The 54,614-nt window shown below is 53.6% G+C and carries 62 protein-coding genes (2 of these 62 cut by a window edge); 34 read left to right on the top strand and 28 right to left on the bottom strand.

Annotated elements, in window-relative coordinates; translation table 11 throughout:
• The 17 genes from LMS44_RS13350 to LMS44_RS13270 all read left to right on the top strand — a co-directional run.
• On the top strand, positions 1-152 hold the 3' portion of the coding sequence (locus LMS44_RS13350; RefSeq protein WP_035579975.1) for an N-acetyltransferase. The gene continues 274 nt to the left of window position 1, outside the view; only the last 152 of its 426 coding nucleotides appear in the window; its start codon lies off the left edge, out of view; the stop codon is at positions 150-152.
• A gap of 61 nt (positions 153-213) precedes the next feature.
• Positions 214-648 (top strand): GFA family protein, encoded by a 435-nt coding sequence (locus LMS44_RS13345; protein WP_498945355.1) that lies wholly within the window; start codon positions 214-216, stop codon positions 646-648.
• Between the two features lie 257 nt (positions 649-905).
• A complete protein-coding gene (locus tag LMS44_RS13340) occupies positions 906-1,328 on the top strand; it encodes a tetratricopeptide repeat protein (RefSeq protein WP_278371213.1) in 423 nt (140 codons plus the stop codon).
• A gap of 83 nt (positions 1,329-1,411) precedes the next feature.
• A complete protein-coding gene (locus LMS44_RS13335; RefSeq protein ID WP_053857040.1) occupies positions 1,412-1,897 on the top strand; it encodes a YehS family protein in 486 nt (161 codons plus the stop codon).
• Between the two features lie 145 nt (positions 1,898-2,042).
• On the top strand, positions 2,043-2,255 hold the full coding sequence (locus tag LMS44_RS13330) for a hypothetical protein (RefSeq protein ID WP_138799460.1): 213 nt from the start codon (positions 2,043-2,045) through the stop codon (positions 2,253-2,255).
• Entirely contained in the window at positions 2,252-2,608 is a 357-nt protein-coding gene (tnpB, locus tag LMS44_RS13325) for an IS66 family insertion sequence element accessory protein TnpB (protein ID WP_138799459.1), read from the top strand. Before LMS44_RS13330 ends, tnpB begins: the two co-directional genes overlap by 4 nt.
• A gap of 45 nt (positions 2,609-2,653) precedes the next feature.
• Positions 2,654-4,234 carry an IS66 family transposase gene (gene tnpC / locus LMS44_RS13320; RefSeq protein WP_180092307.1) on the top strand — a complete coding sequence of 527 codons (1,581 nt, stop codon included), beginning with the start codon at positions 2,654-2,656 and terminating at the stop codon, positions 4,232-4,234.
• Positions 4,235-4,346: 112 nt separating this feature from the next.
• A complete protein-coding gene (locus LMS44_RS13315) occupies positions 4,347-4,790 on the top strand; it encodes a hypothetical protein (RefSeq protein WP_022523100.1) in 444 nt (147 codons plus the stop codon).
• A 65-nt stretch (positions 4,791-4,855) separates the two neighbouring features.
• Positions 4,856-5,416, top strand: coding sequence for a hypothetical protein (locus tag LMS44_RS13310; RefSeq protein WP_022523101.1), 561 nt, complete (start codon positions 4,856-4,858; stop codon positions 5,414-5,416).
• 476 nt (positions 5,417-5,892) lie between these two features.
• Positions 5,893-6,312 carry a MarR family winged helix-turn-helix transcriptional regulator gene (locus LMS44_RS13305; protein ID WP_022523102.1) on the top strand — a complete coding sequence of 140 codons (420 nt, stop codon included), beginning with the start codon at positions 5,893-5,895 and terminating at the stop codon, positions 6,310-6,312.
• 662 nt (positions 6,313-6,974) lie between these two features.
• A complete protein-coding gene (locus LMS44_RS13300; RefSeq protein WP_053857041.1) occupies positions 6,975-7,601 on the top strand; it encodes a LysE family translocator in 627 nt (208 codons plus the stop codon).
• 34 nt (positions 7,602-7,635) lie between these two features.
• Positions 7,636-8,031: a GFA family protein gene (locus tag LMS44_RS13295; protein ID WP_082116878.1), complete on the top strand. Its 396-nt coding sequence runs from the start codon at positions 7,636-7,638 to the stop codon at positions 8,029-8,031.
• Positions 8,032-8,125: 94 nt separating this feature from the next.
• Positions 8,126-8,674, top strand: a complete 549-nt coding sequence (locus tag LMS44_RS13290; RefSeq protein WP_138800760.1) for a nucleotidyltransferase family protein — start codon at positions 8,126-8,128, stop codon at positions 8,672-8,674.
• A gap of 93 nt (positions 8,675-8,767) precedes the next feature.
• Positions 8,768-9,214, top strand: coding sequence for a hypothetical protein (locus LMS44_RS13285; protein ID WP_027957582.1), 447 nt, complete (start codon positions 8,768-8,770; stop codon positions 9,212-9,214).
• A 60-nt stretch (positions 9,215-9,274) separates the two neighbouring features.
• On the top strand, positions 9,275-9,766 hold the full coding sequence (locus tag LMS44_RS13280; protein ID WP_022523105.1) for a RidA family protein: 492 nt from the start codon (positions 9,275-9,277) through the stop codon (positions 9,764-9,766).
• Between the two features lie 140 nt (positions 9,767-9,906).
• Positions 9,907-10,461 carry a GNAT family N-acetyltransferase gene (locus LMS44_RS13275; RefSeq protein ID WP_082116879.1) on the top strand — a complete coding sequence of 185 codons (555 nt, stop codon included), beginning with the start codon at positions 9,907-9,909 and terminating at the stop codon, positions 10,459-10,461.
• 23 nt (positions 10,462-10,484) lie between these two features.
• Positions 10,485-10,766: a putative quinol monooxygenase gene (locus LMS44_RS13270; protein WP_022523107.1), complete on the top strand. Its 282-nt coding sequence runs from the start codon at positions 10,485-10,487 to the stop codon at positions 10,764-10,766.
• Between the two features lie 50 nt (positions 10,767-10,816).
• On the opposite strand, the gene LMS44_RS13265 is transcribed toward LMS44_RS13270, so the two are convergent.
• From LMS44_RS13265 to LMS44_RS13240, 6 genes are all read right to left on the bottom strand, one after another.
• Positions 10,817-11,023, bottom strand: a complete 207-nt coding sequence (locus LMS44_RS13265; protein ID WP_498945349.1) for a YrhK family protein — start codon at positions 11,021-11,023, stop codon at positions 10,817-10,819.
• A 45-nt stretch (positions 11,024-11,068) separates the two neighbouring features.
• A complete protein-coding gene (locus tag LMS44_RS13260; RefSeq protein WP_009287032.1) occupies positions 11,069-11,524 on the bottom strand; it encodes a carboxymuconolactone decarboxylase family protein in 456 nt (151 codons plus the stop codon).
• 52 nt (positions 11,525-11,576) lie between these two features.
• Complete coding sequence (locus LMS44_RS13255; protein ID WP_498945347.1) at positions 11,577-12,380, bottom strand: helix-turn-helix transcriptional regulator; 804 nt, start codon at positions 12,378-12,380, stop codon at positions 11,577-11,579.
• 45 nt (positions 12,381-12,425) lie between these two features.
• Positions 12,426-13,433: a GlxA family transcriptional regulator gene (locus LMS44_RS13250; protein WP_053857042.1), complete on the bottom strand. Its 1,008-nt coding sequence runs from the start codon at positions 13,431-13,433 to the stop codon at positions 12,426-12,428.
• Complete coding sequence (locus LMS44_RS13245; protein ID WP_022523112.1) at positions 13,426-13,992, bottom strand: isochorismatase family protein; 567 nt, start codon at positions 13,990-13,992, stop codon at positions 13,426-13,428. The genes LMS44_RS13250 and LMS44_RS13245 overlap by 8 nt, the downstream gene beginning before the upstream one ends.
• Positions 13,993-14,195: 203 nt before the next feature.
• Complete coding sequence (locus tag LMS44_RS13240; protein WP_022523113.1) at positions 14,196-14,792, bottom strand: GNAT family N-acetyltransferase; 597 nt, start codon at positions 14,790-14,792, stop codon at positions 14,196-14,198.
• A gap of 100 nt (positions 14,793-14,892) precedes the next feature.
• On the opposite strand from LMS44_RS13240, the gene LMS44_RS13235 reads away from it, so the two are divergent.
• Complete coding sequence (locus LMS44_RS13235; RefSeq protein ID WP_082116880.1) at positions 14,893-15,309, top strand: GNAT family N-acetyltransferase; 417 nt, start codon at positions 14,893-14,895, stop codon at positions 15,307-15,309.
• Positions 15,306-15,941 (top strand): LysE family translocator, encoded by a 636-nt coding sequence (locus LMS44_RS13230; RefSeq protein WP_022523115.1) that lies wholly within the window; start codon positions 15,306-15,308, stop codon positions 15,939-15,941. The genes LMS44_RS13235 and LMS44_RS13230 overlap by 4 nt, the downstream gene beginning before the upstream one ends.
• A 10-nt stretch (positions 15,942-15,951) precedes the next feature.
• Here the strand turns inward: LMS44_RS13230 and LMS44_RS13225 are convergent, their stop codons facing one another.
• Complete coding sequence (locus tag LMS44_RS13225) at positions 15,952-16,695, bottom strand: class I SAM-dependent DNA methyltransferase (RefSeq protein WP_022523116.1); 744 nt, start codon at positions 16,693-16,695, stop codon at positions 15,952-15,954.
• 201 nt (positions 16,696-16,896) lie between these two features.
• Between LMS44_RS13225 and LMS44_RS13220 the strand changes: the two genes are divergently transcribed.
• From LMS44_RS13220 to LMS44_RS13205, 4 genes are all read left to right on the top strand, one after another.
• A complete protein-coding gene (locus LMS44_RS13220; protein ID WP_022523117.1) occupies positions 16,897-17,304 on the top strand; it encodes a DUF4019 domain-containing protein in 408 nt (135 codons plus the stop codon).
• A 206-nt stretch (positions 17,305-17,510) separates the two neighbouring features.
• Complete coding sequence (locus LMS44_RS13215; RefSeq protein WP_022523119.1) at positions 17,511-18,863, top strand: NfeD family protein; 1,353 nt, start codon at positions 17,511-17,513, stop codon at positions 18,861-18,863.
• Positions 18,864-18,909: 46 nt separating this feature from the next.
• Positions 18,910-19,698, top strand: coding sequence for a slipin family protein (locus LMS44_RS13210; RefSeq protein WP_009287026.1), 789 nt, complete (start codon positions 18,910-18,912; stop codon positions 19,696-19,698).
• A 124-nt stretch (positions 19,699-19,822) separates the two neighbouring features.
• Positions 19,823-20,140, top strand: coding sequence for an antibiotic biosynthesis monooxygenase family protein (locus tag LMS44_RS13205; protein WP_022523120.1), 318 nt, complete (start codon positions 19,823-19,825; stop codon positions 20,138-20,140).
• A 192-nt stretch (positions 20,141-20,332) separates the two neighbouring features.
• Here LMS44_RS13205 and LMS44_RS13200 read toward each other — a convergent pair whose 3' ends face one another.
• Positions 20,333-21,151, bottom strand: coding sequence for a DUF1206 domain-containing protein (locus LMS44_RS13200; RefSeq protein ID WP_022523121.1), 819 nt, complete (start codon positions 21,149-21,151; stop codon positions 20,333-20,335).
• A 154-nt stretch (positions 21,152-21,305) separates the two neighbouring features.
• On the opposite strand from LMS44_RS13200, the gene LMS44_RS13195 reads away from it, so the two are divergent.
• The gene (locus LMS44_RS13195) at positions 21,306-22,139 is read left to right on the top strand and encodes an AraC family transcriptional regulator (protein ID WP_009287024.1); all 834 of its coding nucleotides are present in this window, start codon (positions 21,306-21,308) and stop codon (positions 22,137-22,139) included.
• On the opposite strand, the gene LMS44_RS13190 is transcribed toward LMS44_RS13195, so the two are convergent.
• On the bottom strand, positions 22,125-22,730 hold the full coding sequence (locus tag LMS44_RS13190) for a LysE family translocator (RefSeq protein ID WP_027957569.1): 606 nt from the start codon (positions 22,728-22,730) through the stop codon (positions 22,125-22,127). The genes LMS44_RS13195 and LMS44_RS13190 overlap by 15 nt on opposite strands.
• A gap of 92 nt (positions 22,731-22,822) precedes the next feature.
• Complete coding sequence (locus LMS44_RS13185; RefSeq protein WP_498945342.1) at positions 22,823-23,743, bottom strand: glutaminase; 921 nt, start codon at positions 23,741-23,743, stop codon at positions 22,823-22,825.
• Positions 23,744-24,084: 341 nt separating this feature from the next.
• Here LMS44_RS13185 and LMS44_RS13180 point away from each other — a divergent pair, with 341 nt between their 5' ends.
• Positions 24,085-24,939, top strand: a complete 855-nt coding sequence (locus LMS44_RS13180) for a bifunctional transcriptional activator/DNA repair enzyme AdaA (RefSeq protein ID WP_498945340.1) — start codon at positions 24,085-24,087, stop codon at positions 24,937-24,939.
• Here the strand turns inward: LMS44_RS13180 and LMS44_RS13175 are convergent.
• Genes LMS44_RS13175 through LMS44_RS13150 form a run of 6 tightly spaced genes read right to left on the bottom strand, consistent with a single transcriptional unit; the run spans position 24,936 to position 30,650 of the window.
• Positions 24,936-25,802 carry a phosphodiesterase gene (locus LMS44_RS13175; protein ID WP_498945338.1) on the bottom strand — a complete coding sequence of 289 codons (867 nt, stop codon included), beginning with the start codon at positions 25,800-25,802 and terminating at the stop codon, positions 24,936-24,938. The two genes, LMS44_RS13180 and LMS44_RS13175, sit on opposite strands and share 4 nt — an antisense overlap.
• Complete coding sequence (locus LMS44_RS13170) at positions 25,795-26,877, bottom strand: ABC transporter ATP-binding protein (protein WP_498945335.1); 1,083 nt, start codon at positions 26,875-26,877, stop codon at positions 25,795-25,797. Before LMS44_RS13170 ends, LMS44_RS13175 begins: the two co-directional genes overlap by 8 nt.
• Positions 26,878-26,900: 23 nt before the next feature.
• Positions 26,901-27,689 carry an ABC transporter permease gene (locus tag LMS44_RS13165; protein ID WP_022523128.1) on the bottom strand — a complete coding sequence of 263 codons (789 nt, stop codon included), beginning with the start codon at positions 27,687-27,689 and terminating at the stop codon, positions 26,901-26,903.
• Positions 27,686-28,582, bottom strand: a complete 897-nt coding sequence (locus LMS44_RS13160; RefSeq protein ID WP_498945333.1) for an ABC transporter permease — start codon at positions 28,580-28,582, stop codon at positions 27,686-27,688. Before LMS44_RS13160 ends, LMS44_RS13165 begins: the two co-directional genes overlap by 4 nt.
• Before the next feature lie 2 nt (positions 28,583-28,584).
• Positions 28,585-29,616 (bottom strand): ABC transporter substrate-binding protein, encoded by a 1,032-nt coding sequence (locus LMS44_RS13155; protein ID WP_498945331.1) that lies wholly within the window; start codon positions 29,614-29,616, stop codon positions 28,585-28,587.
• Between the two features lie 11 nt (positions 29,617-29,627).
• Complete coding sequence (locus LMS44_RS13150) at positions 29,628-30,650, bottom strand: LacI family DNA-binding transcriptional regulator (protein WP_022523131.1); 1,023 nt, start codon at positions 30,648-30,650, stop codon at positions 29,628-29,630.
• A 202-nt stretch (positions 30,651-30,852) separates the two neighbouring features.
• Between LMS44_RS13150 and LMS44_RS13145 the strand changes: the two genes are divergently transcribed.
• Positions 30,853-32,319 (top strand): cobyric acid synthase, encoded by a 1,467-nt coding sequence (locus LMS44_RS13145; RefSeq protein ID WP_022523132.1) that lies wholly within the window; start codon positions 30,853-30,855, stop codon positions 32,317-32,319.
• On the opposite strand, the gene LMS44_RS13140 is transcribed toward LMS44_RS13145, so the two are convergent.
• Positions 32,279-32,677: a RidA family protein gene (locus tag LMS44_RS13140; RefSeq protein ID WP_022523133.1), complete on the bottom strand. Its 399-nt coding sequence runs from the start codon at positions 32,675-32,677 to the stop codon at positions 32,279-32,281. The two genes, LMS44_RS13145 and LMS44_RS13140, sit on opposite strands and share 41 nt — an antisense overlap.
• Before the next feature lie 170 nt (positions 32,678-32,847).
• Between LMS44_RS13140 and LMS44_RS13135 the strand changes: the two genes are divergently transcribed.
• A complete protein-coding gene (locus tag LMS44_RS13135; RefSeq protein WP_022523134.1) occupies positions 32,848-33,411 on the top strand; it encodes a hypothetical protein in 564 nt (187 codons plus the stop codon).
• Positions 33,412-33,536: 125 nt separating this feature from the next.
• Positions 33,537-34,070, top strand: a complete 534-nt coding sequence (locus LMS44_RS13130; RefSeq protein ID WP_022523135.1) for a cytochrome b — start codon at positions 33,537-33,539, stop codon at positions 34,068-34,070.
• A gap of 5 nt (positions 34,071-34,075) precedes the next feature.
• On the opposite strand, the gene LMS44_RS13125 is transcribed toward LMS44_RS13130, so the two are convergent.
• The 3 genes from LMS44_RS13125 to LMS44_RS13115 all read right to left on the bottom strand — a co-directional run bounded on the left by LMS44_RS13125 (position 34,076) and on the right by LMS44_RS13115 (position 38,380).
• Positions 34,076-35,257, bottom strand: coding sequence for a vWA domain-containing protein (locus LMS44_RS13125; RefSeq protein ID WP_009287016.1), 1,182 nt, complete (start codon positions 35,255-35,257; stop codon positions 34,076-34,078).
• Between the two features lie 3 nt (positions 35,258-35,260).
• Entirely contained in the window at positions 35,261-36,115 is an 855-nt protein-coding gene (locus LMS44_RS13120; RefSeq protein WP_089692014.1) for an AAA family ATPase, read from the bottom strand.
• Positions 36,116-36,397: 282 nt separating this feature from the next.
• Positions 36,398-38,380 carry a sigma-54-dependent Fis family transcriptional regulator gene (locus tag LMS44_RS13115; RefSeq protein ID WP_022523138.1) on the bottom strand — a complete coding sequence of 661 codons (1,983 nt, stop codon included), beginning with the start codon at positions 38,378-38,380 and terminating at the stop codon, positions 36,398-36,400.
• 288 nt (positions 38,381-38,668) lie between these two features.
• Between LMS44_RS13115 and LMS44_RS13110 the strand changes: the two genes are divergently transcribed.
• From LMS44_RS13110 to LMS44_RS13100, 3 genes are all read left to right on the top strand, one after another.
• Entirely contained in the window at positions 38,669-40,483 is a 1,815-nt protein-coding gene (locus tag LMS44_RS13110; protein WP_498945327.1) for an NAD(P)/FAD-dependent oxidoreductase, read from the top strand.
• Between the two features lie 15 nt (positions 40,484-40,498).
• Positions 40,499-41,569, top strand: a complete 1,071-nt coding sequence (locus LMS44_RS13105; RefSeq protein WP_278371250.1) for a 2,3-butanediol dehydrogenase — start codon at positions 40,499-40,501, stop codon at positions 41,567-41,569.
• Positions 41,570-42,108: 539 nt separating this feature from the next.
• Positions 42,109-42,705: an OmpW/AlkL family protein gene (locus tag LMS44_RS13100; protein WP_027957556.1), complete on the top strand. Its 597-nt coding sequence runs from the start codon at positions 42,109-42,111 to the stop codon at positions 42,703-42,705.
• Between the two features lie 142 nt (positions 42,706-42,847).
• Here LMS44_RS13100 and pepQ read toward each other — a convergent pair whose 3' ends face one another.
• From pepQ to LMS44_RS13065, 7 genes are all read right to left on the bottom strand, one after another.
• Positions 42,848-44,146, bottom strand: a complete 1,299-nt coding sequence (pepQ, locus tag LMS44_RS13095) for a Xaa-Pro dipeptidase (RefSeq protein WP_138801272.1) — start codon at positions 44,144-44,146, stop codon at positions 42,848-42,850.
• A gap of 42 nt (positions 44,147-44,188) precedes the next feature.
• Positions 44,189-45,100 carry a LysR family transcriptional regulator gene (locus tag LMS44_RS13090; protein ID WP_138801271.1) on the bottom strand — a complete coding sequence of 304 codons (912 nt, stop codon included), beginning with the start codon at positions 45,098-45,100 and terminating at the stop codon, positions 44,189-44,191.
• A 49-nt stretch (positions 45,101-45,149) separates the two neighbouring features.
• Positions 45,150-46,223, bottom strand: a complete 1,074-nt coding sequence (locus LMS44_RS13085) for an ABC transporter ATP-binding protein (protein WP_027957554.1) — start codon at positions 46,221-46,223, stop codon at positions 45,150-45,152.
• The gene (locus LMS44_RS13080; RefSeq protein ID WP_009287009.1) at positions 46,220-47,236 is read right to left on the bottom strand and encodes an ABC transporter ATP-binding protein; all 1,017 of its coding nucleotides are present in this window, start codon (positions 47,234-47,236) and stop codon (positions 46,220-46,222) included. Before LMS44_RS13080 ends, LMS44_RS13085 begins: the two co-directional genes overlap by 4 nt.
• A gap of 7 nt (positions 47,237-47,243) precedes the next feature.
• Positions 47,244-48,200: an ABC transporter permease gene (locus tag LMS44_RS13075; protein ID WP_138801270.1), complete on the bottom strand. Its 957-nt coding sequence runs from the start codon at positions 48,198-48,200 to the stop codon at positions 47,244-47,246.
• Positions 48,197-49,246: an ABC transporter permease gene (locus LMS44_RS13070; RefSeq protein WP_039859109.1), complete on the bottom strand. Its 1,050-nt coding sequence runs from the start codon at positions 49,244-49,246 to the stop codon at positions 48,197-48,199. The genes LMS44_RS13075 and LMS44_RS13070 overlap by 4 nt, the downstream gene beginning before the upstream one ends.
• A 199-nt stretch (positions 49,247-49,445) precedes the next feature.
• Positions 49,446-51,026, bottom strand: coding sequence for an ABC transporter substrate-binding protein (locus tag LMS44_RS13065; RefSeq protein ID WP_039859107.1), 1,581 nt, complete (start codon positions 51,024-51,026; stop codon positions 49,446-49,448).
• Positions 51,027-51,323: 297 nt separating this feature from the next.
• Between LMS44_RS13065 and LMS44_RS13060 the strand changes: the two genes are divergently transcribed.
• Complete coding sequence (locus tag LMS44_RS13060; protein WP_022523150.1) at positions 51,324-51,869, top strand: hypothetical protein; 546 nt, start codon at positions 51,324-51,326, stop codon at positions 51,867-51,869.
• 67 nt (positions 51,870-51,936) lie between these two features.
• On the opposite strand, the gene LMS44_RS13055 is transcribed toward LMS44_RS13060, so the two are convergent.
• Positions 51,937-52,323, bottom strand: a complete 387-nt coding sequence (locus LMS44_RS13055) for a glutaredoxin family protein (protein WP_022523151.1) — start codon at positions 52,321-52,323, stop codon at positions 51,937-51,939.
• A gap of 287 nt (positions 52,324-52,610) precedes the next feature.
• On the opposite strand from LMS44_RS13055, the gene mpl reads away from it, so the two are divergent.
• Both mpl and LMS44_RS13045 read left to right on the top strand, forming a co-directional pair.
• The gene (gene mpl, locus LMS44_RS13050) at positions 52,611-54,005 is read left to right on the top strand and encodes a UDP-N-acetylmuramate:L-alanyl-gamma-D-glutamyl-meso-diaminopimelate ligase (protein ID WP_498945322.1); all 1,395 of its coding nucleotides are present in this window, start codon (positions 52,611-52,613) and stop codon (positions 54,003-54,005) included.
• A protein-coding gene (locus LMS44_RS13045; protein WP_498945320.1) for a flavin prenyltransferase UbiX crosses the window boundary here: on the top strand, positions 54,002-54,614 show its 5' portion. It continues 32 nt past the right edge of the window; only the first 613 of its 645 coding nucleotides appear in the window; it begins with the start codon at positions 54,002-54,004; the stop codon falls past the right edge of the window. The genes mpl and LMS44_RS13045 overlap by 4 nt, the downstream gene beginning before the upstream one ends.

Here is a 54,614-nt window from a genome sequence, read left to right as displayed (position 1 = left end):
CTAAGAGCAGAAGGGCGTGTTTACAGCTAAGTGTCTATAGGCAGAACGCTTCCAGCATCAGTTTTTATCAAAAACATGGCTTCATTGCATTAAGTGAGCAGATTGACGAACAAACTGGCCATCCTGAATTCATCATGGAGCACTACTGTTAACAGCGTGTAGCTATTAGCTGCTGTTTGTAATCGATGGTGTAAAGCATTAAGGAATATTTCGGTGAACGGTGAATGTCTGTGTGGGGAAATTAAGTTCGAAATTGAAGGGGAGCTGCCGAACTTTTATCAATGTCACTGCTCTCTGTGTCGCAAAGCGACAGGATCTGCGTCAAATACGGCCACTTTTGTAAAAACGGATAGCTTCCGTTGGCATTCCGGCCAATCCAAAATCAGTACTTTTCAGAAGCCAACCGGTTACCGGAATGATTTTTGTTCGGTCTGCGGCAGTCTGGTACCCAACCAACTGAGAGACACGGGGTTGGTATGGATTCCCGCTGGTTTGCTAAATGATGTGACTGCGTCGCAAATATCTATCCATCTTCACCTTTCTTCGTCGGCTTCTTGGGCTTCAGAATCAGATGGCTGTGTTCGTTTGGATGGTGGCCCCGATAGTTTGGAATCGCTTAACCAGGCATTGCAGAAGCCAAGTCGTTGAATGCAGGTCGAATCTTTGCCATTGGTAGCTGAAATGTCCTCCAATGCCTCTAAGGAGTGGTCTGATGGCGCGAGCAGCTAGGACGACCACTCAAATACCAACACCCCAGCACAAAAACCGTAAAATGATCGACCGTAGAGCCATCCCCAAAGGGTATAATGTCACTGTTAACGGTGGGTTGGCTTCGTTACATGCGTTAATTTTCAGCAGGTTTGTTTACTTGTTACTATTTTTAAATAGAGAAAAGGTAGTCGTTCATGATTAACACCAAAATATACAAGGCGGTTTACGAACTCGCTGAAAAGCTCATGAAGGCTGCCGATAAAGAGGATAGAGAGGCTTTTGATGCGCTCTATGCGGAGCTGGAAGCTATTTGCACCGAGAATGAGAGCACCGATAAAGATCATCCAGAGCAGTGGGAAACATTGGCTGACTTCACCGAAGAGCTGGATGAGGCGCTGGCAGTCTACGAAAAAGCCTTTGAAAAGGCCGTCGCCATTAACTCGAAGGATCACATGTCATCTATCGCGTTCTCCATGGCGAAGTTGCAAGTCGAACTGGGCCAAACCGACGCGGCTATCAGTAATCTTAAAAATGCCCAAGCCACCGCCAATAAAATTGAAGATGGCGAGCTTAAAGACGAAATTGACGAGCTGCTTGGGAAACTGACCACAGGTTAGTTTCTTTGAGCTGCTGGTTTTAATCATGTAGATGCACATAAAGCCTGATTGTGCTGGGTTTGCCTAAGACTAGGGACACTATTTTGACCAATAACGATATTTTTCGCCGCATACGTTACACCTTTGATTTAAAAGACAGCACCATCGTGGATATCTTCGCCTTGGCAGAGGTCAGCGTGGCTCAAGAGCAGGTAACGGCTTGGCTGAAAAAGGATGACGACGACGCCTTTGTCACCATGAAGAATAAGGAACTGGCGGCGTTTTTGAATGGGTTAATCAGCTTCAAGCGTGGTAAGCGCGAAGGGCCACAGCCCGTGCCAGAGTCGCAGTTGAACAACAATATGGTGTTTCAGAAGCTGCGCATTGCGCTGAATTTAAAGGCTGATGATATTTTGGCTGCTTTTGAACTGGCTGGCTTCAATCTAAGTAACCATGAATTAAGCGCGTTTTTCCGCAAGCCCAGCCATAAGAATTATCGAGAGTGTAAAGATCAGGTGCTGCGAAATTTCTTACTCGGCATCCAGCTTCAGTTGCGGCCAAACCAGGAGGCTCCAAGCTCTGAGTCCTGAGCTTCATGGCCTGAATTCATATAATACTGCAGCACTTTGTATCATAAGGTATAGGCCAGCTGCGTAAGCGAGCCACCAAACCCATCTACTCAAGCTAATTACGCCTCTTCACACTAATGATCTCTTGTTGGTTTTGGAGATCACCATGACCTGTGAACTCAACCCTACCCGCGCCTTTTGGCTGGGTCATCTTTACTGTGCCTCAGCGCAGAACATGCCGTTAAGTGACTACGCCGCTTCCCAGGCGTTAAGCCTCGCTGACCTGCTGGCATGGGAGAGGCGGCTAAGTGTACAAGGGGTGCCGGTACCACCGCGTTGTCGTCCCGCGCGGTTTGTGACAGTGGAGGTGGCGACATGATCCGCCCGAGTGCTGACCTGAAGGTGTACTTATGCCGCGAACCCGTGGATATGCGTAAGCAAATCGATGGATTGGCCTTGCTGGTTCAAGAAGCCATGGCGCTAAATCCGTTCGATAAGGCGCTGTTTGTGTTCGGTAACCGTCAACGCGACAAGGTGAAGTTACTGTTCTGGGAACGTAACGGCTTTGTGGTGTGGTACAAGCGTCTGGAGCGCGAGCGATTTAAGTGGCCAACCCACCTGGAAGGCGACACCGTCACGTTAACTGGCCAGGAACTTAACTGGCTGCTGGATGGCGTTAACTTAAAGGCCATGCAGCCCCACAAAGCGTTGGACTTTCAGCAGGTTGGTTAACTTTCTTACTCCTATTCTGTCGGCGTTTTTGGTAAAATAGGCGGCATGAAAAACGCTGCTGCTTCCTCAAATGCCGTCTCTCAACTGCAACGCCAAGTACAGGCGCAGCAGGAAGAGATCGCGCAGCTTCACCGCCTGATGGAGAAAAAGGAAGCCCAGTGGGCAGCCACCAAACAATCACTGTATGAGCAGTTCCGGCTGGCCCTGGAGCGCACGTTCGGCCCCTCCACCGAGAAGTACCGCGTCGATCAGCGCGACCTACTGATCAATGAAGCCGAAGTGGCGGTTGACGAAGAAGACGGCGATACAGGCACAGCAGGCAATGATGAAGCTGAATCCGCTGCACCGCCGAAACGCAGTAAACGGGGTGGCCGGGTCGCATTGCCCCCTGAACTCCCACGGGTTGAGGTGGTGCATGAACTACCTGAAGAGGCCCGCCACTGCCAGGACGATGGCACCGCACTCACGATGATCGGCGAAGAGGTCAGCGAAGAACTTCACGTGGTACCCGCCCGGGTCGAGGTGATCCGTCATGTGCGACGCAAGTATGCGTGCCGAACCTGCGAAGACGGCGTCAAGATCGCCCCGGCACCCGCCAAGTTACTGCCTAAAAGCAATGCCAGCGCCACGCTGCTGGCCTATGTCGCCACCGCCAAGTACCAAGATGCCTTGCCACTGTATCGGCAGAGCCAGATTTTTGCCCGCCATGGCGCGGCGATTCCCCGCAACACCTTGGCCCGCTGGATGGTGCAAGCAGGCGAGCGTGTCGCTCCGCTGATCGATACATTACGCAGGCACCTGCTCAGCGCCCCCTTGGTTCACATGGATGAAACAACGCTCCAGGTCAATCAAGAAGCCGACCGTAAAGCCAGCGCCCCCTCGTACATGTGGGTACAACGCGGCGGGCCGCCGGGCCAACAGGTGGTCTTGTTCGATTATGATGCCAGCCGCGCCGGACGAGTGCCCGTGCGCTTGCTGGGCGACTATGCGGGTTGTTTGGTCACCGATGGCTATGAAGGCTACGCTGAGGTGGTGCGCCGCAATGGGATCACCCATGTGGGCTGTTGGGCGCATGCACGGCGTAAGTTCGTCGAGGCGCAAAAAGTGCAGCCTAAAGGTAAAACCGGCAAGGCAGACTGGGCGCTGAACCAGATCCGTAAGCTGTACGGCGTGGAAAAACAGGCGAAGGGCCTTGAGCCCGAAGCGCGTCATGCACTGCGTGAGCAGAAGAGCCGACTATTAATCGATCAACTGCGCACCTGGCTCGATAAGTCACTGGCCCAGGTACTGCCCAAAAGTGCTCTGGGGAAAGCCCTGCACTACCTGAACAACCAGTGGCCACGCCTGACTCGGTTCCTGGACGATGGCGTGATACCGTTGGATAACAATCTGGCCGAGAACGCCATCCGTCCGTTCGTGGTGGGGCGTAAAAACTGGCTGTTCAGTCACACACCGAGCGGCGCTCAGGCCAGTGCGGCGATCTACAGCCTGATCGAAACCGCCAAAGCCAATGGCCTCTCGCCCTACGACTACTTACAGCACGTCTTTGAGACGCTACCCTCTCTCAACGACGATGACCTCAACACGCTACTGCCCTGGCAGTGGAAAGAGACCTTACCGGTCTAGGCAATGACTGCCTAGATGGGGTTATTGGAGCGCTTACCCAGCTGCGGCTTCGATGTGACGTTTTAACAGCTGTCGAACCGAGCGGTTATTGGCGGTCTAACAGGAGAGTGTAATGTCTATAGATCCAATGGCGGTATGGGCGAATATGACATTGAAAATCTGGCCTGAACGCTACTGGATGCTCGATCTTAGTGACACGTCCGCTCAAGATGTGGCTAACGTGTTCGTGGCAAGCGATGCTCGGTACAGCTGTTTAATTCGCGATCAGGCAGGTGTATCCGCGATAGTCGACGAGGCAGCCGTTGAACGCTTAAAAACTGAGGTCTCTATAAGAGATAGCTTCGGCCCGTTTCAAGTTATATCAACGGATGGCGAGCTTCCCTTCGATGTGATTGGTTTTCTCGGCCCTGTTCTGCGAGTGTTAAATGAACACGGCATTAAAGCTGGCCCGCAGTGTGGTGCCGTATTCGATCACTTGTTTATTTACGAGCGGGATATCGAGCGAGCGAATGCTCTTTTAGAGGATTTCATTAGCCAGGCTAGGGCGTGTCAATAAGTTGCTTTGATATGTCGCTCAACGGGGCGTTTGATGGCTATTAGCTTGGCCGAAGGCATGAAACAGTGATCAGGCTACCCGATTTCGCTACCCACTATTATTTGCGAGAGACAGGCCCGTTTCGGAGTCTCTCAGAGCTTCCTGCTGGCTCGGAAGATCCTGTATTTCAAGATATCCTAACTCGTCATCAGCGTGATCCCGGTTACCGGCGGCGCTACGGTAGGAATTACATAGGAGTCCGACGTGAGGTGGAGGCTCGGCTGCGTGAGCTCTTCGTTGCGCGTGGAGGTAAACCGCGCCGCGATCATCCCTTCTATCTAGTGCTTGGAGAATCCCCTTGGTTTCGTGACCTGAACGCAAACCAAGGTGAGCTTAGAATCCCTCTCTCTGAGCTCGATCCCGAAGTAACGTCTTTAACTTACCCGGATAGCTTTATTGCGCTAACCCGAGACGACAAGCCTTACTACAATCAAGTGTTTCTGCTTAATGAGGTGAGTAGGCTCGTTACACGCTTCGGAATCCCTGCCAATGATCACGAGATTCCTTACGAGCGCTATTGGGAAACAGATTTTGAGCTCTATATCGAGGTGCAGCTTTGGGACACTCCACCCAACTTCAAAGCCTAGAAAACAATTAATTCAATTTTTAGGGAATGAAGGCAGCAAAATTGCGCTATATAAGCATCGGTGAAGGTAGGCTTTAGCGTTAGGCTTTGTACGAAAACTGCCTGTGCTCGGCCATGCTGCGTTAAAAAACGGCTCAAAATGCTCATTTACACTTCGTAAACTCCGCTTTTTCGCCGTTTTTTGCCTTGCCTGACCTTCGCTCGCCGACTTTTCGTACAAAGTCTAGTGCCTTTCTCGAAATGGGAAGCAGTGGTGCCTTCGTGTCGCATTTTATCCTGAAGATGAAGGACGGATTCTAATTCTCTTTGTCATGAATTAGGAGAGTCAGCCTCGTGCATACATGCATGAGAGCAGCTAACCTGGCATTTCACTCGGTCATCAATAACCGCTAACGACCATTTGCTTGCAATATGTTTGACTGCGCAATCATTTGAGTATATATTTGTGGGATCAACCATCGCGCAAGAGTAATGACTATGTCGGAAAATATAGAGGCAGGATTGGTGTTAAGTGTCATCAACCTGCAAAGTAAAATCCAAAAACGGATTGGCAGTGCGCTTTCCGCGCATGGTATTGGCCTGTCCGATTATCTGGTTCTCAATCAGCTATACACCGCACCCAATCAAAAAGTACGCCGTAGCGATCTTGCTGAACAGGTTGGGTTGAGCCCATCAGGGGTTACTCGCCTTTTAAATCCTATGGAGAAAATAGGGCTGGTTAAGAAGCAGGAAAACCCTCGTGATGCCAGAGTCAGCCTGGTGGCACTTACCACTGCTGGGACAAAAATTTATGAAGATGCGCAAGTTTCGTTTAAACACGCTTCTGCCGCATTGCTCGAACCACTTGATAAGAAAGAGTTGGATGAGTTTTATAAACTGTTAAAGGCAGTGTTGTAGTTTTGCTTGCCCACTGGGCATTGACTCTTGATAGACCAGCCAGCAGATTTCAAGGGTTTGCAGCGAACAAGCCACTGAAAATTGGATCAGCTCGGTATCGAGTCATCCCAGTTCATTGAAGGCGCTTATGTCGACTTGCTCGAGGAACAGGGGAGCTAACCATTGATTCTATAGGCTCTAACCAAGGAGCCACGAAGGTTGTCGAGTTCATACGTTAGGGTAATCAGCTATGGAAATCGAAGCGGATCTGATAGAAAAGGAGAGAGCCTTGCTTAGCTTCGAGGTGCGCAGGTCACCGGCGAAGCTGTGGTCTTTACTATCCTCGGATTTCCTGGAGATCGGCGCATCAGGCGATTTTGTCGGGTTAGATAGATAGTGTCCTTGATTGTTTGCCGCAGGAATCCGCATGGTCGGCTATATCTCAGGACTTTGAGCACCGGAGATTGAGCTCTGATCTTATTCAGCTCTTTTATAGGGTTGCTATCAGTCGTCAAAACGGCTTAGGTACAAGCTATTCTCGGCGAACGTCAATATGGCGGAAAGAGGGGAGCGAATGGAAAATGGTTTACAACCAAGGTACGGCTATTTCTCCTTTTGAGGTGCAGCCTTAATTCGTCGAGCCTGTGGGCGTAGCACACTTCAATTTTGCAAAGTGAGGAGCTATGGGAACGGAAATTTGGCTTCTGTATGTCAGCACCGTATTCATTTTGATGAGTACACCGGGCCCTAGCCAGCTTTTGATGCTTTCCAATAGCGTCAGCAATGGCTTCCAACGGTCGCTATTTACCGCTGCAGGCGATTTGTCAGCCAATTTTTTACAAATGATTGTCGCCTCGATAGGTTTGGTGAGCATTGTTCAGCAATCCAGTGATTTCTTTATCGTCGTGAAGTGGGCGGGGGTGGCATATTTATCGTACTTGGGCCTACGGTTGATCTTCTCAAAGAGCGGGAGCCATGTAGGTGTGGCGAATCAGGGGCGGTCGAAAAAAAGCTTGTTTTGGCAAGGTTTTATCACTTCAGCCGCAAACCCTAAAGCCGTTGTTTTTTTCGCTGCTCTTTTTCCACAGTTCATTAACCCATCTGAGCCCCTTCTGCATCAGTTTGCGATACTGAGTGCCACGTATCTCATCATGGATGCGGTTTTCTTGTTTTCCTACGGTAAATCAGCTGAATGGGTTAGCACGAAACTAAAGTCATCAGCACGCCAGTACTTAGGTAAGGTATCTGGGTCGTTTTTGATTGGCGCAGCGCTGCTTCTAGGGCTGAAGGAAGTTGATGCTAACTTATAAAACGCCTCGCCAGCGATAGATACGGGGGAAAGCTGTGGTCAAGCAAGTGGGCGGAGTTAACATTCAACCTAGGCACAGGGCTGCATGCCACTGCGGCATGGTGGAGCTCGAACTCGATCTGCCTGATGGTCTTGTTGACCCGAAAAGGTGTAACTGCTCTATTTGTAGGCGCAAAGGTGCTGTTATGGCCTATGTACCATTGAGTGGTCTTCACATTCTTCGCGGTGCTGAGCATCTAAAGCTATATCAATTCAATTCAGGTGTCGCAAAGCATTACTTCTGTTCAAAATGCGGCATCTACACCCACCACCAAACGCGCTCGAACCCCACTGTGTATGGATTCAATGTCGGGTGCCTGGAAGGCGTTAACCCCTGTGATTTGGATGGTGTACCGGTTAGCGACGGTATCAACCATGAATCTGATCTGTAGCAGCAGGGATAGGGAGACTATAACGTGTCCAGCGTTGGATGGTTCAGCACCACCCAGCAATTCAAAATAGGCGCATTGGTAGTAAGGTATTGAGATGGAGCATGAAGCGCTGGTCAAAAAATGGCTGATGAGTGATCAGGCACGTATGGAGGCGCTGACAATAGCGGCTGCGCGGAAGCTGCCGGGGTGGTGTCTCGCTGCTGGATTCGTTAGAAACTTGGTGTGGGACAAGCTGCATAATTTTTCGAAGAATACGGCCCTTAACGACATCGATTTAATTTACTTCGATCCTGACGACATAAGCGATTCCCGCGATCATGAGATCGAGCAAGGATTAAGGAAAGTCTCAACGTTTCCCTGGTCGGTAAAGAACCAGGCAAGAATGCACGAGAGAAATAATGACTGTCCGTATACGTCCACTGAAGATGCCATGAGTTTCTGGGTAGAAGTAGAAACTGCTGTAGGCGCTGCTTTGGATGATGATGGAGACGTTATTCTTGTAGCTCCCTTTGGTGTTAAGCCTCTGTTTGACTATACCATTACCTTAAATCCCAAACGACCAAAGCGAACAGATTTTGATGCCCGAATATGCGCTAAGCGATGGCTACAAACCTGGCCAAGGTTGGTGGTAAAGGTCTTATAGATGATTGTTGTATCGGCAGGGCTTAGCACTGCACCGAGATCAACTATTTTCTTTACCGTGAAAATTGGTTGAAAATTAATAGGAAATGAAGCTATGGAACTTGCTAGAGTAAATGATGAAAATATCAACGATCTTTATGACTTGAATGTCAAGCTTGCTGAGTCTGAAAATCAAAAGCACCTGTTTACTGCTGATAGAACAAGTTACGCCGACGCTTTTTTGGCCTCTACGCCTGCTTGTTTTGGATTGTTGGCTTATCAAGACAACCAGCCCATTGGCTTCTATATATATAATTTTAAGTTTGCGAGTTACGTTGGATCCCGCGTTCTTTATATTGAGGATCTGTACTTGATCGATGGTTTTGATGGCGATGAAAATAAAAGTATTTTACTACAGCATGCTGTAAATGAGTCACAGTCTGAGAATTGCTGTAGAGCTGAGATGCGTGTTCTTAAAGAGTTCAATATTGGGTATGATCTTATAAGTAGCTTTGGTTTCAGTGAGATCAAGAAGTGGAATGTTTATCGTCTAGATCTTTAATAAACCAGCACCAGTGCGCGTTGTCATTAAAACCTTAACAGCATATACGTGGAGCCTGTAATGAAATCAACCGTGGAAGAGCGTATTCGTTCGTTGGGATTGGAACTACCCGTCGTTACCACGCCAAGGGGCAGCTTTCGTTCCTATGCCATTTCGGACAACATGCTCTATCTGTCAGGTAAGGGTGCTCCGTTGCGAGAAGAGGGAGTTGTTGTCCCAAAAGTTGGGCAGGAAGTCACTGTTGAGCAGGCTCGGATGTACGCTCAAGAGGTTGGCCTGTATCTCCTTGCGCTCATTAAAGAAGCGCTGGGTGACTTTGATCGGGTTCAGCGTGTCGTGAAGGTGTTTGGTATGGTCAATGCTGATCCTAACTTTACTTCTCACACTGAAGTCATCAACGGTTGTTCCGACCTGTTTGTTACTGTTCTTGGTGAGCGCGGTGAGCATGCACGCTCTGCCATTGGGGTTGGCTCATTGCCGAAGGGGTTTGCTGTGGAAATTGAAGCCATCGTTGAGTTTTCAGACTCTTCGCCACACCATCGTCACGCTTAACCTCTTCCTTGAGCTGTCCCCGCTTTTGGTAGCTGTTTTACCAAACGTTGAGGGCTTAGGCTCAGTAAAGGCACACTCCTGCCGACAATCAATTGGGTTCGGAGCTAGCGCTTTCCGAGAGCATCATCAACAAGGAGGAAATGGTGCAAATTTGTGAAACGGAACGACTATGTATACGGACATTATCCTTAGACGATGTTCCCGAGTTGGCCAATATCCTTAGCGACCCTGAGGTGATGAAATATTCGATTCGAGGCGTTTGCGATGAAACGGCGACTCGGCGGTTTATCGAGTGGTGTTTGGAGAGCTATGCAGCTCACAGCATCGGGCCGTGGGCCTTAGTAGAGAAGGATTCTGGAAATCTTGTTGGCTTTTGCGGTATCAGCCCCGAAGAGGTCAATGGTGTTGAGGAGATGGGGCTAGGCTATCGGCTAGCCAAACGGTACTGGGGGCAGGGGCTGGCGTCTGAGTCAGTGCAAGCGGTACTCCATAATGCACTTAATCAAAAGCAGCTATCGTCGGTGGTGGCTATTATTGAGCCTGAAAATGGTGCATCACTTAAGGTCGCAGAGAAAGCTGGGTTTTCTGAGTTCGACATCCTTGAGTTTCATGGCCGTCCAGTGAGGCTGTACCGGTTAACGTTGCAGCAATGGCATGCATTACAAAACAATGCCGTGGGCACGATAGGTGTTTGATGGTAATGCGCTGAGGAGGCTCAATGCCAAAGGTCATACTGAAAGGATTTATCATCGTCCCCGAGCCGGATCTGAACGCTGTTAAAGCAGAGCTCATCAACCATAAGCGGTTAACCCTGTCTGAGCCCGGCTGCCTCGTTTTTGAGGTTGTTCAAGGCACTATTAACCCCTATCGATTTGATGTGTATGAAGAGTTCATTGACCGAGACTCTTTTGGGCGACATCAAGCTAGAGTGAAATCCTCCGCCTGCGGTAAGGTTTCAGCCAATATTGAAAGGCATTACAGTCAGCAATCCGCTGGGTAGCTAACCCAGCGGCTATAACCGACGTTTCTTACTTTCGTATGTGTGCTCTATTAGCCGCGCTTCTTACCAGTATCTCTCATACTCATCACGTAAATAATGAACATGATCAGTGAGCCCATTACAAAACACCATACGCCTACGGTTGCGTAGCTCGCAAAAGCGGGAAGAAACAAAAGACTGCCAAAGAAGAAAAATAAGCTTGATAAGAGACCGAGTAGGTTGGGTAGCTGTTGATGCTGCGCTATCTCACCGTTCATTTTATTTCCTTATCTGAACTATTACTTTCAAGAGCCTCACAGTGCTTAAATACTGATGTCCGGTGCAAACTGAAAGCCCACCGATACCCGATTCCAACTGTTGATTTGGACAATAATGGCGGTGAGGTCAATTAGCCCCTGCTCACCAAACGCAGCTAGGGCGTTTTGATAGTCGTTGTCACTCACCGCTTGCTGGCTGACCAGTGTTAGTGCTTCGGCCCAGGCGAGTGCGGCGCGCTCTTGTGTGCTGAAGCAGGGGGCTTCACGCCAAGCAGGCAATACGTCTAAGCGAACCTGGTGTTCGCCATCGTCTCTGGCCTCTTGCGAATGCATGTGCTGACAAAAGCAGCAGTGATTAATTTGCGAAACACGTAGGTTGACCAAGTGGATTATCGAGCGATCAACCGTTGAGTCTGGGGCAACGTCGCCTAGTGCCGTCAGGTGCTTAGCTAGGCGGGGGCAAAGGCGATATACAGACTGTTGAGAGATACGAGTAGACATGTGGGTGACCTCGGTGAGTAAGTTGAGAGCTCAGCTTAACGTCGAGGTTTTTTTACGCCTTGTAAATTTGCGACAGTTTGCGCTTGCGATAGGCGGCGGGCGTTTCATAGGCGAGTGATTGGAAGGCATGGGTGAAGTGAGCTTGGTCATAGTAGCCGCATTGCAGGGCTATTTCCGTTAGGGGCAGCGTGGTTGCAAGCAGTCCATGGCGGGCTCGGTTCAGCCGGGCATAGGCCACTAATTGGCCTGGGGTAACGCCCACCTCGCGTTTTAATTTGCGCTCCAGGGTACGTCGAGTAAACCCTAGCGTGGCGCCTAACTGTTGGGGCGGAAGCTGAAGTGCTCCAATGGCTTGAACAATCTTAGTGATACGGCTATTGGCGGGTGGCTGGCTTTCTAGTCGATGTAACAACCATGTTTCCAGCAGGCGTAAACCCTGTTGCGAGTCCGACTGGTAGAGGCGCTCTACCACAGGTATTAATCCTTGCAATCCTAATGGTTCAAGCTCGTTATCCAAGCGGTAGTGTGTATCTGTGAATGCTTCGGGTAGCAAACCCAGCAAGCAGTGGGTGCCGGCTGCCTTAAAACGAATGCCCAGACAGGGTGCGGTGGTGTCGAGTGTCTCTATCAACGTGGTTTTGTTGAAACAGAGCGTGATAATGGGGTGGGGGCTGGTGAGCTTGATGCTGAGGCTAGCATCGGCATCAGGGTAGAACTTTTCGGTTCTTGATTCAGTGAGATGCCCTGGGCGCCCCATTGACCAAAGGCACTGAACCCACGGGGCTAAGCGTTTATCAGGCAGGCGATGCCGAAAATTTAGATCGTTAGCGTTGCTTGGCAAGATGAACTCGGTCATGGCGTTAACCAATGGTATGTTTTTTTAATGATGGCTCACATTAACTCAATCACGCAGCGTCTGGGAGCTGGCCCGGCGCCATACACTAGGCGGCGCTTTTTCCTGGCGAGCCCAGTTGCGCCTTAGCTGCCGCTCATCCCCGAATCCGGATGCTTCGGCGATACGCGCTAGCGTCCATGTCGTTTCGGTCATTAACGCTTTGGCTCGCTGCAGGCGCAACCCCATAATGTAGTCGCCCACCAGCATGCCGGTGAGGCTTTTGAATTGGCGCCGAAAATGACGCTCGCTCATGGCTGCCTGAGCCGCCAATGTCTCGATACGCCAGGTTTGCGAAGGGGCGGCACATATTGCATCTTGAACGCGATGCAGCCGTTCATCCACATGATTGCGGCCCTCAAGCCATGCACCCAATTGAGGCTCCTGACCACTGCGACGAAGATACAGCACCATCTCTCGCGCTACCGCCAAGGCCAGTGAATGGCCACAAGCACGGGTAAGCCAGTACAGCATGGTATCAATGCCGGTCGAAATCCCCGCGCTGGTTAAATAGCGCCCGTCCTCGGTAAAGATACAATCACTTTGTACCTTTGCTTGTGGGGCTTTGGCTTGTAACTGCTCGATTAGCGCGTGGTGGGTGGTACAGCGTCTTCCCTTTAACAGGCCCGCGTCTGCCAGTAATAGCGTGCCTGAGCAAACGGTCATCAGCGTATCTGCATAGTGGGCATTCGCTTTGAGCCAAGCAACACACTCTTGCTGCGCTAATGGCTCAAGGCTATTGCGGTACTGCCCAGGAATAAGCAGTAAATCTTGAGTAGGAAGCTGTTCAGGCAAGGGATCGATGCCGCTAAGGGTCAGCGGCCCTAGCCACTGCATGGCCGCTTTGGGGCCGAGATAGCGCACCTGAATGTCTATCGAAAGCCGGTCAGCACACTGTAAGACCTGAAGTGGGCCAACCAAATCAAGTGGCACTTGGCCGGGCATCATCAGTACCGCCACCCGCAAGGTGGTGGCTCTTGTGGATGGCGGTTGGCTATTGTGTTGCTCTTCACTCACGGGGGTTTTGCCATTCGTTGATCATGTCTTGTGTGCTGATAATACGCGCAAAGCGGTCTTCAAGTACCAGTTCGGTGCGCGCCTTAATATCATCTGCTGACCAGGTGATGCCGTGGCGTGTCATGGGGAACGTTAGGGTAGCATCGCTGATAAAGTCGACGCTAAACCCTAAATCCGACGCCACCCGTGCGGTGGTTTCGCAGCATTGCTCGGTACGAATACCGCTAATCGCCAGCCGTTCAATGCCTCGCTCCCGTAACCAGCTTTCTAGTGAGGTATCGCTGAACGCGTTATGCGCACGTTTATGAAAGGTTACCGCCACTTCATCGTTAAAGTCATCAAGCGGACGAATAAGGCCACCGTCAGGGTCGAAAGCCCCTTGGCTGCCAGGTGCCTCATGCAGAATGCGCACAACCGGTATATCGTTGGTCTGGGCTGCGTTCAGCACCGCACGCTGCTTGGGACGCCACGCCTGAGCCAGTGATTCTACCCAGTAATCGCGGGCAGGGAACGAGGCTTGAACATCAATTAATAGTAATGCGGTTTTAGGCTGGGTCATGGCTAATCTCATCGTGTTGAAGTGAGGTTACAGATTAGCTGTTACGCATTCTGCCAACGATGCGTTAAGCGGTCACAAAGGAGGCAATTTCGGCCATGTGTGGCCGAAGGGTAATATCTGACAATGGCGATTATGAATGAACATCTAGGCGCCAGGCTCTCACCTCTGAAGGGATATGCTTTCGAGAGGGCGAGCATTGTCTGCTAAGTTAAACTTGCTACCTTCAACACCATGGTTGTTGACCCAGAAAAGCCGATTAACCATTTCAAGTAGGGAAAATGCTCTTCGTTTACGGCGATAAATCCCTTGGACTCGTACAGCCTCCTTGCTCTCGGGTTGCTATCGATAACGTCTAAGCGGATCGTCTCGAAACCATTATCCACGGCATGTGCAATAATGCTATCCAAGAGTCTGGAACCTATGCCTCGCCCTCGGAATCGGCTATCGACAGCAATCCCATCCATCACCAATTCTTGAGATTTTGGCTTGCGCTCGAATAAGCTGAACACCAGACATGCCCAGAGCCCTTTCAATGTTCCAAGCTTGCCTATCAGCTGTTTCATCCCGATTCCGCTCGTTAGCGAACCATTGGGCTGCTGAAACCCTGCTAGCCCAATGACCTCATCTTCAAAGATGGCAGTAAAGGAAAATTCAGGGACAAAACAGTCGGAGAGTAATTGAATGCGCTTAGCCTTGTCAGGTATTGCGCTCGCGAATTTAGCGCCGAAAGCTTCTTCATATAGCTTAGCGACAGGCCCAGCCTTCTCAAGGTTAAAGCCTTTCTGAATCAGAACGTTCATATACTGGCTCCTAGATTCAAAGAGAAATGACTATTGGTCACAGACGCAGTGAATTAATTTTTATTTGCAGGGATGAGGCAACTTCAGTAGTGGATGAGGAATTGCCGCGGGTCTTTGGTTCAATATCATAAAGGGGGGATGCATCGTTAGTACCTTCACTGATAATGGCATGATGGGTACCTGTACCGTAAATATGTGTGCTAATTTGAGTTGGTCTGGTCGACCGTATGCAATCATTGAAAATGTGATTGTTTCCAAGGATCACCGCAAGCAACGTATCGGTAAGGCCAATCTTAGGTGTGCTATAGACTTTGCCCAGCAAGCTGGCTGTTATAAAGCGGCGCTTATGACGAGGTCTAAAGACCCCGCGACACAGGTTCTACGAGTCTTCAGGATTCAGCCCAAGCAAGCAGAGGTATCAGGTAGGGTTCAATGCATAACGCCCCATCCGATGCGCACGCACGGTTTTGCCATTAATACGGGTAAGCGTAAGTTTTGGGATAGGAGAGAGACATGATACCAATCGAAACATGGATGGCTTTCACTGCCGCATGCGTTTTAATAATTCTAGTGCCGGGGCCTGATAATATACTCGCCGTTAGTCGTGGACTTAGCCAGGGGCGTCTAGCGGCTTGTGTCTCCAGCGTAGGAGCTGGAATGGGGCTGATGGTGCATGTGGTTGTCGCTTTTCTTGGTTTGGCGGCTCTTATCCAGACCTCTGCCGTTGCCTTTAGCGCCGTTAAATTGATTGGGGCCGGGTATTTGATTTGGTTAGGTATTAAAGCATTACGTTCCAGAGACTTGATTGCATTTTCATCGCATCGTCGTTTGTCTTACCGCGAGGTTTTAACCACTGGGTTTCTAACCAACGTGCTTAATCCGAAGCCCGCGCTATTTATCTTGGCATTTATTCCTCAATTTGTATCGCCGGCGCAGGGATCGATTGCGTTGCAAACGCTATTGCTAGGTGCTTGGTTTGCTTTTATGGCATTCGCTATATTCGCCGTGCTGGGTCTCTTTTCATCTATGTTTGCGCGCTGGTTGGAGAGTCGTCCGCGCGTAATTCAAGGCCTGAATATGGGCGCTGGAGCAATGTTCATTGCAGCGGGGTTATCAGTGATATTTCTTGAGAAAGTGGAGAACCGCTAGTCGAAGACGACTAAACCTTCACACAGACAAAAATAGCGTTTCCAGAGGCGTTATCCCAGGGGATGATTTTTTCATAGTTGTGCTCAAACACATGAACCTCAAAGTGAGGCGCTAAGAGTGCGCTTAACTCCGCAAAGCTGACGGCTACCATGGGGTGTTCGTCGTTCCATAGCTGTGTTCCTTCAGCGTTGGCTTTTTCAATGCTGAGCCTAAGCGACTGCTTTTCACCTTGGCCACTGTAGTGCCATCCCGAGCGGAACGTGAATAAATCGCTTTCTTGTTGGGCGCTGTGTTTAACAGATAAAGCGTTATCGATTTTGTCTTTATCGACTGCGTTAAAACAGAAAATACCACCAGACTTGAGGGCACAATGAGCACTGGATATACACGCTTTTAGCTTTTCAATCCCATCGTTGTAGTGGATTGAGTATAAAAAGCAGGTGATTAAGTCTTGAGGCTCGTTGGCCTTGAAGTCACTCATATCTTGCAACGTGAAGTGTGCTTCTGAGCAACGCGTGGTGGCAATATCCAGCATGGGTTGATTAATATCAAGCCCGCTACTGGCGTATCCAAAATCAATAAAATGGCGCACGTGTGGGCCGGTGCCACAGGCTAAATCTAGGTGTGTCGTTCCGCCGTTACCGAAAATCTGATGCAGCCTGCGAATGGCGTGGCTTTGCGCTTGATAGTCGATATCCACGCACATCAAATCGTAGTAGCCAGAAAGGTCGGTATAGAGGGCATTGACGGACATAGTGACCTAATAGTGGCTACTGAAATAGGGTGGGTGGCGCATAGTAAACGAGCGAGTAGGGTTTGAGAAGCAGGCACAGCTTGGAGTTTAACGATTACGCAAATACATCTTGCAGCCCTAAAGAAACTCTGACGATGACCGATATATACCTAAGACCATCGAGATTTCTCTGGTCGTTGCTAAATGCCGAGAGTGCCCGTTATGCCGAAAATGCTGATCTTTATCATCACCTTGCTTCTCATTCTGTCTAACCAAGCGCAGGCAAACTCGAGTGCGGCAGAGGCGGCGGCGTTGGCGTGGCTAGAAGCCATCGATAGTGGTCAGTATGAGCAGGCATGGGAATCGTCATCTTCACTACTAAAAAAGCCGCTTTCACCGCACATGTTAGAACGGACGATTGGTGCAGCGCGTCGTGACTTTGGTGCGGTTCAGTCGCGTCGGCGAGTAAGCGTTGTCCGCGAAACCTCTATGCCTGGGGCTCCAAGAGATGACTACGCGGTTTTGACGTTCCAAACACGTTTTGAAAACAGATCATCGCAGATTACGGAAACCATCACTCCTCACTTGGAAGAGGGCACGTGGAAAGTTAGTGGTTATTACTTGAACTAACCGACTCCTCAAAAATATTGCAACCACCTCTGGTTTGCAGCATCGCCTTGGTTCAGGCTCCTTTTCCCCTCGAATCCTGCCATCACGTTGTTCATGACGAAGCTCAATTTGGCTGCTACGTTGAGTAGATAGCCTTGTGTATGTTGCTATGGATAGGCTGCAGATTCAGACGGGAATGTTCAAGGCGTTGAATGCGAGGAGTGGGTATGCAAACCCTTTCTCTCAAACCGCACTGGCTCTGGTTGATGGTTGCCGGTTTGCTAATGGCTACTATGTCGTTTACATGGCAGGCCATGGCACAAAGCGCTTCACCAAGCGTTCTGGTGCTTAATATTGAAGGCGCCATCGGCCCGGCTACCAAGGACTACTTTGAGCGTGGGCTGGATAAAGCCCGCGAGCAGGGCAGTGAGGTGGTGATCGTCGAGCTCGATACCCCCGGCGGGTTGGTCGACACCACCCGCGACATGATTCGCGAGATGCTCAACGCTGACATTCCCGTGGTGATGTACGTTTTCCCCAGTGGTGCGCGAGCGGCAAGCGCGGGCACCTATCTACTTTACGGTAGCCACGTGGCTGCCATGGCCCCCTCGACGCATCTCGGCTCGGCCACGCCGGTACAGATGGGCGGTGGGCTGCTCGGCAGCGATGAAGACGAAGAAGATAATTCGGCTGAGGAGTCCGAGGGCAGCGCCATGGAACGCAAGGTGATGGAAGATGCGGTGAGCTTTATCCGCAGCCTAGCGGAACGCCATGATCGCAATGCCGATTGGGCTGAAGAGGCCGTGCGCAATGCGGTCAATCTCACTGCCAGCGAGGCGCTGGAGCAGAACGTCATCAATGTGGTGGCGCGCGATCTTGACGATCTCCTTGAGCAGATTGACGGCATGAGCGTGGTCATGGAAAGCGGTGATGCCACGCTTGAGACCGCAGGCCTCACCATTGAGCGCTTCGACCCTGATTGGCGCACCCAGGTGCTATCGCTGATCACTAATCCCAACATAGCCTTCTTCTTGATGGTCATCGGCTTTTACGGGCTGGTTTTCGAGCTGGCCAATCCCGGCAGTCTGTTCCCCGGCACCATTGGCTTGATTTGCTTGCTGCTCGCCCTGTTTGCGTTTCAGGTGCTGCCGATTAACTACGCCGGGCTTGCGCTGATGGTGGTCGGGCTGGCGTTGATGGTGGGTGAGGCATTTATGCCTAGCTTCGGCGTGCTGGGGGTTGGCGGCATCATTGCCTTTGTGCTTGGCTCGGTAATGCTGATGGACGCGGAGCATCTTGCCATTTCGCTACCTCTAATCGGTGGTGTGGCATTGATGTCCGGGGGGCTAATGCTATGGACGTTAACACGCTTTGCAACGCTGCGCCGTCGTCCGGCACACACTGGCGCGGAGCAGTTAATCGGCGCAGATGCGGTTGCACTGGATGATTTTGAGACCAGCGGCCATGTAAGGCTGCATGGCGAGCGCTGGAACGCAGTAAGCGATGTGCCAGTCAAACGAGGTGAGAAGCTTGTGGTGGTGCGCCTTGATGGCTTGACGGTATATGTGACGCCCCGCTAGTGCCCACTTTCTGACATAACCGACCCACAGCTAAACGAGGTGTCCAATGATTATTTCGTATTTAGTTCCTGTCGTGCTGGTGGTGATGTTGATCGCTGCCTCTATTCGCATACTGCCAGAATATAAACGCGGCGTAGTGTTCTTTCTGGGGCGTTATCAGATAGTGAAAGGGCCTGGGCTAGTCATTGTGATCCCCGCCATTCAGAAGATGGAGGTGGTGGATCTGCGCGTCATTACCATGGATGTGCCGGAACAGGACGTAATCTCTCAGGATAACGTCACCGTTAAAGTTAATGCGGTGCTTTATTTCCGCGTCGTCGATCCAGAAAAGGCGATCATTCAAGTCGAGAATTTTACCCAGGCGACCAGTCAACTAGCACAGACCACTTTGCGTTCCGTGCTGGGTAAGCATGATCTGGATGAGATGCTTTCCGAGCGCGATAAGCTCAACGACGATATCCAGGAAATCATCGATACCCAAACCGAAGCGTGGGGTATCAAGGTCGCCAATGTTGAAATTAAGCATGTAGATTTGGATGAGAGTATGATTCGCGCCATTGCGCGCCAGGCAGAGGCGGAGCGTGAGCGTCGCGCTAAGGTGATTCACGCTGAAGGGGAACTGCAAGCATCCAAGAAACTGGTCGAGGCGGCCAATGTCATGCAGGAAAACTCTGCTGCGCTGCAACTGCGCTACCTGCAAACCATGAGCGACATGAGCAACAAGAATGCCTCGACAATCGTTTTCCCGCTGCCCATGGACATCATGGAAGCGTTCAAGGATATGAAAGCCAAGCATACGGCAGCGACGCCTGGTAAGGCGCAGGATGACGCCTAGGCTCACAGCTCTTCCCACTGCCTGTGGTACGGTTTGGCAGCAACTGGCAGTGGGCTCCCTGAATACATTTTTTGTTTCATGGGATATGCTTCGAAGCCTCTGATCCAAGGATCCCGGTGATGCCATGTCCCTGATTGCCACTACCCCTGAACCGCCTTACTACGCCGTTATTTTCACTTCACTACGCACCGAGGTCGATAACGGCTATGACGCAATGGCCGCAAGAATGGTTGAGCTTGCAGCACAGCAGCCGGGGTTTTTAGGGGTGGAGTCTGCCCGTAATGAGGTGGGTGTAACAGTTTCTTACTGGGCCGATTTGGCATCTATTAAAGCGTGGAAAGCCCATGCTGAGCATCAAGAAGCTCAGCGGCTAGGCCATCAGCAGTGGTACCAGCACTTCAAAACCCGTATCGCCAAAGTCGAGCGAGATTACGGTATTTAGCTGGTTGCCACCGATTCACGGCTTACACCACCAGCAACAGCAACAAGGGTATCAATACCAGTTCAATAGGAATGGGCAGAAGAATAGTCTCCAGAAAGGAGAGGGTGGCGAGTAGACACAGCATATTCTTCGAGCGGTTAATGCGCTCAAACCACTACTTAGTGCATTTGGATGTTATGGCCATGCAGGTCTCTACACTTCGGGATTAATGCGGCGATAGACAGCCGCTAATAGGCTGTAAAGGCCAAACGCAAAAAGTCCCAGCGCGACAAAACCAAGCAACCACTGACCGAAGGGCTGGCTTCGCAGGGTGCTAAACACCTCGCTCATACCGCCTGCTTGATTGGGATTGATTTGATAAGCGGCGATGATAAAAAAGCTACCCACGATCACAAACACAGCACCACGAATCACTAAGCCGAAACGGCAAATAGGGTAGGCCCATTGTTGCGTTTGTGGTGGCATAGCGAAGTGTTTGTCGAATTTGGCCTTGTAGCCTTTAAGCGCGTGGGCCATACCTACCCCTATCATGATTAGGCCAACCCCAGCGACCAGCCAGCGCCCGAAAGGCTGCTGCATCAGCCAGCCCGCGACACCTTGTGAACCACCACCTGAATCACCCGAAGAGCCCGCCAATTGAAAGATGAGCGTGGCGGCAAAAAAAGCCAACAACGTGTGGGTAAAGGCGCTCGCCAATAAGCCCGCACGAATTGCCAGCCCCTTGGCGCCGTTGCCGTGATGGTCGGTGTCTTTAACTGCTTGGATAGTCCGCCACATCGCGTAGCCCACCAAGCCGATGGCCATAAGGGCTAACAAGACTTTTCCGAAAGGAGCGGTGAGCACGCGTTCTAAGGCGCCCCGACTGCCTTCTGTTTGGCCGCCTTGTCCAAAGGCTGCCAGCGCTGCAAGGCCGCCGACTAATACATACACAATGCCCCGAGAGGCGTAACCCATGCGGGCGAAAAGGGTAATCGCATCACGGTGGTCGGGGTTATTCACACTATTGGCCATGGTGTCCTCCTGACATATTAGGCGTTGCGCATCCCTATGCAATCTAGTTCATATAGCGCTTATCCGCGGCCCATACTGGCCTTGTGCTGTGCTATTGTCCAGCCTAGGCCAAGCCGAAGTGTGAAAGGCTTTTTTTGAAAAACACGAGCAGAACATGAGTACAATTTCGTCACCTATTTTCTGGCGCGATGCGCGTATGCCCTATGTGGAGCTGCGCAAGATTAGCGACGCGCGACAAGTTTGCTATGCGCCGCACAGCCATACGCATTGGTCGCTGGGGGCCATTACCGCAGGTAAAAGCACTTTTTGCTATCGCGATGCGACGCATCAGATTAGTGCGGGTGACATCGTTATGATGAACCCCTACTGGGTGCATGCCTGCAACCCCATCGAGAACCAGCCCTGGGCGTACATGATGCTCTACGTCGATACCGAGTGGCTGAGTGAATTGCGTTACCAATTGGGCCTGTTGAATACGCCGTATTGGCAAGATATCGCCACCGCCGTCATTACCCAGCCAGCGCTTTATGCCGGGTACTGCGATATGGCTGCTTGTTTGCTGGATGAACATCGCGAGATTAGCGATAAGCAAACGGCGCTAGTCGAATACTTGTCCATCATGATGCAAGTGCTTGCTCAGGAATCCCCCGCGGTATTGCCCCAAGCGCCCAGTGCGCTAGAACAGGTCGCGGCCTATTTGCGTGCCAATTGTAGCGCTGATATATCGCTAGAACGCCTATGTGAGCAGTCCGGCTATAGTGCTGGGCACCTGATTCGCGCCTTTAAACAGCACTTCGGACTAACACCCCATGCTTACCTGATTAATCAGCGCATTCAGCTGGGGCAGCAAGCGTTAAAACAAGGGCAACCTATCGTTGAGGCGGCTTTGAACGCTGGCTTTAATGACCAGCCCCACTTTCAAAGGACGTTCAAGCGGCTGGTAGCAGCGACACCCAACCAGTACCGCTACCCGCTACTCAACCAGTAAGACAATAGCGCTAGCCGCCAGGCAGATAGCGAGTGCGCGGTTAATCGTCAGTAAGACAATCGGACGATGAACATAGCGTTTCAGAAAAGCGCCTGCATATACCCAACTGGCCAGCGATAGCCAGCAAATAGGCAGATAGAGGCCGGCGAACAGCCATAGCAGATGGGGCTCATTAGCAGTGGTGTAGGCGCCAATGCCAGCGGCAGACGCCAGCCACGCCTTGGGGTTTAGCCACTGCATCATGGCACCTGTCATAAACCCTGGCGCTTTGACGCCGCCTCGCTCCTGCAAGCGCCCATCGTGCTGTAAAAGTTGATAGCTGAGATAGAGTAAAAACAGAATGCCTGCCCAGCGCAAAAACTCTTCCAGCAGCGGCAGCACATTCAGCAGGGAGTAAAGCCCCGCGCCGATGGCTAAAAATAGCGCGATAAACCCGAGCGTGGCGCCGGTTACAAAAACAAGCCCTTTAGCAATAGGGTAGTGCGTACCGCTACTCAAACAAACGATGTTGACCGGCCCCGGCGAAATAGACGCTGCGAGGGCAAAGGCGGACATGGGTAGCAGCAAAGATAGCAGGGGTGAAGCGCTCATTGTCATTCTCCTCAGATAATGCAAGGAGAATGCAGTAGCGCTTGTGGGCGGTATTGAACAAAATTGAGATCGTTGCTTAAAGCGTTGCCCTGCTAATGCCCAAAAACCGACCAGCCGGTGCGCTGCACAAACATTTCGAGCGCCTGGGTGCCTAATAAGCTATTGCCGTAACTATCTAATCCCGGCGACCAGACGGCAATAGAACCGTGGCCTGGAGCAATCGCCAAGATGCCACCGCCCACGCCACTTTTGCCAGGCAGGCCGACGCGAAATGCGAACTCTCCCGAGGCGTCGTAGTGCCCGCACATCATCATTAGTGAATTGATACGCCGTGCGCGCTGGGGGGCTACCACGCGAATGCCACTGGGTTTGTTGATACCATCCGAGGCCAAAAACAGCCCGGCATGGGCCAACTGCTCACAGCTCATGGCGATGGCGCACTGGTGAAAATAGGTGCCTAGCACCTTATCGACATCATGGCGTAGGCGGCCAAAGGCTTTCATAAAGTGAGCCAACGAGGCGTTGCGGTCGCGGTGGGCCATTTCTGAAGCGGCCACCGCGTGGTCGAAGTAAATGCTGTCGTCGTTGGCGATATAGCGCACAAAGCTAAGAATCTCGCCCAGCGTCTCTTTGGGCTCGTGGCCCATCATGATCGCATCGACCACCGCAATGGCCCCGGCATTGATAAACGGGTTACGCGGTTTGCCGCTTTCATGCTCTAGTTGCACGATGGAGTTGAAGGGATCCCCTGAGGGCTCGCGGCCTACTTTTGACCACAGAGAATCACCCACTTGCCCAAGTGCAATGGTCAGCGTAAATACTTTAGAGATACTTTGAATCGAGAAGGGCGTGGTAGCACAACCTGCCGAGTACACTTTGCCATCCACCGTGGCGAGCGAAATGGCAAACTGCTGTGGGTCAACATGGCCCAGCTCGGGAATATAGTCGGCGACCTTGCCACGCTCTTCTGCCTTCGCCATGGCGGCTGCAATGTCATTGATCAAGTCTTGCATGGGCGTATCGTGTACCGTCAATTGAGGCGGGGCATTACCCTAGCGAAAACTGGTGGAAATGTCTGTTAAACATAACGCCTCTTTTAAACATAAACTGTCTGATCACCTGCCAGTGCGCAAGATTCGGGTCGGCAACTCGCCCGTGAAGGCTTAGGCTGAAAGGAACTAGGCTTTGTACGAAAAGTCGGCGAGCGAAGACTAGACAAGGCAAAAATCAACGAGAAAGCGGAGTTTACGGGGTGTAAATGAGCGTTTCGAGGCGATTTTTAACGCAGTATTGTCGAGCGCAGTCAGTTTTCGTACAAAGCCTAAGCAGCTCCGACGGTCAGAGAGATAAGACAATGAATGACTATGAGCGTATCGAAAAAGCCATGGCCTATATGGTGGCTCATGCGGCGGAACAGCCCAATCTGGAAACGGTGGCTGCTCATGTTCATTTGAGTGCCTTCCACTTCCAGCGACTGTTTTGTCGTTATGCGGGGATTAGTCCCAAACGCTTTTTGCAGGCACTCACCTTAGAGCGCGGTAAGCAGTTGATGCATTCGTCCACTTCTTTGCTGGATATCGCCCATACCCTTGGGCTGAGCGGTGGCTCGCGGCTTTACGACCACTTTGTTCAGTTAGAGGCGGTCACGCCCGGCGAGTATAAGCGCCAGGGTGAAGGAGTGGAGATCGCTTATGGCGTTCACGAAACACCTTTAGGTCGCCTATTCGTCGCGGTAACGCCCCGGGGTATCTGCCGAATGGGGTTTGTCGATATGACTAATTCAGAGGAGTTACTGGCAAGGTTGGCCAAGGAGTGGCCGCGCAGCACCTTTCAACATAACACTGAGTCCACTCGCTATGCGGTGGAAAGGCTGTTTACTCAGCCTGAAGAGGGGGCTACCGCTGTCTCGCTACACGTCACTGGCACCAACTTCCAAATAGCGGTTTGGCGAGCGCTGTTAACGATTCCCGAGGGGCAATTTGCCAGCTATTCCCATATTGCTAAGGCGCTGGGATCACCTAAATCGTCCCGAGCAGTGGGCAATGCAGTGGGCGCTAACCCCATCGCGTTATGGATCCCCTGCCACCGGGTGATTCAACAAAGTGGCGCACTCGGTGGTTACCGCTGGGGATTAGAGAAGAAACAGATGGTACAAGCCTGGGAGCTGGCGCTGGCTCACACAGCGCACGCCCCCAGTTTAACGACCTAATCAATCAGCCCGTTCGCATCAAAAAACGGGAAGGGGCCAGGATAGCGCTGGATAAACCCTTGGTGAGTCACCATACCGTTAGTTGCCGACCACTGGTGTAGCAGGTAACCGGGAGGCTCTAGCTGAAAGCTGGAGGGGCCGTCTGGGGTGAGATCCAAACTCACCTGGTGGGAAACCCCAGGGCAGCTAATCGCTAAAGTGTTAGCAAAGCGGGCCTGGATCGAACGGTGCAGATGCCCGCAAAGCACGCGCTCGACCTGGGCATGTCTGCCAATGACGTCGGCTAGCGCGTCTGGTCGCTTCAGCGGCTGGCGATCCATATGGTCGATGCCACTAACAAAAGGGTGATGATGCACCATGACGAGAGTCGGTTTTTCGGGATGCTCTGCCAGCATAGTGTCTAGCCACTGCAGGCTTTCATCGCTTAACTCGCCATGGGGTTTGCCGGGCACCGATGAGTCGAGCCCTACAATGCGTACCGGATAGTCATCCACGACCCAGTGTAAATAGTCGCGGTGCTGAAACAGATAACGGTGCTCGGGAAAGGCGGCGCGTAGATGCTCGCGGTCATCATGATTGCCAGGGATCAAGTACACGGGCAGCGTTAATTCAGCCAGGATCTGCTTAAAGGTGGCGTACTCGTCAGGGTGGCCAAAATCAACCAAGTCACCGCTAATTAGCACCAGGTCGGGCCGCGGCGCTAGCTGATTGAGCGTGCTAATTGCTTGGCGCAGCGCATTGGCGGTATCTACCTGGCGGTAAGAGAGTTTCCCGCCCGCCTTGATATGCGGATCGCTAATCTGGGCGATAAGGCATTGCTGGGCATGAGGGTCTTTCTGAATGTTTAAACCTTGATCAGCCATTGGCCATCTCCTTGGCATTAACAGGGGCAGTGGGCTTATCTGGATGAAAAAGCACGCTGGAGGGAAGTGCCAAACCGATCGCGGTGCCGTTTGGCCAGCGCTGGCGGGAGGGTGCCTCAATCTGGAGCGGTGAAGCGCCGCCGGTGTCCACCATCAGGCGTTGGGACTGGCCCAGGAAAATGTTCTGCACCACCTTGCCTGTTACATCGGCTTGGTCAACGGAAACCACCTGAATGTCTTCTGGACGGCAGTAGACAGTGGATACTCCCTGCAAATGGGCAGCGATGAGTTCACCTCCATGGACGACCAATCCTCCATCGGCGCGTGTGCTGATCACGTCCAGGCAGTTAACCGCACCAATAAAATCGGCCACAAAGGCGTTGGCCGGCTGATGATAAATCTCTTGGGGAGTGCCCAACTGCGCAATGCGTCCGGCTTGCATTACCGCGATGCGGTCACCCAAGGCCATCGCCTCATCTTGATCGTGGGTGACGTAGACCGCCGTGGTGCCTAGCTCCCGTAGAAGCTGGCCAATCTCGATGCGTAAGCGGTCGCGCAGTTTGGCGTCTAGCGCTGCCAACGGCTCATCAAACAGCAGCACCTTGGGGCGAACGGCAATTGCGCGGGCAAGAGCCACACGCTGTTTTTGGCCACCGGAGAGGGCGTCGATGCGCCGGTCACCAAAGCCTTGTAAGTCGACCATATGCATGACTTCGTCAAGCCGATGGGCGATCTCGACACGTGGCAAACGCTGTATTTTCAAGCCGTAGGCAATATTGTCGGCAACGCTCATATTGGGAAATAGCGCGTAGTTTTGAAACACCATTCCCACGTCGCGCTGCTCAATCGGCAGAGCGGTGACATCACGCTCGCCAAACATTACTTGCCCGCCTTTGTCGGGGCTTTCCAGGCCGCTAATAATGCGCAGGGTGGTGGTTTTGCCGCAGCCGGAAGGGCCCAGCAGTACCAGGGTTTCGCCCGCATTAACCTGCAAATCAAGCGGCTGGAGCGCTGTGTTGCCGCCAGCGAAGGTGCGGCTGCATTGGTGTAGCGTAATGCTGACAGATGAACTCATAACGGATTCTCAAATAATAAAACTTAGCGGCGCTGCTCGGTGAGTCGGCCTGCCCACTGAATCGCCACTAGCAAGGGCACCACCATCACCAGAAATATCAGCGTGTAGGCTGAGCCGATTTCAAGGCGCATCGAGGCATAGCTGTCGGCTAAGCCGACCGGTAGCGTTTTGGTTAATGGGGTATGCAGCATCCAGGTAATGTTGAATTCACCGATCGATAGGGTGACCACCATCAGCGCCCCCGCCAAAATACCGCTCATACAGTTGGGGATGACCACCCCGAAAAAGCGTTGCCGAAAACTGGCGCCTAAGCTGGCGGCGGCTTCTTCCAGTTGGGGAAGCTTGGCGGTTTGCATCACGGAGAGCACCGCGCGCACCATAAAGGGCAAGGTAAACAGCACATGGCCAACAAGAATAAATAGCCAGCTGCCACGAAATTCACGGTAGCTGCCATAGGCAAGCAGTAGGGCAAGCGCGGTGGCCAGCCCAGGCACGGCAACTGGTAGCAGTAGGAGTTCTTCAAGCGCATTGGCCCAGCGGCGACGGCTGCGCAGCAGGCCATAGGCGGCGGGTACGCCAATCAGGATAGTGATCAATAAGCAGGCCAGCGCCAGTTTAATTGAGAGCCAGATGGTATCGGCGTAGAGCTGCCACACCTCATCCACCCAGCGCAGGGTCAGGCCACTCTCAAGGCCGACAAAGTAGTTTTCGGTCAGCCCCGCCATGACCGACATGGCGACGGGCACGATCATGAACAGGCACACCAGCAGGGTGAAGCCCAATTGCAGCGTGAAGCGTAGGCGAGATTTCATACCGAGGCTCCCAAGTTGCCGCCAGCCAGCCTGCGGGCAAGACTCAATGCCATCCAGGTGATCACGCCCAATACCACTGAAAGCGCGGCTGCCATGGCGAAGTTAGCGTAGTTGGTGAATTCGCCGTAGATATTGAGTGGCAGAATGCTCAATCGCGTGCCCAGGGTAAACGCCGTACCAAAGGCGCCCATGCTGGTGGCAAAGCAGATGGCACCGGTTGAGAGCAGCGCGGGAGCAATGCCGGGTACGATGACGTCTTTGGTGACCTGCCAGGTGTTAGCACCTAACGAGCGAGCTGCCTCTTCAAGGCTTCTATCCAGGTTGTCGCAGGCAGCCATCACAGTGGTGATAACGCGAGGAATGGAGAAGTAAAGGTAACCAATAAATAGCCCGGCCAGTGAGTAGGCGAACATCCAGCGCTCGCCAAACAGCCACAGGCTGGTCTGCGCCAAGGCACCTTGACGCCCTCCCAGCATGATGACCAAAAAGCCCACCACCACGCCTGGGAAAGCCAGCGGAAAGGTGAGGATAGCCACTAGTATGGACTTGCCAAAAAAACGCTGGCGGGCGAGAAAAAATCCGGCAACGCCCGCAATAGCAACCGCTACCAGTGACACTACCAGCGAAAGACCAACGGTGGTCGCCAGGCTGATTAAGTACTGACGATGGGTAAGAATAGTCAGGTAAGCGCTAATACCGCTGCTTGGATCAGCCTCGGCGCCCATCATGATCAGACGCGAAAAAGGCAGTAGCCAAAAGGCGCAGAAAATCACCAGGGCAGGCAGTAAGGCGAACAACGCGATAAGGCGTTTACGCCGGGCTGGGCCTACCATCGTCGATGGTCGACTTAGGTAAGAAGCAGCCCCGGAGGGCTGCTTGGATGCCGCTGTCATGATTAACGAACCTCCGACAGATACCGCTCAGAGAAGCTACGTTGAGCAGCCGCCATAGCGGGGTAGTCAAGTGCCTCGGCGCGGGCATACTCGCTATCGGGCAGAAAGACTTCGCGTGCTTCGGGGGAAATGGCGCTGGCGCGCACGGGACGTAGGTAAGCATCTGCCCATACCGCTTGGCCTTGATCAGACAGCACGAAATCAAGCACTTGCTGACCGTTTTCGGGGTTAGGGCCATCTTTTACCAGGCTCATAACATAGGGCACTACCACGCTGCCCTCTTCGGGAATCACAAACTCTACATTGCCACCATCGCTATGGCGTGCGCGGTAAGCGTTGAAGTCATAATCGAGGAGAATCGGGATCTCACCAGAAAGTACTCGCGCATAGCTGGTTTGCTTGGGCACAATCGGGTTGTTTTCGGCGAGCTGATTGAAGTAGTCGATCGCCGGAGTGAAGTCATTAAGATCGCCACCCATGGCTAGGTTGACCGCCACGGCCCCGACGTAGCCAACAAAGGCGCTGGCCGGGTCAAGGTAACCCACCATGCCGCGATACTCGGGCTTGAGCAGATCTTCCCAGGAAGTGGGCACCGGCGCGCCATCCAAGGCGTCAACGTTGACCATAAAACCGAGGGTACCAGAGTGAATGGCAAACCAGTTGCCTTCGGGGTCTTTTAGACCTTCAGGAATCTCATCCCAGTGTTCGGGCTGGTAGGGCGCCACTACGTCCTCTTCCATGGCTTGAATGCCGAAGGTCACCCCGTAGTAAACGACATCGGCCACCGGGCTACTGGCTTCGGCAACCAATTGGGCTAAGGATTGGCCGGAGTTCTTGTTGTCTTGCGGCACGCGAATGCCGGTCTCCTGTTCGATCAAACGCAACTGAGTGCCCCAGTCCGCCCACTCAGGCGGGCAGTTGTAGCAGATAGCGTTGTCGCTTGACTGGGCAGTGGCGACCCCTGACGCACTGATAACCGCCGTGGCCAGTAACGCTTGATAAAGATGCTTAAGGTTCATGCGTTTAAGACTCATACCAAGTTCCTCTATAAAGTGCTTAACGTGGACTTGCGGGATGCCGGGATTCCGACACTTTCGCCCTTACGCAATGCGTGGGGCAGGGGAGCGGGCGTGCATTTTTCTCCCCGAATCATGGCTAACAAGGTGTGAACCGCGGTGCGCCCAATGTCGGCGCGAGGCTGCTCAATGGTGCATAGCGATGGGTAGAGGTGCTTGCCTAAGGCAATGCCATCAAAGCCCATCACAGAAAGGTCGCCAGGCACGTTAAAACCTGCGCGTTGTAATTCGCCCATCAGGCTGATGGCGAGCAGATCATTGGTACAGATCACCGCGCTGAGAGCCTCTGGCCCTTGCAGTGCAGGTGTTAGGCTTTTCAGGTCAGCTTGGGTATGGCGGGTCATCTCAACCAACGGGCGTGCGATCAGGCCTGCCTCGCGGATAGCGTGGCAGTAACCGTCAAAGCGCTGCCGGGCGCGGTCTGATTGCAGCAGCGGGCCAGCGACCATGCCAATGCGCTCATGACCCAGGGTGATTAAATGGCGGGTGGCATCAGCGCTGGCAGCGCGGTTATCGACGCCAATAGAGGGAAAACCACTTTTCCCTGGCGGGTTGTAAACTAGTAAGCACGGGGTGGTTTCCAAGCGCAGCGTGTTCAGCACGGCACTGTTATCCGCTTCAGCCACGGTCAGCACCAAGCCGTCCACGCGCTGGCGCAGCATCTCCTCAACAATGTCACCCTCGCGGCTGGGCGAGTATTCGCTGGTGGTAACGATCAGTGAGTAGCCAGACGCGCGGGCGGCCACTTCCATGGCTTGTAGCTGCTCGGCGAATACGGGGTTATCGAGACTGGGCACCATCACGCCAATCATCTGTGTCGCTTGAGAGCGCAGCTGTTGGGCGATTTTATTTGGCCTAAACGCTAACTGCTGGGCAGCGTTAAACACTTTTTCACGGGTAGCGGGGCGTACCAAGTCGGGGTTTGAAAAAGCCCGCGCCGCGGTTGCCCGAGAGACTCCTGCGAGTTTGGCCACACTAAGTAAATCTGCCATGGAAATACCTGTTATGAATGCAATGAGATCGATCTCATTTATTAGGTGTCAGCCTAGAGATGGCGTATGACGAATTGATGGCAATAAAAAGTATTTTTGATTATTAAGGGCAGCAGCGTGCTTAAGCGGAGATTGAACACATTGCACCGCTTAGCCCCTCCCGCTAAAGTCTCGCTCTTGTTCACCTGGACGAGACTTCTTTATGGCTACACTGATGATTCAAGGCACCACCTCGGATGCGGGTAAAAGCACTGTGGTGGCTGCCCTTTGCCGCGCGCTGGCAAGGCGTGGAGTATCGGTGGCGCCATTTAAACCCCAGAATATGGCATTGAATAGCGCCGTGACTGAGGACGGCGGCGAGATTGGCCGTTCCACGGCGTTACAGGCGCAAGCCTGCTATTTAGCGTCCCACAGTGATATGAACCCGGTACTGTTAAAGCCGGAAACCGATCGTGGCGCCCAGGTGATTTTACGCGGCAAAGTGCATGGCCATATGGATGCGCTGGATTACCACGCCTATAAACGCACCGCGAAAGAGAGCGTGATGGCGGCATGGCAGGCGTTGGAAAACCGCTTTGATGTCATTATTGCCGAAGGGGCGGGCAGCCCTGCTGAGATCAACCTACGCGAGGGGGATATCGCCAATATGGGCTTTGCCGAAGCGGCTGACTGTCCAGTGATACTGGTGGGCGATATTGACCGCGGTGGGGTATTCGCCCAATTGGTAGGTACGTTGGCGCTGTTGAGCGAGAGCGAACAGGCGCGTACCAAAGGCTTTATTATCAACCGCTTTCGAGGTGATATAGCGCTGCTTAAGCCGGGGCTTGAATGGTTGGAGGAGCGTACGGGAAAACCCGTATTCGGAACACTGCCTTATCTGCAGGGGCTAGTACTCGATGCTGAAGATAGCATTGGTTTAACCCACGCCGAAAAGGCTAGCCAGACACTTAACGTGATCGTTCCGGCGCTACCGCGCATCAGTAACCATACTGACTTCGATCCGCTGCGGTTGCACCCACAGGTATCGCTGACCTTTGTGGGGCCCGGCCAGCCGATACCCGCCGCCGATGTGGTCATTCTGCCCGGTAGTAAAAGTACCGCGAGCGATTTGGCGTGGTTAAAGCAACAGGGCTGGGATAACGCCATTCAGCGCCACCTGCGCTACGGCGGCAAGGTGTTAGGTATTTGCGGTGGCTTTCAAATGCTGGGCGAATGGGTGGATGACCCTGATGGTCTGGAGGGTAAGCCAGTAAAAGTGGCGGGCTTGGGCTTGTTGCCGCTGACCACCCGAATGGTGGCAGGCAAACAGCTACGCAATGTTCGCGGCGTGACCGTTGCTGAAGGGGTAACCGTCACCGGATATGAAATTCATAATGGCGTAAGTGAAGGGCAGGCGCTTAACGCGCCATTATTTGACATAGAAGGCCGACCAGAAGGCGCCGTCAGTGAGGATGGCCAAATAATCGGTACTTACCTGCACGGGTTATTTGACCACCCGGAGGCCTGCCAAGCCCTACTGAAGCAGTTGGGACTCGTTAATGGAGAGCAGAGCGATTATCAAGCTCACCGAGAACGTGAGCTTGACCGTTTAGCCGATATGCTGGAAGCCCATATCGATATTGAGGCGGTTATTGCGCTGATTGATGCGGGCGCTTCGCCATCACAGTGATTTCAATACTGCTTCCGCCGTAGAGGTTAGGGGATTCGGTGCAGGTGCGGGCAGGGTAGCGGCCAGGTTCAAAGTACTCCGCGTAAACAGTGTCCATGTCTTGGATAGCGTGTAGATCCGTGAGGTGGATATCCACCCGCACTATATCCGCTAAGCTGCCGCCTTCCATTTCAAGCATGCGCGATAGTGCGCGCATCACAAGGCGAGTCTCTTCTTTAACGTCGCCTTTGACTGCGTGGCCGTTAGAGAGATCGCCAACGGTCAGTCCTGAAATAAACACATAGTGATCATCGACTACCATGTGGCTACCGGGGAAGCTTGGTGTGGGCATGGTAGGGTCATTCATAAAGGTGGGCATGCTAGCTCCTTCTAAGTGATGTTCACGCTTACAGTTATCTTCGACAGATTGTTAACAGTAGTGTTCAGTATCAGTAAAAATGAATAGAGGACGCGTGAGGCATGTCGCGCTGTCAAAACGGCGATAATTACTCTAGGCTTGCGGCTTTTTAGTCGCTGAGGATGATTCATATGAAGGTCGTACACGTTAACGCAGAGGCCCAGCGCAACGCCTGTCTGGCGCGACTATGCGCTGAGGTATACGGGCAACAGGCTGGTCTAACGCCGCTGGTCGTGTTCACCGGCACCTGCAGTGTGTTATTTCCTCAGGAAGCCGCGCGACTGTTTGCTGCCGTTGACGGCCAGGGTAAACCCCAAGCGCTAGCGCTGCTAGTGCTGGACGAAGAAGGCGAGGGTATGACCGTGACCCACGCCTGCGCACTTGACCAGACAGATGCCCAGCAGCGTTTGATCAGCGAGCTTACTCTGAAAGCGCCGCTACGGGTCGAAGTGGATAACGCCGAACGAGAAGCGTTCTATCAAAAAAGTGGCATTAAGCGCTGGTTCGGCGGGGTGGATGGAAAGCGTATTGGCTTGGGCGCTCGCCACCCTGCCAAGAGTATTCGCGAATTAGCGCCTACCCTAGTGTTGGATGAAGCGCTTATCCTGCGCCGCTTTAAACATGACCCTAAGGCGTTTGAAACGGCCAAACAGGCATTTTTGAAGGGCTTAAACGATTTCCCGCAGTCGCTTTAATAGCCCTTAGGAAACGCTGCGTTCCAGTTTGTGCAACCAAGTTGCACGTTGTTGCCATGTTATTTACGTGTTGCCCCGATAAAATAAGCATCACGACTAGCTTATTAAAAGAAGGGAGAAGCTGCATGGCATTACCGATAATGGATAACAGTCAACGTTACGGTGCGATTAGCCGCTTGTTGCATTGGGGGATGGCGCTACTGTTTGCTTGGCAGTTTACGAGTGCCACGGCGCACTGGCTTTTTCCGGACACACCCTTTGAAGAGTTCTTCTGGGGAACCCATTACCCAGTGGGTGTATTGCTACTGACCTTAGTCGTACTGAGAGCGATATGGGCGTTGGCCAATGCATCGCGCCGTCCGCCATCGGTGAGCGTTATGGCAAAGTTGGGCCATCTTGTTCTCTACGGCTTGATGATGGTGATTCCGACGATTGCGCTTATTCGCCAGTACGGTTCGGGCCGCTCGCTTGAGGTGTTTGGCTTTACGCTGATGTCAGGTTTTGAAGGCGAGGAAATCACCTGGATGACAGATCTGGGCGGTTTGCTCCACGGTGAGCTAGGCTGGACATTGTTAGCGTTGATCGTAGGGCACATCGTGATGGCCATTTTGCATCGCAAGCTGACTCACCACGACGTGCTGACGCGCATGGCCAGATAATCAGACTACTTCTTTGCTAGCTCGCGCATGGCGGTTTCCAAACCCTCCATGGTCATGGGGTACATGCGGTCATCAATGATCTCGCGGATTAGTTGAGTAGAGTAGGTGTACTCCCATGCCCGGGGTGGCATCGGGTTAAGCCACGCCAGGCGGGGAAACGTTTCGCATAAACGCTTCAGCCACACGCCGCCCGCTTCGTCGTTAAAGTGCTCTACGCTACCGCCGGGGTGGGTGACCTCATAGGGCGACATGGCCGCGTCACCGACAATCACGACCTGGTAATCCGCACCGTAGGTGTGCAAAACATCCATGGTCGGGATCCGCTCGTTACCCCGACGCATATTGTTTCGCCAAACCCCTTCGTAAAGGCAGTTATGAAAGTAGTAGTGCTCAAGATGCTTGAACTCTGAACGGGCGGCAGAGAACAGTTCTTCGCAGACGCGAATATGATCATCCATCGAGCCGCCCACATCCAAAAATAGCAGCACTTTAACGGCGTTATGGCGCTCCGGGCGCATCTGAACGTTGAGTAGCCCGGCGTCCTTGGCAGTTTCGCGAATAGTGCTATCCACGTCAAACTCATCTAGCGCCCCTTGGCGGGCAAACTTGCGCAGGCGACGCAGCGCCATTTTGATATTGCGCGTGCCTAATTCCAGAGAATCATCGTAATCGCGGAAGCGTCGCTCGTCCCAGACCTTGGTGGCGCGGCGGTGGCGGGAGCCATCCTGACCAATGCGAATGCCTTCCGGGTTGTAGCCGTAGGCGCCAAAGGGGCTGGTGCCGCCGGTGCCGATCCATTTATTGCCGCCCGCGTGGCGCTCTTTTTGCTCCTCCAGGCGTTTTTTGAACGTCTCAATGAGTTCTTCGAGGCCGCCCAGGGATTCGATCTTGGCTTTCTCTTCGTCGGTAAGCTGCTTCTCAAACTCCCGGCGTAGCCAGTCATCGGGGATCAGCGCTTCAATGGCGGCGTCCATATCCTCAAGGCCTTTAAACCAGGCGGCGAAGGCACGATCAAAGCGGTCAAAGTGGCGTTCGTCTTTGACCATCACCGTGCGGGCCACCTGATAGAAGGCTTCCATATCGGCGAACACCACACCGCGTTCCACCACGGCGTGAAGATCCAGCAGCTCACGTAGCGATACCGGAACGCCCGCACGCTTTAGTGTTTCGAATAGGCCAATAAACATGGCTTAGCGGCCTGTGCCTTTTTGGCGACGGATCATAAACGCCAGGCGTTCCAGCAGTTGGGTGTCCTGCTCGTTTTTGACCAAGGCGCCGGCCATGGGTGGAAGTGCTTTGGACGGATCGCGGTTGTAGAGCGCCTCTTGAGCAATATTGTCAGCCATCAGTAGCTTGAGCCAGTCGACTAGTTCAGATGTGGAAGGCTTTTTCTTGAGGCCTGGCGCTTTACGTAGCTCGAAAAATACCTCTAAGGCTTCGCTGACCAGCTTGGGGGCGATATCCGGGAAGTGCACATCGACAATCGCCTGCATGGTCTCGCGGTCAGGGAACTCAATGTAGTGGAAAAAGCAGCGGCGTAGGAACGCGTCTGGCAGCTCTTTTTCATTATTCGAGGTAATAACAATAATCGGGCGCTGTTCGGCGCGAATGGTTTCGCCGGTTTCGTAAACGTGGAATTCCATACGATCCAGCTCTTGAAGGAGGTCGTTGGGGAATTCGATATCGGCCTTGTCGATCTCGTCGATCAGTAGCACCACCCGTTGATTGGCGGTAAAGGCTTCCCACAGCTTGCCGGGTTTGATGTAGTTGGCGACGTTTTCCACGCCTTCAACGCCTAGCTGAGAATCCCGCAGGCGGCTGACTGCATCGTACTCGTATAAGCCCTGGGCCGCCTTGGTGCTGGATTTGATATGCCAGGTAATCAACTGAGTATCGAGAGATTCAGCCAGCTCTTCAGCCAGCAGGGTTTTGCCGGTACCCGGCTCGCCTTTGATCAACAGCGGCCGCTCGAGCACCACGGCAGCATTCACCGCCTGCTTAAGCGCATCGGTTGCGATATAGGAAGAAGTGGAGTCAAACGCCATGGGAGGGCCTCGGCTTGTCGAAAGCGGGTTTATAAAAGGATAAACGGATTCAAACAAGTGTACGTGAGGGTCACCCTCAAGGCCAAGAGGTAGTGGTAGCTGGCTGGCATTCTGCACAACACTGTGCCGAGTGCAGGTTTCCGCGAGGGCGCTGTTAACCCATCCGTGGGCGCTACTTTCGCCATCCATGGCGAAAGACCCTCGCTTCAACCTGCCCTCGCACCGTGTTCTCAAGATATGTTGCAGTTATTTCCCAATCAAAAGCTTTGAAGTAGCTTTTTATCACCCCTGCCAATTCGGCGGCACTATGTCTTGGCGCTGCATTTGCCGGTATATCGTGGGCCTTGAAACCCCGAGAGCGCGAGCCACGGCGCTAATGTTCCAGTGCTGCTCCTTGAGCATTTCCAGCAATGTGTGATCGCTGTCGCTACCAGCGTCTGCAGGCAGGGGAGTTGCTTGCCGAGTGATGCGTTGGCTTAGGCACTGCTCAGGTAAGTCATGAACGGTGATTTCTTCGTTTTCTGAGGTGGCCAGTGCAAAGGCCAGCGCATTCTTTAGCTGACGGATATTACCGGGCCAGGCGTAAGCTAGTAGGGCGCTAATGGCATCGGCCCGCAGGCGCGGTGATTGGCTGGAGGCTCGCTCCTGGATGATGTCATCAAATACGCGGCGGATAACGTAGAGCTTATCGGCGCGGTCGCGTAGCGCGGGCAGGCGCAGTTGAGCCCCGTTAAGGCGGTAATAGAGGTCTTCGCGGAACTCACCCTGCTGGATCATCGAATCGATATTGCGATGAGTGGCGGTAATCACCCGAATATCAACCTTTTCAGGCTTATTGGCCCCAAGAGGCATCACTTCTCGCTCGGCCAGTACGCGCAGTAGGCGGGTTTGCAGGGCCAGCGGCATATCGCCGATTTCATCTAAAAACAGTGTGCCGCCGTGGGCTTGGGGAATCAGCCCGCGCATGCCTTTGGCGCGCCCGCCGGTAAAGGCGCCGGGCTCGTAACCAAACAGCTCGCTTTCGATCAGCGCTTCGGGAATGGCGGCACAGTTTACTGCGATAAAGGGGCCTTTAGATCGGTTGCCGCTGTCATGCAGAGCACGGGCAACGACCTCTTTGCCGGTGCCGGTTTCTCCGCTAATCAGCACATTGACGCTGGCTTCGTTGCGCAACCGTTCAGCCAGTTTCTGCACTTTGCGCATGGCGGGGTCGTCGGCGCCGAGGCGTACCAGTGGTTCCGGCAGGCTGGAGGCGAGAGGTTGTGCTTGCTGAGCAGGGCGCGGGCGGCGTGGCTCCAGCAGGCTAATAAAGTAGATCGTGTTATCGACCCTGGCGCGAAAAGCACGCAGTTGATCGTCGGTGGCGCTATTAATGCTGAGTACATCGGCGATCTCGCACTCGAATAGCTCCCCCAGCATTGGGGTGTGATGGGCTGACCAGGGTGGCCAACGGCGCTGGTGTTCACTTATCAGATCACGACCCACTGCGTTGGCAGCAATCACTTGCCCGTTCTCTTCAATGGCGATGAGTCCGCGCCCGTTTACATGCACGAACTCTCGCGAGGTATCCAGCCGCACCATCAGGCAGTCACGGTAGCGCTGGAGAAAATAGGCGTCCTCAATCATGCGTGCGTAGAGCGTTACCAGCGAGAGGCTGAAATTTTGACTCTCATGCTGGGTAGGCGATTGCAGCGCGGAGATATCCAGCACGGCCATGACGTTGCCTTGTGGGTCGGCGATGGGGGCGGCAGTACAGGTAAGCGAAATATGCGAGGCGTCGAAGTGCTCCTGGCGGTGGCAGATAATCGCCTGGCGATCATGCAGGCAGGTGCCTACGGCACAGGTGCCCGCAAAGCGTTCGTCCCAGTCAGCACCGAGATAAAGGCCTGCTTTGCGCAGTTGCTGGTCTTGGTTGGGATCGCCACGAAACTCAACGGTTATCCCGCGGTGGTCGGTGAGCAGTAGCACGTAGCCGAGTTGCGCAATTTGCTGATAAAGCTGGTCAACCCCGGCTCTTGCCACATGCAGGAGTTCATCCACGGATTCCCGGTGCTCAATCAGGATTTGCTGGGGCACTACCCGGGCTGGGCGTGGCTGGGTGGGATCGAGCTGGTACTCGTTTAGGCAGCGCAGCCAGGAACGCCGAATGGTTTGCTGGGCCGGTAGCTGCGGAACTTCCAGGCCTTCGCCGAGCTGGAAAATATGCTCAATATGCTGGCGCTGGACGGATTGCAGCCGTGCAGGCAGAGGCGATTGAGTAGGCATGGCGTAGTTCACCGTAGGGATTGTTATTGTCCTTCCAGCCTATGCGCTCTGGCGTGGGTGTCAACGCAGTGCTATTACGCCGTTAGTCGTGCGTTACACCTGTAACACCTAGCTGTAAACAGTGTGACAGGTGTCCACCTCCTCACTACGTCTTATCGCCGCTTCGTTTTATTAAATAACGTTATCTTTCAGTTGGTTGTAGTGGCTTTGTGTGTTTTGGCACGGCGGATGCTTGGAGTTGGGTGTCTCACAAGCAATTCAACAATAACAAACGATGGAGTTCTCGCTATGTCACAGACACCGACACAAACACATCAAACCGCCACGGCGACTGTCCAAGGGTGGCTGAGTGATTTTGATAAAGCGCTGCAAGCCCAGGATATTCAGCGTGTTTTGTCGCTATTTAATGAGGAGTGCTACTGGCGCGACTTTGTAACCTTTACCTGGAATTTAAAAACCTGTGAGGGAAAAGATGCTATTCAGGCCTTGCTCAATGCCACCCTGGAGAACACACGTCCTTCGAACTGGCAGCTAGAAGGCGAAGCTACCCAAAACGGCGATATCAGTGAGGCGTGGTTTACCTTTGAGACCGCGGTCGCCAGCGGCAAAGGTTACCTGCGTCTAAAAGACGGCAAATGCTGGACGCTACTAACCACTATGCAGTCGCTTCATGACTACCCCGAACCGCGTAACCACAACCGCCCAAAAGGAGCTGAGCACGGGGCCAATAAACAGCGTGAAACCTGGTTAGAGTCACGGGAGCGCGAAGAGGCAGAGCTTGGCTATACCCAACAGCCTTACTGCGTAATCATCGGCGGAGGCCAAGGTGGGATTGGCCTTGGGGCGCGGCTGAAGCAGATGGGCGTGCCGACTATCATCATAGAGCGCAACGAGCGCGCTGGGGACTCCTGGCGCAAGCGCTATAAATCCCTCTGCCTGCACGACCCGGTTTGGTACGACCACCTTCCCTATATTCCTTTCCCAGAAAACTGGCCGGTGTTTGCGCCTAAAGACAAGGTGGGCGATTGGCTGGAAATGTACACAAAGGTGATGGAGCTCAATTATTGGACCTCCACTGAGTGTCAGAATGCACACTATGACGAAGCCGCAGGCGAGTGGGTGGTTAACGTTAAGCGCAATGGCGAAGAGATCACGTTACGCCCGAAGCAGCTGGTGATGGCCACCGGGATGTCGGGTATGCCCAATGTGCCGACATTTCCCGGCGCAGAGAGCTTCGCAGGCGAGCAGCAGCACTCCAGCCAACACCCTGGGCCAGATGCTTATGCGGGTAAGAAGTGCGTGATTGTGGGCTCGAATAACTCTGCTCACGATATTGCCGCGGCACTTTGGGAGCACGATGCCGATGTGACCATGCTGCAGCGTTCATCCACCCATATTGTGAAGTCGGACTCTTTGATGGAGGAAGTGCTGGGGCCGCTCTACTCCGAAGAGGCGGTGGCCAATGGCTTAACCCACGACAAGGCTGATCTGATTTTTGCCTCGATCCCCTACAAGGTGCTTCCGAATTTTCAGCGCCCGGCGTTTGAGGCAATCAAACAGCGCGACGCCGAGTTTTATCAGAAGCTGGAAGACGCGGGCTTTCTGCTCGATTTCGGTGACGATGACTCCGGGCTGTTCTTGAAGTACCTGCGCCGGGGCTCAGGTTATTACATCGACGTAGGCGCCTGCGACTTGGTGGCTAACGGCGATATCAAGTTGCGAAGCGGTGTGGGCATTGAGCGCATTAACCCCCACTCCATCACACTTACCGATGGCAGTGAGCTAGAGGCAGATTTGATCGTCTACGCCACCGGTTATGGCTCCATGAATGGCTGGGCGGCGCGGCTTATCTCTCAGGAAGTGGCGGATAAAGTCGGCAAGTGCTGGGGCCTGGGCTCTGACACCACCAAAGACCCCGGCCCTTGGGAGGGCGAGCTGCGTAATATGTGGAAACCCACCCAGCAAGAGGCGCTGTGGTTCCACGGCGGCAACCTGCACCAGTCGCGGCACTACTCACACTATTTAGCGCTGCAGTTAAAGGCACGCATGGAGGGACTGGAAACGTCTGTCTATGGGCTGCAGCCGGTTCATCATACGTCTTAACAGGAAGGGTAACCCATGAGTCAGTCAAGCATGCAGGCAGCGGTTTGGTACGCAGCAAAAGATTTACGCGTTGAGCAAGTTTCGGTTCCCACTATCAGCGGCCCCCATGAAGTGAAAGTGAAAGTGGCTGCCTGTGGTATTTGCGGCAGTGACTTACACGAGTATGCTGCCGGGCCGATTTTTATTCCGGTGGGCAAGCCGCACCCCATTAGCGGCGAACAGGCGCCGATCATTATGGGCCATGAGTTCGCTGGGGAAGTGGTAGAGGTCGGCGAGAAAGTCACGCGGGTGAAGGTAGGCGACCGCGTGGCGATTGAGCCGATCCTTTCCCCCAACAAGGATGGCGCTTATCAGATGGAGCGCTACAACCTCACGCCCTTGCTGGGCTTTCACGGCCTTTCGGGCGGTGGCGGCGGCTTTTCCGAGTTCACCGTGATGGGGGAACACATGGTGCACAAGCTGCCGGATGACCTCAGCTTCGAGCAGGGTGCACTGGTAGAGCCCGCGGCGGTAGCGCTGCATGCGGTGCGCCAAAGCTGCCTGAAAGCCGGGGATAGCGCGGTAGTTTTTGGCGCGGGGCCAATTGGCTTGATGACCATTGAAGCGCTAAAAGCCGCAGGCGCTGCTCAAATATATGCCGTTGAGGTCGCGCCTTCACGGAAAGCCAAAGCCGAAGCGTTAGGGGCCATTGTGGTTGACCCACAGCAGGAGGATGCGGTTACGAAGCTACAAGCCTTGAGTGGTGGCGGGGTAGACGTGGCGTTTGAAGTCACCGGCATTCCTGACGTGCTGAATCAGGCGTTGCACAGCACCCACGAAGGGGGCGAAGTGGTGGTGGTGAGTATCTGGGAAGGAGAGGCCAGCTTCCAGCCTAACGACCTAGTCATCAAAGAGCGCACCATGAAGGGCATTATTGCCTATCGCCATGTTTACCCAGCGGTAATGGCACTGATGCAGCGGGGCTACTTCCGCGCCGAGGACATGGTGACCCAGCGCATTCCACTGGCGGATATCGTGGAGGAGGGCTTTGAGGCACTGCTAAACGACAAAGCTCAAGTGAAAATCATCGTGACACCCAACCACTAATCTGAGGATTCCGAAGCGTAAACAAACGCATATGATGCTTTGTGATGCAAAAAGACCTCAAAGCGCGCAATGCTGGTGCATTTTGTTTGCTGCAGTGCGTCGGAGGTTGATGCTAGTGAAGTGGTTTTTTATTAACTATTTGATTTTTAATGATATTTAAAAAAGTGGCACGCAGATCGCAATGTATATGGCAAAGGATGAGTGAATAGAGAGGCGTAATTAACTATCTGGCTTCTTTTCCTTCTTCATCCACGTTGCTACCGGCTGGTAGCAACAAACCGAGTGAGCTGGCGTGCTCCACCTGGTCCCCTTCGGGGGACTTTTTTTTGTGCCCGGATTTTATGCCTGAGTTTATGCAAGAGTTTTATGCCAGAACTTTACGCATAGGAAAAACTATCAGGGTGCAGTTTCTTATAACAATATTTTACAAGCAATTTGGAAACAGTGTTCGTATACTATACTCTGTACAGGTAAGTTGGATAGCAAGTACCGCAATCCCCAAGCGCAAGGAACTGCGCGCTGCATAGAGGATGACCCTTATGAGTAATATGAAACTGATTTCTGCTGCTGTAATCACTGCCGGTTTCGCACTGGCAAGCCAGGCGGCTCTCGCTTATAACGCTGGCGATGTATTCGTTCGTGGTGGTGTTGCCCAAACGGATACGGGGTCAGGTAATGGCAATCTGAATGGTGATTCACTGAACGTGCAGAGCGCTCGCGGCTTCACCTTTGGTGCTGGTTATCTGTTTACTGATAAGGTTGGCGTTGAACTCAACAGCTCTGAGAAGTTCGAGCACGATCTGAACACCTCTGCCTTAGGCGATGTGGGTAGTGTTGATCGTCTACCTGTTAATCTACTCGTGAATTACTACCCGATGGGTGGCCTGGATTCACGTGTACAGCCTTACGTTGGTGCTGGCCTTAACTACACACGCTTCTCTGGTGAGCCGAGTGGTGTGAATGTTGATGAAAGCTACGGCGCGATCGGCCAAGTAGGGGTTGATCTGGCCGTGACTGATAATATTATGCTCAACGGTTACGCAAGCTACGCTGACGTGAACGCAGATATCAACGTCGGTGGTGAAGTTGACATCGAACCCGTCACCATTGGCGGTGGTGTTACTTACCGCTTCTAAGTTTTACTAGACATTAGCTTTACTGGATTTTAGCTTTGCCTGGGTTTTAGTTTTGCTAAGTCTTCTGAAATATCACTACGCCCGGCCTTGAGCCGGGCGTAGTGCGTTGTAGAGTGCCGATTAGCAAGACGTTACAGAGGGCTTATGGCGTTAAGTTATCAAAGCCGCTCTCTGTCACTGCTACGTTATCTTCGATACGAATACCGCCACAGGATGAGAGTTGGTCGACCAACGGCCAGTTAATGGGCAGTGAGGTGTTGCGCAGCGGGTCGAGCAGCATGGCGATAAAATAGAGCCCGGGTTCAATGGTAACGACCATGCCAGGGCGCAGCGTGCGCGTCAGCCGTAGCGCTGGGTGCTGCTCTGGCGCAGGGGCGGGCGTGCCATCCGGGTGGCGTAATCCGGCCACATCATGCACTTGAAGGCCCAGCGAGTGGCCCAGTCCATGAGGGCAGAATACCCGCGTAACGCCCTCGGCAACCGCTTGTTCTACGGTGCCTTTAAACAGATCATTAGCCACCAATATTTCACCCAGGTGGTGATGCATCTGCTCGTGCAGTGCTAAAAAGTTAATGCCTGGGGCTACGCCTTTGACTAACTCATCTTTCAGCCCATGCATGGCGGTGACCAGTTCGCCAAACGCGACGGGGGCATCGGGGCCAGCGTATGTGCGGGTAATATCGGCGCAGTAACCCCGAAAGCGGCGACCCGCATCCACTAGCAGGCTATAGCGCTGTTTAGGCGCGTTAAGGTCGTAGTGTTGATAATGCAGCACGCCAGCATGCTCATTTAAACCAATAATATTTTGGTAGGGCACGTTTGACTCGCGCTGGCGACTCGCTGCTAAGTACGCCAGCTGAATATCCAGCTCACCGGCGGCGCCGATAAAGGCGGCCTGGGATGCCTGATGGCCCGCTATCGCTAAACGGTTGGCTTCACGGATACAGGCGATCTCATAGGGCGTCTTAAACAGCCGTAATTCATCAAGGGCATACACTATGCGCTCAGGGTGATGCTCAGCTTTTAGCGCCTGCTGGGTGCTGATGGGAAGACGCTCGATATCGCCAATAACGGCGGCATTTCCCGAAAGCGGTGGGGAGATTTTCTCGCTGCATAAGTGGATATCAAACGCCTCTACCCAGGGCTCATCGGGTAGCTGAGTGGGCTGGTGCCAAAAGTCGGCGGGCGCATACAAGTAGAGCTGGGGGCGCTTTCCTGGCTGAATAATCAGCCAGCTATGCTGCACATCGGCTAAACCCACCCAGTGCATGAAGTGCCCGTACGCCTGAAAAGGAGGGGCGTGGTCATCTGCAAAATGGTCGTTGGCATGGCCACTGTAAATTGCCAGGTTATCGAGCCCGTGGTCGGTCAAAATATCCGAATAAGCGCGCTGTAGGTGCGCTATATGCTCGCGTTGCAGGTTAAATAGGGTGGTTGACATACAAAGCTGTGCCCTCTCTTAAGTAAGCTTTCTCAAATGGGGTCATACACGGGGCGGCGCAAGTTCGCTCCACAGGCTATCCAGCTCCGCGTGGCGATGATTTTGATGACGGTATAGCCGTAGCTCCATAGGCACATCCCAGCGACTATCGCCTGCTCTTACCAGCGTGCCTTGAGCAAGCTCTGCCGCGACGTTGCGTTCTGGCAGCCAACTCATGCCGTAGCCAAGTAGCACCAGCTCTTTAATACCCGCCGCGTAGAGATTTTCACTCTGTGCAGTTAAATAGGTGGTTTGGGGGAGCCTGGCTAGGTGTGCTTTAACCGCAGACCCCAACAACCCACGCTTGGGGTAGGCAAGCCAAGGCAGCGGTTGATGGCGCGAGCCAGGCAGCAGTGCGTTCGGTTCTCCCTCTGGGTTTAACCCAGTCACTGGAATCAGTCGTTCATGCCCAATCACACGATAATTGCAGGCGCTGGTGTCGATCTCCAGGTCGCAGCGCCCAATTGGCCAGTAACAGATAGCCAGGTCGCACTCGGCACGCGCTAAGGCTTGAAAGTAGTCATTGGCCACCCAGCCGGTCGCCCGCAAATACGGCTGTACGCGATCTTGCCACCCCGTAGACGCCAACCATTCCGGTAAAAAATGCGGCAATAGGCTCTGCGGTGCTGCGACCATAATGCGCCGCTGCTGGCCAGCGTTAATTTCGCGCACCCGGTCACGGGTCAGCCGCACCCGGTCGGTCACCTGTTCGCACAGGGTCAAAAACTCCTCCCCGGCCGGGGTGAGTGAGAGCGGTAGCGTTTGACGATTAATCAGCGTTACGCCCATCTCCTCCTCAAGCAGTTTAATCCGCCGGGAGAAGGTGGGTTGCGTAACGTTTTGATCATCTGCTGCGCGTGAGAAGTGCCGCGTTCTGGCCAGGGCGATAAAATCTTCTAGCCAGCGAATTTCCATGCTCTACCTCTCAGCGCCTGGGGTCGCTGTATAGAATACGACGCCCGCTTCATAGGCGTCCCTCCTCAACAGCGTGGCACGCCACTCGGGTTCCGTCATCCTGTGTTTGCAGCAAGGGGATCTCTTGCTTACAGCGCGCATTGGCATGGGGGCAGCGGCCATGAAACACGCAGCCGCTAGGCAGGTTAACTGGGGTCGGCACTTCGCCGGTGAGACGAATATGCTGGGGCCGGTCATCCTTCAAGCGTGGAATGGCCGAGAGCAGCGCCTGGGTATAGGGGTGGCGCGGCTTATCGAACAGTGTCGCGGTGGTGGCAACTTCACACACCGTGCCTAAGTACATCACCGCCACGCGGGTGCCAAAGTGCTCCACGACGGCTAGGTCGTGAGTAATGAACAGGTAGGTCAGATTGCGCTCTTGCTGGGCTTCCATCAGCAGGTTGAGCACCTGGGCTTGAATCGAGACGTCCAGTGCGGAGATAGGCTCGTCGGCAACGATGAACTCAGGGTCAACGGCCAGGGCGCGGGCAATGGCAATACGCTGCCGCTGGCCGCCGGAGAACTCGTGGCCAAAGCGTTTGCCCCAGTCCGGGTCGATGCCCACTGAGCGCATCACTTCCTCTACCTTGTCGAGAATTTGCGGCCGCTTCCAATCAGGGTGGTGCAGGCGTAGCGGTTCTTCCAGGGTTTGCTGAATAGTCATGCGCGGGTTGAGCGACGCATAAGGGTTCTGGAAGATCATCTGCATCCGCTTGCGATAGGGCAGCAGTTGGCGCGAGCTTAAGTTATCGATGCGGTTGCCGTCGTAGCGAATCTCACCCTCTGTTGGGGTCAGCAGCCCCATGACGGTACGCGCCACGGTGGACTTACCGCAGCCCGACTCACCGACCACGCACAGCGCTTCACCGCGTTTGATATCCAGATTCACACCATTAATGGCGTGAACGTGCTCTTGGTGGCGAACCAGCTTACCGCCCTTAAAGCGCAGCTGATCGAGAAAATCCCCAGAGAGCGAGAAGCGCTTTTTTAGATCGCGAATCTGCAGTAGCGAATCAGCGCTCTGTTCGTTCTGACGTGGAGTAGGATTATGGCTGTCCGTTATAGCCTCAGCGTGCGCACTCATGAGGTTTCCTCTTTCAAACGGCGATCTTCGAGCATTTCAGCGACCATATGACACGCCACACGGCAATTGCCGGATTCGACAAATTCAGGCACCTGCTGGGTGCAGGCGGGGCGGGGCTGGCCATCGGCACGATTGATAAAATCGCAGCGCGGATGAAACGCGCAGCCGCTGGGCAGGTTAGAGAGTGACGGCATGCTGCCGCGAATCTGATTGAGCTTTTCACCCGGCGTTGCCATCTGAGGCAGGGCGTTGATTAACCCCTGGGTGTAAGGGTGCTGCGGGTCGTTGATAATCTCCCGTGTTGGCCCTTGCTCAATGACTCGGCCAGCGTACATGACCAGCATGCGCTGGGTGACCTGGCTGACCACGCCCAGGTCGTGGGTGATCAGAATAAGCCCCACATTGTGCTGCTCGCAGAGATCAAGTAGCAGCGCCATGATCTCGGCTTGAATGGTCACATCAAGTGCCGTGGTGGGCTCGTCGGCAATGATAATGTCCGGGTCGAGGAGCAGCGCAATGGCAATAATAATCCGCTGACGCATACCGCCTGAAAGCTCGTGAGGGTACTGATCCAGGCGCGTTTCCGGCGAAGGGATTTGCACCTGTTGGAGTTTGTCCAGGGCGATCGCACGGGCTTCTTTGGAAGAGATGCGCCGGTGGGCTTTTAAGCACTCGACCATCTGCTCGCCAATGGAGAGCACCGGATTAAGCGTCATCATTGGGTCTTGGAAGATCATCGAAACGCGGTTGCCGCGTACTTTACGCAGGCCACGCTCAGACATGCGGTTAAGCACCTGACCGTCAAACGTCACCGTACCGCCGGCGATAAAGCCCGGTTTGGCGATCAAGTTGAGCAGCGAAAACGCGGCAACCGATTTGCCTGCGCCGGACTCACCGACAATACCCAGGCGCTCACCGCGCTCAAGGCTGAAACAGATATCGCGCAGGGCGTGCACTTCACCCTGGCGCAGCGCAAAGCGTACATCGAGGTTGTTGACTTCAAGTAGTGCCATGGTGTCCTCAGCCTTTGTAGAGTCGTGGGTTCATGACATCACGCAGCCAATCGCCGAGTAGATTGATCGACAGCACCAGTACCACCAGAACTGCACCCGGGATCAAGGTGATCCACCAGGAGCCGGACTGGATGTAGTCAAAGCCCGATTTGATCAGTGAGCCAAGCGAGGGGTGGGTCTCTGGCATCCCCAGTCCCAGAAACGAAAGCGCCGCTTCAGAGATAATCGCGTTGGCAATCTGCACGGTAGAGATAACGAATATCGGTGACATGGTGTTGGGCAGCACGTGGCGGAACATAATCCGTTTGCTGCGTAGGCCCATCACGCGGGCGGCATCAACGTACTCTTTGTTTTTCTCTGCCAACACTGAGGCGCGCACGGTACGGGCATACTGGGGCCATTCGGCCAGGCCGATAATCAGGATCAGCATCATCACCGCGTACTGGCTATAGAAGGCGCTACCCATGGTCGCTTTGACCAAAGCGCCCACCACGATAGCGACCATAAGTGTCGAGAATGACAGCTGAATGTCTGCCAGGCGCATCAAAATCGTATCGACACGACCGCCCAGGTAGCCCGCCATTAGGCCGAAGGTGACCCCTAGCAGCGCCTGCAAAATAACCGCACCGAAACCAATCAGCAGCGATACGCGGGTGCCATATAGCACAATCGACCATAAGTCGCGCCCCTGGGCATCGGTACCTAGCGCGTAACGCTCATCTGCACCGTCAATCCAGAAGGGCGGCAGTTCAGATGACATAATGTCTATCTGGGATAGGTCGTAAGGGTTCGTGGGCGCCAGCAGCGGTGAGGCAAAGGCGGCGATAACCATGCAGATAAACATAGCCAGGCAGAGCTGGGCGGTGCGGTCACGCTTGAAGCTGTACCATATATAGGAGTCGCGCAGGCGTTCCCAGCGGCTGGGTGAGGCGCTCGCTGGGGAGGAATTGTTGGTGGTGCTCATGCGGGCTTCCCAGTCAGTTTAACGGTGGGGTTCACCATGCCGTAGATGAGATCCACGATGGTGTTAGTGACGACAAAGATCACGCCGACGATCATCAGGTAGGTCACAATCAGCGGTATATCGGCGCGGTTGATCGCATCCAAAAACATCAAACCCATGCCGGGCCATTGGAAAACGGTCTCGGTCAAAATGGTGTAGGCCACCATGGTGCCGATCTGTACGCCGCCCACGGTAATCACTGGTAGCATGGTGTTTTTAAGGGCGTGAACGAAATAGACCCGGCGCATAGAGATGCCTTTTGCGCGGGCATACTTGACGTACTCCGACTGCAGGACTTCCATCATTTCGGCGCGAATCAGACGGATAAACAGCGGTAGCATAATGGAGGCCAGTGAAACCGCCGGTAGCACTAGATGCTGTAAACCGTTCCAAGTTGCCAGGTTGGTGTCCCAGTTGCCCACCACGTTAACGAGATCATAACCACGGCCGAAGGAGGGCATATTGCCTTCGGTGGAGAAGAAGTCATTCAGCCATGCGCCCCAGCCGGTACTTTCGGGGAACAGTGTGACGGTGACGCCGATGGCGAAGATTTGAATCAGTACGATCGCGGTCAAGAACACTGGAATCGAGATACCGATAATCGATATACCCATAAACAGGCGTGAAATCGGTGAGCGCGGTTTGATGGCGCTATATACCCCAATGGGTACCGAAAGCAGCACAATAATCAGCGTCGCGGCAAATACCAGCTCCAGGGTGGCGGGTAAGTGGCGAGCAATTACTTCTAACGCCGGTTCGCGATAAAAGTACGAGTAGCCAAAATCGCCTTGAACGGCGTTTTTAGCAAAACGAGCGTACTGCACCAGGAAGGGGTCATTGAGGCCAAAGCGCTCGCGAATCTCTTCACGCTCGCTCTCCGGCACTGACTGGCCAACCATCTGCTGTATGGGGTCACCCAGGTTATCCTGAATGGCGAAGGCCAGCACGCTGATGACAAACATCACCAAAATCGCGTGCATCAGCCGCTTGATTAAAAAGGCAATCATGGCGTACGCCACCTATATGAGGGGTTCATCAAAGGGAGTAGGGGCATGTTATGCAGAGTTCTCACAGACGCGAACTGCCAGCTAAAAGGCTTCGCCCCCTAAACGCTTAGGGAGCGAAGCATCCTTGCGGTTTACTTGTTGGCTGTTAACGCTGTAGTGACTCTTTTCTAGGCATTTAATCAATCAGCGCTGTGAGCGCTTAATCGTCGCTGCGATTAATGACCAAGTCACCCAGGTAGGGGAAGTCAAGGGCGTTGACTACAGGCTCAATCTCAACCCCTTCAGCGGCCGCGTAAGCAAGGTTCTGCCAGTGCAGTGTGATATAGCCGACGTCTTCATAGAGCATGGCTTCGGCTTCGCGCAGCATTTCGTTGCGTTTTTCCAAATCGGTTTCACTATCGGCTTCGGTGACGAGTGCGTCGATCTCTTCGTTGCAGTAGCCACCGTAGTTGTATTGGCCAGCACCGGTCTCTTCATCGAAGCAGAAGGTTAGATACTGGAAGAAGTTAGCGGTATCTTCGGTATCCGCGTGCCAGCCGATCATCGCCATATCCGATTGGCGGGTATCGTACTCAGGCCAGTACTGCGCCAGGGGCATGGTACGCAGGTCAACGTCAATATTGATTTGTGCCAGCATATTGGCGACCGCTTGGGCGATCTGGGCATCGTTTACGTAGCGATTGTTGGGGGCAATCATTTCAACGCTGAAGCCGTCTGCGTAGCCCGCTTCGGCCATTAGCTCTTTGGCGCGTTCAATATCGTAGCGTGGCGTTAAGTCTGGGTTGTGACCGGAGTAACCTTTGGGTGATATCTGTCCGGCGGGCGTCGCGAAGCCGCGCATTAAGCGGTCGGCAATGCCTTCCTGGTTAATAGCCAGATCAACCGCTTGGCGAACGCGGGCATCCTGGAAGGCTTCAACGCGGTCTTCGTTCATTTGGAAGCCAATGATACGCGTACCGTCAACCTCAACCAGATTAACGCCGTCGGCCTCGCGTACGCGATCCAAATCGTTGGGAGGCACGGCATCAATAAAGTCGACACCGCCAGAGAGCAGGGCGGCAACCCGTGAGGCGTTCTCAGCGATGGGTGTCAGCACGATATTAGAGACATTGCCTTCGCTTTCGGTATCCCAGTAGTCTTCGAAGCGCTCAAAATCTACCCGTACACCCTGACGGCGGTCAGTCACCATGAACGGACCAGTACCGGAAACATTGCGCGAAGCAAAGGAGTTGCCAGCTTTAACGATCTCACCTTTGTCGTTGCCGCCCTCGGTTTCACCGCTATAGAACTCGCTATCCATCGGGAAGATGTAGGTAGCCAGGTTGAGTAGCAGCGGGTAAGGTTCGGTGGTGACAATTTCAACGGTGTAGTCATCAACGGCTTCGGCGCTGGCAACCGGCTCAAAAATAGCGCGATAGTCAGGGCTCTCTTTCAGACGCTCAATGGTCCATACCACGTCTTTGGCGGTGAATTCGTTACCTGAGTGGAAGGTAACGCCTTCACGCAAGGTCATGCGCATGGTGGTTTCGTCGACCTGCTCCCACTCGGTGGCTAAGCGCGGCTCAAACTCAAAATCTTTTGTCCAGCGCACCAGCGGATCAAATGCCATATGAGAAAAGCGCAAGACGCCGCCAGAAAGCTGCTCGTGGATATCGAGGGTTTCAGGGTCGGCGGAGTAGCCAATACGCAGCGTTTCAGCACTTGCGGTCATCGGTAGTAACGTCGTACCCGCAACCACTGCACCAATAACGGAAGCCAGTAAGGTTTTCTTGAGCGTCATCATCGTTCCCTTAAATCATTGTTTATTTTTCGTTTTACCGCCGTTTTCTTGGCTAGAAGCACCCTTCCCGCCAGGAAAGCGTCAGCAAAACAGACACGGTCAGTTGTTAAGCCTATTTACAACACAAGCGCACAACCTAGGCTTACAACATAGAGAGTGCCTATCGCGTCATACAATCGAAATAATGACAGGCATCATTCGTCTACTGAATGATGGGGCTAATAGCGGCATGCTGAAGGCTTGTTTTAAGACGAAAGTAGTAAGCGAAAAGCGACACATAATAGGGCGGAAAATCTTATGTGGAAAAAAATTGGGATAGCGTTGATGGGGGGTTGGCTACCTATCACTGGTTTTGCCACTGAGCCTGTGGGGCAAAGTCCTCCTCAAGGTGGCTCTGAGCGCGCGGCGCCTGAAATAGCAGGGTCGTTGGATGATGAGTTGCGGGAGTGGTTTATTTTACACCATGGTAATGACTCAAATGCCTCATTCGTAGAGCTAGGCGACGATATCAATATTGATATCGCTGGCTCTGTTGACGATGAGAAGTGGGACGGCGAGGAGGCGCTCTCTATTAGCCTGACCGTGAACGAAGGGCAGTTGATCAATGCAGTGGTTATTTATTCCATTGGGGCTTCTATTGCCCCGCCGCTGTTCACCTCTGAAGGGGGGGAAGTAGTAGTAACACTGACTCACTATGACCGTACCAGCCAAACGGTTCGCGTAGCTGGGAAAATTGAGGGGGCGCTGGGACTGCAAGTCGAGCTAGGTGAACCGCCAAGCCAGGAAGAGGGCATTGAGATCGACGTGGTGTTCGATGTAGAGGCGCAAAAAGTAGAGTTCTAATGCCTAGGTCGACGTTTGCCGACCTGGTGACAAGACCTCAGTGGCTATCCATGTCCATCAAAAGCGCTTAACCGAACTGCTGGTGCAGCCAGGCATTAATAGTGTCAGATTCGTACATCCACTCTTCACGCCCATCGTCGTGGGTGATTCTCAAGCAGGGCACTTTGACTTTGCCACCCCCTTCCAAGAGCGCCTGCTTATGGGCAGGATCAAGTTGAGCATCACGTACCTCAATGTTTAAACCCAGCCGCGCTATCTCTTTGCGCACCTTGATGCAGAAAGGGCAGGTGCGAAATTGGTACAGCGCAAGGTTCTGGCACGCTTGATCCACCTTGGCTTGCTCTTCAGGCGTACGCTCTACTGACTTAGGCGTGGAAAGCTTCTCGGAAATCAGCATGACCGGGGCGAGCACCAAGCGAAGACCACGAAAGAAATAGCGAATTAAAATGCGCATCGAAAAAGGCTCCTGTGCTGAGATGTTGGCTTACATCAGCGTGACAAATGGGAAGAAAGGGATCGTCATCATTAGTAAACAGTGGCCGCATCCTGCAACAACTAAAGGGATTTGTCACTTGAGTGGTGCTTTGTCAGCGTTTATGGCGATGAATAGATGAGCAAATAGCCTCAACATGCTAGGCTGCTTAGCTATTTTTTAAACCGGTTTTTAAACCGGTGGCTATTTTTACGCCATTTTTTGGCTTTTAGTAAATTGGTTTACGGGCGATTAACGGGGCGAGAGCCATGCATCTGCATATTATGGGTATCTGCGGCACCTTTATGGGTAGCCTGGCACTGCTGGCGCGTGAAATGGGGCACCAGGTGAGTGGCTCCGATCAGAATGTTTACCCACCCATGAGCACCCAGTTGGTTGATGCGGGCATCACCTTAATGGAGGGCTACCACGCCGAGCATCTGTCACCAGCGCCGGATCTTGTCGTGGTGGGCAATGCCTTGTCACGGGGCAATGAAGAGGTTGAAGCGTTACTCAATAGCGGCCTGCCGTATACCTCGGGGGCGCAGTGGTTGGCGGAGCACGTGCTGCCCGGCCGACGCGTCATTGCCGTGGCAGGTACCCATGGTAAAACCACCACCGCCAGCGTATTAGCCTGGCTTTTAGAGAGTGCCGGCTTAGCGCCGGGGTTTTTAATCGGTGGCGTGCCACGTAATTTTGGCGTATCGGCGCGTTTGGGTGATCCGCAGGCGCCGTTCGTGGTGGAAGCTGATGAGTACGACACGGCTTTCTTCGATAAGCGTTCCAAGTTTGTTCATTATCGTCCGCATATCGCCATCCTCAACAATCTTGAGTTTGACCACGCCGATATCTTCCCCGACTTGGCAGCCATCGAGCGCCAGTTCCATCACCTGGTGCGCACCGTGCCTAGTCGTGGCCACTTATTAGTTGCTGATGAGCAGCCTGCCCTTGAACGTGTGCTGAGCCAGGGCACCTGGACGCCGGTAGCGCATTTTGGCGATCAGGCCGCGAGCGAATGGCAGCTTAAACTAGAGCGCGCCGACGCCAGTCGCTTCCAGGTGATTTATAGCGGTGGCGAGCCCGGCCTGGATGAAGACGGAGTCGTTGAGTGGGCGCTTACCGGCGAGCACAACGCACGCAATGCGCTGGCAGCGCTGGCAGCGGCGCATTTGTGTGGGGTTGATCTAGCCCGTGGCTGTGCGGCGCTGGCGCGTTTTGAAACGCCCAGGAGGCGTCAGGAAGTGCGTGGTGAAATCAATGGCATTCAGGTAATCGATGATTTCGCTCACCATCCCACGGCGATAGCCGCGACGCTCAAAGGGCTACGAGCGGCAACCACTAAAGGGCGTCTGCTGGCGGTCATTGAGCCGCGCTCCAACACCATGCGCTTAGGCGCGCTGCGCGAGCGGTTAATTGAGAGCGTGGCTGACGCTGATGGCGTGTTTTGGTTCCAGCCTGCCGGGCTTGACTGGTCGATGGACGAGCTGGTTGCCACGCAAGGGGAGCACGCTCAGCTGTTTAGCGATATTGATACGCTGGTGGCGGCAGTGGTCACTCAAGCGTCACCGTTGGATCGCATTGTGGTGATGTCCAACGGTGGCTTTGAAGGGGTGCATGAACGCTTGCTCGCCGCATTAGCCGCAGCCAAGGAGGGGAAAGCGTGACAGATAGAGCCGACGCATCGTTCAAAAAGCCAATTACCGTGGCACTCACCGGCGCATCGGGAGCTCAATACGGGTTACGCCTGATCGATGTATTAGTCGCCGCAGGTCATGAAGTGTGGGTCATGATTTCGAAAGCTGCGCACTTGGTCATCGCCACGGAAACAGATATTGAACTGCCCGCACAGCCCCAGCGTTTAGCCGAGGCGCTGAGTGAGCGCAGTGGGGCACAGCTTGGTCAGATCCGCTGCTTTGGCCGCGAAGACTGGATGGCGCCGGTGGCATCAGGCTCTGGCGCGCCCTCCGCCATGGTGGTGTGCCCGTGCTCTACCGGCACGCTTTCTGCCGTCGCAACGGGGGCTAGCAATAACCTGATTGAGCGGGCGGCGGACGTGGCGATTAAAGAGCGCCGAACGCTGGTGCTGGTGCCGCGGGAAAGCCCATTTTCACCGATTCACTTGGAGCACATGTTGGCATTGAGTCGCTTGGGAGTGGTCATTTTGCCGGCGGCTCCTGGGTTTTATCACTGCCCGCAAAGCATTGATGATCTGGTTGATTTTATTGTCGCGCGTATTCTCAACCAGTTGGGAATCGAGCATTCGCTGGTGCCTC

This window comes from Halomonas profundus, from assembly GCF_020865425.1.
GTDB lineage: Bacteria > Pseudomonadota > Gammaproteobacteria > Pseudomonadales > Halomonadaceae > Vreelandella > Vreelandella titanicae.
This window is presented reverse-complemented; position numbering and strand designations above follow the sequence as displayed.

Excerpts from the sequence above, each read along its gene's own strand:
- LMS44_RS13175 (WP_498945338.1), bottom strand. The coding sequence starts at position 25,802 with ATGGCTGATCAAGGTTTAAACATTCAGAAAGACCCTCATGCCCAGCAA.
- LMS44_RS13340 (WP_278371213.1), top strand. The coding sequence starts at position 906 with ATGATTAACACCAAAATATACAAGGCGGTTTACGAACTCGCTGAAAAG.
- LMS44_RS13210 (WP_009287026.1), top strand. The coding sequence starts at position 18,910 with ATGATTATTTCGTATTTAGTTCCTGTCGTGCTGGTGGTGATGTTGATC.
- LMS44_RS13240 (WP_022523113.1), bottom strand. The coding sequence starts at position 14,792 with ATGAACGTTCTGATTCAGAAAGGCTTTAACCTTGAGAAGGCTGGGCCT.
- LMS44_RS13060 (WP_022523150.1), top strand. The coding sequence starts at position 51,324 with ATGTGGAAAAAAATTGGGATAGCGTTGATGGGGGGTTGGCTACCTATC.
- LMS44_RS13110 (WP_498945327.1), top strand. The coding sequence starts at position 38,669 with ATGTCACAGACACCGACACAAACACATCAAACCGCCACGGCGACTGTC.
- LMS44_RS13280 (WP_022523105.1), top strand. The coding sequence starts at position 9,275 with ATGAAATCAACCGTGGAAGAGCGTATTCGTTCGTTGGGATTGGAACTA.
- LMS44_RS13285 (WP_027957582.1), top strand. The coding sequence starts at position 8,768 with ATGGAACTTGCTAGAGTAAATGATGAAAATATCAACGATCTTTATGAC.
- LMS44_RS13300 (WP_053857041.1), top strand. The coding sequence starts at position 6,975 with ATGGGAACGGAAATTTGGCTTCTGTATGTCAGCACCGTATTCATTTTG.
- pepQ (WP_138801272.1), bottom strand. The coding sequence starts at position 44,146 with ATGTCAACCACCCTATTTAACCTGCAACGCGAGCATATAGCGCACCTA.
- LMS44_RS13265 (WP_498945349.1), bottom strand. The coding sequence starts at position 11,023 with ATGAACGGTGAGATAGCGCAGCATCAACAGCTACCCAACCTACTCGGT.
- LMS44_RS13205 (WP_022523120.1), top strand. The coding sequence starts at position 19,823 with ATGTCCCTGATTGCCACTACCCCTGAACCGCCTTACTACGCCGTTATT.
- LMS44_RS13290 (WP_138800760.1), top strand. The coding sequence starts at position 8,126 with ATGGAGCATGAAGCGCTGGTCAAAAAATGGCTGATGAGTGATCAGGCA.
- LMS44_RS13195 (WP_009287024.1), top strand. The coding sequence starts at position 21,306 with ATGAGTACAATTTCGTCACCTATTTTCTGGCGCGATGCGCGTATGCCC.
- LMS44_RS13105 (WP_278371250.1), top strand. The coding sequence starts at position 40,499 with ATGAGTCAGTCAAGCATGCAGGCAGCGGTTTGGTACGCAGCAAAAGAT.
- LMS44_RS13150 (WP_022523131.1), bottom strand. The coding sequence starts at position 30,650 with ATGGCAGATTTACTTAGTGTGGCCAAACTCGCAGGAGTCTCTCGGGCA.
- LMS44_RS13160 (WP_498945333.1), bottom strand. The coding sequence starts at position 28,582 with ATGACAGCGGCATCCAAGCAGCCCTCCGGGGCTGCTTCTTACCTAAGT.
- LMS44_RS13140 (WP_022523133.1), bottom strand. The coding sequence starts at position 32,677 with ATGCCCACCTTTATGAATGACCCTACCATGCCCACACCAAGCTTCCCC.
- LMS44_RS13085 (WP_027957554.1), bottom strand. The coding sequence starts at position 46,223 with ATGAGTGCGCACGCTGAGGCTATAACGGACAGCCATAATCCTACTCCA.
- LMS44_RS13065 (WP_039859107.1), bottom strand. The coding sequence starts at position 51,026 with ATGACGCTCAAGAAAACCTTACTGGCTTCCGTTATTGGTGCAGTGGTT.
- LMS44_RS13100 (WP_027957556.1), top strand. The coding sequence starts at position 42,109 with ATGAGTAATATGAAACTGATTTCTGCTGCTGTAATCACTGCCGGTTTC.
- LMS44_RS13075 (WP_138801270.1), bottom strand. The coding sequence starts at position 48,200 with ATGAGCACCACCAACAATTCCTCCCCAGCGAGCGCCTCACCCAGCCGC.
- LMS44_RS13245 (WP_022523112.1), bottom strand. The coding sequence starts at position 13,992 with ATGACCCAGCCTAAAACCGCATTACTATTAATTGATGTTCAAGCCTCG.
- tnpB (WP_138799459.1), top strand. The coding sequence starts at position 2,252 with ATGATCCGCCCGAGTGCTGACCTGAAGGTGTACTTATGCCGCGAACCC.
- LMS44_RS13180 (WP_498945340.1), top strand. The coding sequence starts at position 24,085 with ATGAATGACTATGAGCGTATCGAAAAAGCCATGGCCTATATGGTGGCT.
- mpl (WP_498945322.1), top strand. The coding sequence starts at position 52,611 with ATGCATCTGCATATTATGGGTATCTGCGGCACCTTTATGGGTAGCCTG.
- LMS44_RS13200 (WP_022523121.1), bottom strand. The coding sequence starts at position 21,151 with ATGGCCAATAGTGTGAATAACCCCGACCACCGTGATGCGATTACCCTT.
- LMS44_RS13270 (WP_022523107.1), top strand. The coding sequence starts at position 10,485 with ATGCCAAAGGTCATACTGAAAGGATTTATCATCGTCCCCGAGCCGGAT.
- LMS44_RS13080 (WP_009287009.1), bottom strand. The coding sequence starts at position 47,236 with ATGGCACTACTTGAAGTCAACAACCTCGATGTACGCTTTGCGCTGCGC.
- LMS44_RS13135 (WP_022523134.1), top strand. The coding sequence starts at position 32,848 with ATGAAGGTCGTACACGTTAACGCAGAGGCCCAGCGCAACGCCTGTCTG.
- LMS44_RS13125 (WP_009287016.1), bottom strand. The coding sequence starts at position 35,257 with ATGTTTATTGGCCTATTCGAAACACTAAAGCGTGCGGGCGTTCCGGTA.
- LMS44_RS13145 (WP_022523132.1), top strand. The coding sequence starts at position 30,853 with ATGGCTACACTGATGATTCAAGGCACCACCTCGGATGCGGGTAAAAGC.
- LMS44_RS13170 (WP_498945335.1), bottom strand. The coding sequence starts at position 26,877 with ATGAGTTCATCTGTCAGCATTACGCTACACCAATGCAGCCGCACCTTC.
- LMS44_RS13070 (WP_039859109.1), bottom strand. The coding sequence starts at position 49,246 with ATGATTGCCTTTTTAATCAAGCGGCTGATGCACGCGATTTTGGTGATG.
- LMS44_RS13260 (WP_009287032.1), bottom strand. The coding sequence starts at position 11,524 with ATGTCTACTCGTATCTCTCAACAGTCTGTATATCGCCTTTGCCCCCGC.
- tnpC (WP_180092307.1), top strand. The coding sequence starts at position 2,654 with ATGAAAAACGCTGCTGCTTCCTCAAATGCCGTCTCTCAACTGCAACGC.
- LMS44_RS13275 (WP_082116879.1), top strand. The coding sequence starts at position 9,907 with ATGGTGCAAATTTGTGAAACGGAACGACTATGTATACGGACATTATCC.
- LMS44_RS13115 (WP_022523138.1), bottom strand. The coding sequence starts at position 38,380 with ATGCCTACTCAATCGCCTCTGCCTGCACGGCTGCAATCCGTCCAGCGC.
- LMS44_RS13220 (WP_022523117.1), top strand. The coding sequence starts at position 16,897 with ATGCCGAAAATGCTGATCTTTATCATCACCTTGCTTCTCATTCTGTCT.
- LMS44_RS13120 (WP_089692014.1), bottom strand. The coding sequence starts at position 36,115 with ATGGCGTTTGACTCCACTTCTTCCTATATCGCAACCGATGCGCTTAAG.
- LMS44_RS13165 (WP_022523128.1), bottom strand. The coding sequence starts at position 27,689 with ATGAAATCTCGCCTACGCTTCACGCTGCAATTGGGCTTCACCCTGCTG.
- LMS44_RS13330 (WP_138799460.1), top strand. The coding sequence starts at position 2,043 with ATGACCTGTGAACTCAACCCTACCCGCGCCTTTTGGCTGGGTCATCTT.
- LMS44_RS13230 (WP_022523115.1), top strand. The coding sequence starts at position 15,306 with ATGATACCAATCGAAACATGGATGGCTTTCACTGCCGCATGCGTTTTA.
- LMS44_RS13155 (WP_498945331.1), bottom strand. The coding sequence starts at position 29,616 with ATGAGTCTTAAACGCATGAACCTTAAGCATCTTTATCAAGCGTTACTG.
- LMS44_RS13315 (WP_022523100.1), top strand. The coding sequence starts at position 4,347 with ATGTCTATAGATCCAATGGCGGTATGGGCGAATATGACATTGAAAATC.
- LMS44_RS13055 (WP_022523151.1), bottom strand. The coding sequence starts at position 52,323 with ATGCGCATTTTAATTCGCTATTTCTTTCGTGGTCTTCGCTTGGTGCTC.
- LMS44_RS13255 (WP_498945347.1), bottom strand. The coding sequence starts at position 12,380 with ATGACCGAGTTCATCTTGCCAAGCAACGCTAACGATCTAAATTTTCGG.
- LMS44_RS13225 (WP_022523116.1), bottom strand. The coding sequence starts at position 16,695 with ATGTCCGTCAATGCCCTCTATACCGACCTTTCTGGCTACTACGATTTG.
- LMS44_RS13215 (WP_022523119.1), top strand. The coding sequence starts at position 17,511 with ATGCAAACCCTTTCTCTCAAACCGCACTGGCTCTGGTTGATGGTTGCC.
- LMS44_RS13190 (WP_027957569.1), bottom strand. The coding sequence starts at position 22,730 with ATGAGCGCTTCACCCCTGCTATCTTTGCTGCTACCCATGTCCGCCTTT.
- LMS44_RS13305 (WP_022523102.1), top strand. The coding sequence starts at position 5,893 with ATGTCGGAAAATATAGAGGCAGGATTGGTGTTAAGTGTCATCAACCTG.
- LMS44_RS13090 (WP_138801271.1), bottom strand. The coding sequence starts at position 45,100 with ATGGAAATTCGCTGGCTAGAAGATTTTATCGCCCTGGCCAGAACGCGG.
- LMS44_RS13185 (WP_498945342.1), bottom strand. The coding sequence starts at position 23,743 with ATGCAAGACTTGATCAATGACATTGCAGCCGCCATGGCGAAGGCAGAA.
- LMS44_RS13130 (WP_022523135.1), top strand. The coding sequence starts at position 33,537 with ATGGCATTACCGATAATGGATAACAGTCAACGTTACGGTGCGATTAGC.